This window comes from Aliiglaciecola sp. NS0011-25 (assembly GCF_040370605.1).
In the GTDB taxonomy this organism is placed as follows: Bacteria; Pseudomonadota; Gammaproteobacteria; order Enterobacterales; family Alteromonadaceae; genus Aliiglaciecola; species Aliiglaciecola lipolytica_A.
This window is the reverse complement of record NZ_BAABWR010000021.1, coordinates 1-57,671: the sequence shown is the minus strand read 5'-3', so window position 1 is coordinate 57,671 and position 57,671 is coordinate 1. Positions and strand designations below refer to the sequence as shown.

Here is a 57,671-nt window from a genome sequence, read left to right as displayed (position 1 = left end):
AGTGGAATCGGTTGGTTAAGCGAAGCGCCAGAAGATGATTCATTGCGAGCAATATTGGTCCTTAAGAAGCTTCCTTGAATGATACTAAACGCGGATTTGGCGTTTTCGCAGGTCTACAAACTCGCCTTCTGCTAATCATCATTTTGGGCGCTGTAATTTTTTCGATTACAGCAGGTTTATTTGCTTATCATTTAGGTGAAAAGCGCGGAATTTCGACCAGTCAAGCAACCCTTACGGATCTTGCTCAAGCTGTTGAAAAAACCGTTGCTATTGGCGCGTTTGCATCAGATTCGGTGTTATTGGCTGAAGTGGTTAATGGGTTAGCCCGTAATTCTTTGGTTGCTTTGGTGCAGGTTGAGTCTGCCGATGGCGATATATTGGCGCAAAATCCGCAGGCCGAACCCCGCGCTTTAAATAATCTGGATACCACTCGAAATACCTATGTAAAACAAGTCTTGTACTCTCCTTTTGATGAACAGGAAATCGTTGGATTTTTGCTTATTTACGCCCACCAAGACCAAATCGCTAAGGTTGCGAAACAAGAAGCATTAACCTTGGCTTGGATGATGGTTGGGCAAACAGCATTAGTGGCTATTCTTATCTACGCGGTTGTAGCCGCTTTGGTTTCACGCCCTATTACACGCTTGGCTGAGCAATTACGAATAATGTCGCCTGGCACTAGTGAGCGTTTAGAGACTCCTTCGCTGCATCGTGGAGACGAGATAGGTATATTGATTAATAGTGCTAATGAGTTGCTAGATTCGAATACAATTGCATTGAGTCGGGAGCGGGAATTACGCCACGAAATAGAATTAATGGAATCACAATATCGTCAAATATTCGATTCCAGTAGTGCGGGGATTTTTGTTTTAGACCAAAATGGTTTGTTGATCAATAGCAATCCAACGGTGTCAAAAGTTGTCGGTATGTCATTATCAGGGATGCAGCAGCTCAAACATGATAACTTTATTGAGCGGGTTTTTGGTCAACCAGACAAAGTTCGTGCAATGGTGCAAGAATCTATTCGCACTGGTGAAACGGTGTCAGGCGATCTTGAATTGGTGCAAAAAGGCGATGTGCGCCGTTGGGTACATTGTTTGATATCGGTACATGCTGGTCCTTCGGTAACGGATACCCTAAGGGCAATAACGACCGAAGGTGTTATGTATGATATCACCGAGCGTAAGAGTGTCGAAACCGCGGTGCGTTATCAAGCTGATCATGATGCTCTGACCGGGCTGAATAATCGCGCCTCAAGTCATGCTATTATCGAGCGATTTTTGGAAGAATGCCGGACTAATGCTACCGCTGTGAGTGTTATGTGTATCGACCTTGATGGCTTTAAGCAGATCAATGATCGATACGGTCATGAAGCGGGTGATAAAGTATTAATTGAATGTGCTTTGCGAATGAAAAACGCGGTGCGTCGATCAACTGATTTGGTTGGAAGGCTAGGCGGCGACGAATTTGTTGTTGCCTTGCGTGATATAGGTCCCAGTGATGACGCTTTAACGATAGTGGCAGATGCTATTATGGCTGCCGTATGTGCTCCAATTGTTTTAAAAGATGGCACTAAAGTGCAGGTGGGAGCAAGTATTGGCATCGCTTGTGCTCCAATACATTCACTTGACCGCGTAACGTTGCTCGATATGGCCGACGCTAGTATGTATAAAGTTAAACGCACAGGCAAAAACACTTATGCAATGGCCTACCCAAAAATTCTTTAAAAAGTAATCGCCTTGTTAAGCCGCTATTTCCTTCCAAGCTGATGATTTCCCTTTCAATCTAATCTGTGCTCGCTATTTTTGGATTTTTCCTAATTTGGACTAAGCTTTAAAAATGATCTACGCATATCTGCAGGCGTTACGTGTAAATGCGGAAGTGAACAATGTCAGATGGTCGTAGGGAAAATAATGACAAATTGCGGGAGGGATGTTTATGCTCAGACGAGCAAAATCGATCATGATTCTTACGGTTGCACTTTGGGGGTTTGTTGGGTCTTTTCACAACCTAATAGATTGGGACGGTACATTGGCCGCTGTCGGGGCTGCGACTTCGATGGTAACTGTTACTGGTGGCACTGAAAGCTGGCAAGCCACCTCAAATACCTTGGTTATTTGGATTGGCGCACTGTTAATTTTGGGGGCAAAATTGACTACTGGCGTTATGTGTACGCTGGGTTCAATTCGCATGTGGAGAGCGCATAATGCCAACAGTACGGTGTTCAACGCAGCAAAACAAATTGCGCTCACAGGGTGTGCTGTGGCTATCATTATGTTGTTCGGTGGCTTCATTATTATTGCTGAAAGCTGGTTTGAATTGTGGCGTTCAGAGTCGATGTTGGTGCCGGTATTAGGCTCGGCTTTTCGTTATGCTGGGATGATCTCTTTAATCGCTATTTTTGTCGCTTTAAAGGATTAGCGTTAGCTTCGGCGGAGTATAAAAAAGGCGATATGAGATGTCATATCGCCTTGTTAATGATGCACCTAAATCAGCAGTTGATTTTGGTATCCATGGTGTTTATTAGAAATGCATTAACATGTTCACACCAAAGGTACGCGGAGCGCCCTTTAAGAAGGTATCTGGAGATAATCCTGTGGTCGGAAAGAAGCCAACATTGTAATCTTCATCCGCCAAGTTTCTTACCCATAACGCCACTTCCCAATCTTCTGTTTCCAACGCTATGCGCGCATTTGTTACAGTGTAAGAGTCGACCTGATCATTGTTGTTGATAGTTTGGTAGTGCTCACCAGTATTGCTCGCGTCAATTTGTGTACGCAGAGTAAAGTTATCGTCGATGGCTGTTGCATAAACTACGGCTATATTCCAAGACACATCTGGAGAAAACGGTAAGTCATTGCCTTCAATAGTTGCATCTTCACCTTGGAAGTTATCGATTTCCGATTCAACAAACGCTGCACCTGCACGAATATCTAATCCATCAATTGGCGATAAAGTAAGAGCAAATTCAGCGCCTTTGATTGTGGCATCTGATACATTAGCACGAACATTGGTACTGGCTCCTGCTACGAATAACGTTGCCGTAGACTGGTAATCAGAAAAGTCATAATAGAACAGGTTGGCTTCTGCAGAGAGCAAGCCGTCAGTTGAACGATACTTCGAACCTAGCTCATAGGCAATCAAGGTTTCAGAATCAATCGGCAGAGCTTCTTCGGGTGTCAATATGGTTGAACCGTCAAAGCCACCTGCTTTGTAACCAGTGCTAATTGTTGCATATAGTCGCCATTGCTGTGCCGGCGTAAATATACTGCTAATTTTCCACGTTACTTCACTGTCATCCAAAGATTCATCAAACATCAGTGGAGATAGTGGATCAATTGGCACACCAATATACACGTCACCTGCAGGGAAAAATGTCGGTGCAGTACCGTAAACACCATAAGGGTCTAGGTTTTGAGTCTGTCCTTCGAATGTGACTTCATCTGATGAATAACGAATGCCCGTTTCTAACGTAAACCAATCTACTGGGGTCCAGTCTGATGAGGCAAACAGGCCAAAAGAATCACGTTCTTGAATATAATCTGTTTGCACGTCGGTTTGCCACAATCCAGAGTTTAAGAACAATAAGTTAGTGCCAAAGTCGACTTCATCTTGCAAGGCGAAAGCGCCAAGCAACCAGTTAAGGTTTTCTGAATAGCTCCCAGCTAGTCGAGCTTCAATCGTAAATTGTGAAAATTCATTTCTGAATAAATAATCAGCAACTGCAAATGGTAGGTTGTCAGAGGTTGTGTAATCACGGTCAAGTGACTCATAGCCAATTAAAACAGTTCCCGTCATATCCGTTGAAAACTCGTGTTCAATTTGCAGGTTTGCGCCAAACTGATCTGAATCTAATTTAGGTAGCATGTTGGAATAGACAGTGAAAGGGTCGTTGTCTAAGGCATTGGCAAATTCAATAAGTGCAGGATCTTGTGGGTTTAAAAAGAACGCTGATGTGCTTGCATACTCCGCCCAGTTATCCGCGGTGACATCTGGGATAGCTAATTCAGAGTTATCTTCTCCCATAGTGACTTTAGCTGTCACCAATGTGCTGTCTGAAACCGTCCATTCAGCAGTTACACGAGCTGAAATACGATCGGCCCCGCCCCAGTCGCCTTGAGCCGCTACACTTTCTTGCGGCGCAATTGTTCCATCCGCATAAGTGTATCCAGTTCCTGGGCCCGTACCTAAGTGCTCATAAAAACCATCAGAGGATTCATACATACCTGCAATGCGAACTAAGAAATCCTCAGAAATAGGAATATCTACCGCACCTTCACCGCGAAACAAACCGTAGTTACCAACGTCTAAATCAACATAGCCGCCAAAATCCACATCGGGACGATTGGTCAGAATGTTCACTGCACCAGCGGTCGCGTTACGTCCGTATAGGGTACCCTGTGGGCCTTTTAATACTTCTACTCTGTCAATATCGAAGTACTGACCGTTTAACAAGCCATTGGTACCTTGGTAAACACCATTTACATGAATAGCGGCAGATGATGAGCCGTTTGGATTAAAGTCATCATCACCTACGCCACGTATGGTGATTCTAGGAGATGATGCCCCAGCGTAGGTTTCACTGTATATTAATCCTGGAGTATTTAGGGCTAACGCTTGGGCATCAGCTGTACCATTAGCTCTAAGTTGTTTGCCATCAAGTACATTAACAACCCCTGGGATATCTTGTATTGATTCGACTTTTTTACGAGCCGTGACGGTAATGACTTCCAAAGCATCTGCTTGTGCATTTGTTGTTTGTGCATAGGCATGAGATGAGAGTAGTGCTGATCCTGAAGTGGCAATAAAGGTACTGGCCACTGCTAGGGTAATTGCTTTTTTGCGAAACTGAGTGATTGTTGCTTTGTGCGTTGTCATAAGGTTTCCAAAATTGACGTTTATCTAAGTTTGGCCATCTAATTAGATGACGGCTAATTATATCACTTGCATTAAAAAAGGCTATGGCGGCATGTCTTAAATTGTTGAATTTAATATAAAATTCATAAATTCATCTTGCCGCAGTGGTTGCGGTCAATTCGCGCAAATAAGGTGTGATTTGTTTAGATAAGCGCTGAAATAAGCTGCTTTGTGATACGCTATATTAGCTACTAATCTTGCTGCTTGAATATTGATTTTAAGCCTATGAGTTTTCGAATTATTTCATCATGAAAACTTTAGGGGAGTTAGGAAAAAATACTTATGATCATCGAGAACCTAGCAGTAAAAATGAAAGCGCAATTATCAATAACCCTTGGAGTAGAGAGTGGAAAATTCATTTGAATTTTTAAGCTTAGTTCTTGATACAATCACTGAACATATTGTTGTTATTGATGACGCAGGTGAGATTAAATACGTCAATAAAAGCTGGTCAGCATTTGGTGATAATAATGAATGTTCAATCGGCAATGATTGGAGAGGTGTCAATTATTTAGACGTATGCGATAAAGCTGCGGCCTTTGGCGATGAATTCGGGGCTAACGCTGGAAGGGGGATTCGAAGCGTTATAGAACAACGTTCACCTCTTTTTTATTTAGAATACCCTTGCCATAGTCCTAACGAGCCACGCTGGTTTATGATGCGAGTATCTTCTTTTTTACTGTCAGGAAATCATTACTTCGTTATCTCCCATCAAAATATTACAGAACGAAAGCTAGCAGAGGAAGAGGTTTTAAATCTATCGCGAATTGATGAACTAACTGGTATTGCTAATCGTCGTTATTTTAATGAATTTATAGAAAGTGAGTGGAGGCGATGTCATCGACATGGCATGCCAATTTGTCTTGCGATAATCGATCTAGATTATTTCAAATTATTAAATGATAGCTATGGACATCAAGTTGGAGATAGCTGTTTAAAATCAATTGGTAAGATACTGCAAAAGTTTGCTAAAAGACCAAGCGATATGTGCGCTCGTTATGGCGGAGAAGAGTTTGCACTCGTATATGGAGATACAAATTTGCAGCAAGCTAAGCCATTAGTTAACGAGTTACTGGAGCAAATTCGTTCGCTCAACATAGCTAACGAAAATTCACCTATATGTTCGATGTTAACGGCCAGTATTGGAGTGCACTCAATTTATCCCAAAGATGATAATAATGTGAGCGAGTTTATTCGTCGAACCGATCAATTACTGTATTTGGCCAAAGAGAATGGAAGAAACCAAATTTCTTTTTAACCCCCAGCTTTTCATTATAAGTGTTATAATTCATCGACTTTTTGCCTAATTAGCCTAGCTGGATATAGAGTTTTGCTATTCTGCAAAGTATTACGCTTTAAAATCGAGATATTAAAGCGAATCCTCAATCAACAGCGCTTTTAGGAAATATACATGAAAATATTAGTACGTAATCTAGTCCGTAGTACCTCAGAAAATGAATTAAAAGAATTATTTCAAGAATTTGGAACAGTTGGTTCTTGTACTTTGGTGATCGACAAAGTGAGCGGCGAGTCAAAAGGGTTTGGTTTTGTGGAAATGGCTAACGCTAGAGAGGCTAAGGCTGCGATTCAAAACCTAAATTATAAAAATCTAGGTGGCAATAAAATACGGGTCAAAAAAGCCGAAGATAAAAGCGTTGCCGATCCATCTGAATAAGTAATTTGAGCTGTTATCTAGCTTTCCTCAGCGGTTATTTTTTAAAACAAACTGGATGTAATGAATGAGTCAGTCAGTTAAACAGCATATTAGCAGCGTGGCTTTATTGGTAGATAGTTACGCCAATGCTATTGATTTTTATACTGATAAATTAGAATTTGACGTTATTCAAAATGTCGATGTTGGTGACGGTAAACGATTTGTTCAGATATCGCCAAGAGATTCAACCAGCTCAAGTTTGTTGTTGCTCAAAGCAGAGTCAGAGCAACAGCTTGCTGCTATGGGAAATCAAGCTGGCGACAGCGTTTTTTTGATTATACAAACCAATGATTTTTGGCGAGATTATCAAAAAATGCAATCCAAAGGCGTTGTCTTTGATGAACAGCCGCGCGAAGAACCTTATGGCACTGTTGTGGTGTTTCAAGATTTGTATGGAAATAAATTCGATCTTATTCAGGTTAAAACAGATTGAGATAATCGATGATGTAAAGCCGACAAATGCGGTGATTTGTTTAACTCGATAATGAGCACAGGATGCATTTCATATGTTTTTGATGGTTAAAGTCTTCTTACTGCTTGCTGCGTTATCGTTACATGATGTCGTAGCAAAACCCGTTCCTCCCACTTTATTATTCGTTGTGCCGCTATCTATTATTAGTTTTATTTCCACTGTTGCTATTTGGCATACGCTTTTTTTAAGCCTAATTTTGAGTTTGGCTGCTTTTGTGTATTTCTGGTTATTGTCTTATTTTCCTTCTGGGGGCAAATACTATGCAATTATGTTGCTAGGCGGGATTGGTTTAATGGCGATTTAACTGCTTTACTTAACAGATTATTACTAAATTACATAAAACCATGAAACAGGCTATCAAGGGTTATCATAAAGACGACGAAATGCATTGGGTTGCCGAACTTGATTGTGGTCACAATCAGCACGTCAGACACACCCCGCCTTGGGCCAATAGACCTTGGGTGGAAACGGCGTCTGGAAGGAATGCCAAACTGGGTTTTATGTTGGATTGCAAAAAATGTGATCGAGGTGAACCTAAAGACAACTAAAAAATACTGCTATCATAGTTTCATCTTAGTTGCTGGGTGGGAATTTAATGTCTGAAATACTAACAATCATCTTACTTACCGGTTTATCGGGGAGTTGTATTCTCATCGGTGGAATTTTGGCTAGCTTTGACCATATTCGCCCGCTTTGGATTGAGCGCGAAGTACGCCATGGTGTGATTGCTTTTGGCGGTGGCATTTTACTCGGTGCGGTGTCAGTTGTATTAGTGCCTGAAGGCATTGCCAGTATGGGCCATTCTATGTTCTCTATCCCGATTGTGTTACTCGGCGGAGTGGCTTTTTTTATTGTTGAAAAGCGACTCGGCTTGAAAAAGCATGATTCACCGCAGTTACTGGGAATGATGTTGGATTATATTCCCGAAGCAATTGCACTAGGCGGTTTAGTTGCGCTGGGTTCCCCAGTGGCACCTTTGTTAGCATTGTTCATTGGTTTACAAAATTTGCCTGAAGGTTTTAATAGCTACCGAGAAATTAACCATAACAACGGCAACAAATCTTCTAAAACACTTTTAACCATGAGTGCATTAATTCCATTGGGGCCTATTGCTGGGATTATCGGTTACGTTTTTTTATCAGATTATGAAGCAGTTTTAGGCGCAATTATGTTGTTTGCCTCAGGTGGAATTTTGTATATTATTTTTCAAGATATTGGACCACAATCACGTTTGGCTAAACACTGGGCCCCGCCACTAGGAGCTGTCGTTGGTTTCTGCTTGGCACTTTTTAGTGACATGTTGGTGACTAGTAGCTAATTGTCACTCTGGTATTCTGAGATCATCTAATATTCATTTTAAAAGAAGTCGTGCATGAAAATTAAAAGACTAGCCACATGTGTATTGTTGTTAAGTTTGACAGCTTGTCAGCCAACCTCTCCAATCCAAACCGTGAATTATGAAGCGCAAGGTAATTTGCAATCATCCACTATGCTAGGTTGCGTGGGCATTGATGATGTAAATTCGTCGCACACGCCTGCCGATCTATTTTTAGGTTTAACAGAGTGCATTGAACAGGATGAATTTGATAAGGCCTCAGATCTATATTTAGTGGCTATGAGCTATGGCTATTTTGATACTCGCAGAGTTGCAGATCGTTCTGGCCACCAAGCAATTATGGTATTGAGAATGAATTCCTTTGGCGACCAAGAACAACAAACCTTGAATGAACTATTAACTTACATAAAGCAGAAAACATCGAATAATTCTGCTACCTGTAAAGATCTGAAAAAACTAGGGAAGCCTACCTATATACCCACTTACATGATCCAACATGGCATAGGCTCGTTTACAGAACAAAAACACAGCAATGGTCTTATTGAAGGCTTTGATGCCGACACAGCTTGGCAAGAGGCGCGTTCGGTAGTGGCTAATTGTTCTTAAAACCTACTCTAAACCCTATAAAAAAACGCGCTACTGCTATGTCGTTACAGGCTTATAATTGGTGCGTAAGCGGTAATTACGTTTTAGATAAATAATAAACTTAGTAAAATGTTCAAATGGTCGTATACTCGCCACCCTGGCGAGTATTGCACAGATTTTAAGCGTTAATTGGCGTTTTTTTGCATTTTACATCTCCAGATAATCATCCATTTTCTTTCAATTTAAATTAATTAGGCTTTTGTAAGGTAACAAACGTGAGCGCCATCCAATCTTTGGTTCTGAAAAGTGATAACAGTGGTTTTGACGAAACCTTGTTTGCGGCTATTGCTGATGATTTATATCACCAAGGGTACAGCATTACACCTGTTGCGTTACCAAGTGCGCTTTGCACTTCCATGAGCCAATATCAGCTGAAAATGGACGAGCAACGTTTTAAGGCTGCTGGCATTGGCCGAGGAAATGATTACCTGAAAAATGAATTTGTCAGAACCGACGAAATTTGTTGGATCACCGGAAAATCACCAGAGGAAGTTGAGTGGTTAAATTGGACCGCCCAGCTACAACGCTATTTAAATAGCCGATTGTTTCTTGGTTTGTTTTCGTTTGAAAGTCACTTTGCGCATTATGCCCCCGGAATGTATTACAAACGTCATTATGATGCGTTTAAAGGCGAAGCCCAGCGTGTGTTATCAATAGTGACATACCTTAATTCTGGTTGGGCAATCGATGACGGTGGTGAGTTAGTTCTGTTTACCGACGATAACGACATTGAAGGGATTAAAGTTGTTCCGTTGATGGGAACCATAGTGGTTTTCTTAAGTGAAGATTTTCCCCATGAAGTTTTGCCAGCGCAACGTGATCGCTATTCAATTGCCGGATGGTATCGAGTCAACACTTCTGTTTCTGAGCGAGTGGATCCTCCTTTATAAGTTTTTTGTGCAATCCAGATTTTGCTCTGGCTAGCATCGTCAATCCAATCACAAGAAGGTTAATTTTGAGCTTACAGTAGCGCTGATCAACTGATTCTAAAAAGTTGACGAAAATTAAATTCGTTTCTTTTGATTTCAATCAAGTTATGGGTTTGAAAACGTCCATGTAAGCCTAAATGTATTCCTTATAGCGAGTATAATTTGATAATGCAGTCAGCAATACGAGACTGCATTTGAATCTAATCTGGGCATAAGGAATTAGTATGATGAAAGTTAAAAAACACGGCTTATCTATTGGTATTGAACGAGTAGAACAGAATTTTTTTCTATCCATGCAAATTGTTGGCAAGTTAACTCACGAAGATTATGAAATTATCACACCACTTATCGACTCTGCGCTAACCCAAGTGAAAGATCCGAAAGTTAACGCCTTCATAGATGCAACTGAGCTAGAAGGCTGGGATTTAAGGGCGGCTTGGGATGATTTCAAAATTGGTTTAAAGTACAACAATGAATTCAACAAAATCGCTATTTATGGCAGTAAAAAATGGCAACAGTATGCGGCGAAGATTGGCACTTGGTTTATTTCCGGTGAAGTAAAGTACTTTGACAATCCTGAAGACGCAATGGAATGGTTAAAACCTTAAGTATAGGTGACAAAAACAGTCACCTTTAGTTTTACCATAAGTGGCGAAATTGATTTGCATTTTTGTGGGTAATTAACCTGAGTACAGGAGCAATATGGTCTTTACGCAAGGGCAGTCGGTGCTAAACCGAATCAATAGTTACCCACAAAAACCACGCAACCAGTTGTTATGTTTACGCGACCTAATTTTACGTGTGGCAACTAATACCCCCGAAGTAAAATACCTCGAAGAGACGTTGAAGTGGGGAGAACCGAGCTACCTTAGCAAAACCGGTAGTACCCTAAGAATGGATTGGAAGCCTAAAGATCCAAACAATATCTTCATTTATGTTAACTGCCAAACTAAGTTAATAGAAACCTTTAAAGAACTGTACTGCAGACGCTTGCAGTTTGTTGGCAATCGAGCAATTTTGTTGCCATTGGCTCTCGAATTGCCTGAAACTGAGCTATACCATTGCATAGCACTCACTCTTAAATACCATAAAATTAAACATCTGCCATTGTTAGGGTGTTAAAAACACAGTATTTGCGTGTTAGTATTTTATTCAGATGAAATCGATGAACGAGTCTCAGTCAAGGTGAAAAAAGCCAAGAAAAACCTATTTTTGGTCGAATCTCTTTGTGGTTTTTGCGCGGTTGTTGCGCTATGGATCGCAGTGATAGATTCTGGCTTTATCGTTGGCATGGAAATGATCAGTCGTGGTTTTGAGATTGGTTATTTAATTGTTTTTGGTATTATTTTGAGTTCAGTTGGCATTTGGGGGCTATTCCAATTACTGTTAAAGTTAGTGTTTCCTGATGCCTACGAAGAGAGTATTTCTTTTTATCGTTTTCACCTGATTTGTGGTGGCATTGGCTGCGTGTTGTGTACGTTATTTTTCATCGATTACAATCCTCTTTTCGCCTTCATTTGTCCTTTTCCTTTGCTGGTTTCTAGATACCTTTATCGTAAAAAATTACGCTTTGAACAGTTTGAATGTTGTTAACTGTGTCGGTTGTGCAACTAGCTAGGTTTACCATAGGCTTGGCTTGGATTTATCACGGCTTAGTGCCTAAGCTGTTGCATGTTGCGCCGTTGGAAATGTTGATGACAGCCAGCCTTGGGTTTTCCCCCCAGCAAAGTTTAATAATTACGCGATGTGCCGGTGTGGCTGAGATAATTTTGGGGGTTGCTTTGATTTTGTTTTACAAAAATAGGTTACTCATTTACTTTAGCGCTCTTAATTTGGCAGCTTTGTTGATATTCACGTTAATTTTCATTCCGCAAATTTTAGTGGAAGCATTTAATCCAGTGACAACAAACATTCCACTAATTGTGTTGAGTTTTGTGTTGCTACAACAGACTCCGCGGCAACAGACGAGATTAACCGGAAGTGGAGAATGTAATGTGCACAGAAGTAGTATGGAATAGTAAATGGTAAAACGCATAATGACGTTCTTGGGCTCAATACTGATTTTGCTGGTGGCAATTTATGTTGTACTCCTTATCCTTTTTCAGCAACCCGATAAAACCGTTGCTGAACTTGCGCCTCTATGGGCGCCAGCACCTTCAGAGTTTATTGAGCTAGATGGAATGCAAATTCATCTTCGCGATGAAGGGCCAAAAGATGATCCTCTTCCAATAGTTCTGCTACATGGTACTAGTGCATCATTGCATACTTGGGAGGGGTGGACGCAGGCATTAAAGTCTCAGCGCAGAGTCATACGGTTTGACTTGCCTGGATTTGGTTTAACTGGTCCAAACCCAGAAAATGATTATTCCATTGAGCGTTATAGCAAGACAGTGATTGATGTGATGGATAGCCTTGGGGTTGATCGTTTTGTATTGGCGGGAAATTCCTTAGGTGGTTACATTTCATGGGCAACCGCAGTGTTTTACCCGCAACGTGTTGAAAAGCTTGTTTTAGTCGATGCCAGTGGTTATCCATACCAATCTACGTCGGTACCCTTAGCGTTTACAATAACCCAGCAACCGTTACTTAAATTACTTATAGGCGACATGTTGCCTCGTAGTTTAGTGGTGAAAAGTGTTAAAAACGTTTATGGTGACCCAAGCAAGGTCACACCTGAGTTGGTAGACCGTTATTACCAATTGACCACTCGTACTGGAAATAGGCAAGCGTTAGAAGCGCGCTTTGAGCAAACTCAACCTAGTGAGTTAAGTAAACGAATACCAGAGATTAAGCAGCCTACGCTGATTATGTGGGGGCAAGAAGATCGCCTTATTCCGGTCGAATTAGGAAGACGTTTTCAAGAGGAAATTGAAAACAGTGAGCTGGTTATTTTTGCTACACTTGGACATGTTCCCCACGAAGAAGATCCTGAATCTACAGTCAAAAGTGTGATTGATTTTCTGCAACAGTGAATGATTACAGAAGGTAAAACATGACACAAAATTCGCCATCAGCCAAAGCGTCAACAAGTTCGAATGTGGAAACTCAAAAGGCGGTGAAAATACCGGCGAACGTGCGCGTCATGATCGCTCTTGTGGCCTCACCTACGCTGATGGTTATTGCTTTTTCTGTCTATTCACTTTTTACCGAAAATTGGCGGGAACCCGGTGTCAGTGGGATCATTTTTTCCGCTTTAGGGATATTTGCATACTATGTTGTTATTGTCGGTAGGCTGCCCAACTGGTTTCATTTTAAACGTCAAAAATAAATCCCGATTTCCTTAGCTCTTTGTGATTGTTCAAACCCCTAAATTTGGTATATGCCGTTCTTGTTGCCTTTGCATGGCGTCGAACAAAGTTAACAAAGGTTGAGTATCTGTATCGCACAATATGCTCAACGCTTGGGCCGTGGCTTCTAATGAAGATAAACTATGCTCAAGTGTAGATTTGCGAATACGGTATTGATTGTCAGGTAGGGTATTAAAATGCCAACTTGGCAAAGCATGTAACCAAGGATTCAACTGCCACATCTTAGTCGCTTTACGCCAAGTCGCATCTATCACTATTAACCTATCGGGTAATACGTTCTGAAAGTGTTTTGAGTGCTCTTCCAACGGTTGACTAAAGGCATGGGGATACAACACCCAAGTATTTTGAGAAGCAGCCATGACTTGAGTTTTTACATCAATAAAATCCTGCTGGTTTTCGCCTACGAATATTTCGCTATTTTCAATACACAAGGGAATGAGTCTTGCTGTGTTTTTGCCATGTTTCGATTCTAACGGATGCTGCAATATGGTTAATTGCAGGGGGATTTTTACCTCACTAATAAACGCGCAAATACACACTGTTTGCGGGTACTTACAGCGTCGACAAATGACTCGTTTTTTGATTGCTGGTTTTACGTAAGAGTTTGTCATGAAATATGTTAAGGTTTTTGTATCTCGAAAATGAATCCAAATTTATTATTTTTGGAACTTAATATCAGTCGCAGAGCCTTACTATAGCTGATAATCTATTAGGTATAAAAATCTTCGTGTGTTTGTCTTAATGTCAGACGCTCGTTTAAGGAATATGGATATAAAACATGTCATTTAGCGAAAACGTGGAAGTGATCCCGCCACAATTTGGAACAGACAGCATGGATAGACGCTCTGAGGAAGAAAGTAAAAAGCTTCAGAAGCAAAAGTGGTGGGTATTGAGTATCAGTTTTATGCTGGTATTTGTGGTCGCTATGATTTGGATTTGGACCCGCTCACCAATCTACCAAAGCCAGGCGATAATTCACTTTAGTTATGCTCAGCAGCTGAATAATCAACAAACCGCTGTGCCTGAAGAGCAAATAACCCTCAACAATAAGCGTCTTACCAGCAACCGAATTTTAGATAGTCTAAGCACACAACTGGCTGAGCAGTATTCGTTAAATTTAACCACCGAAGAGCTAGCCAATATGGTGTCTACTGAAGAGCACCTTGATAGCCGGATTATTAATCTATTTACCACTGGCGAAAACAAAAACCATTTACAACCTGTGCTTGAACAATGGTTGGCTTTGTATTTGGCGAGGTTAGAAGAAGAAACTCAGGAAAATACGGTAGAAGATTTATCACTAGGACAAGAAAAGCTCATTGCGCTGGAACAGAAGATTATCGAGCAGCGCGAATTAGTGGAGCAGTATAGTGAAGAAAATAACATTATTTCAATGGAGCGCGATGAAAACCGCGCGTTGTCAAAGATTAAAAGTATGGGGGCCGCGTTAGACACGGCTGAGACCCAGCAAGCAGAAGCTGCGGCAACCTTAGAAAGTGTGAAACAGAGTATCGCCCAAGGAGATTCGGTTATTCACCCTGGCGACAAAAATAGACTGGACGATATTCGCAGTACAATACGAGATACTGAAGCTGAACTATACGAGTTATCGCAGCGATATACCGCTGAATACATGCGCTTAGATCCAAGCATCGTCAACAAAAGACGCAGATTAGAAGAGTTGAAGTCCCGTTATGCTATTGTCGCCGCTGAAAGCCAGCAGAAATTTGTGGAAGATCTACAACGCACAGTGGTGGCCTCTGAACAGAAGCAAAAACAATTAGAAATTCAGCTTGATGAATTGGGTAAAGAGGCGCAGGTATTTAATCAAAAGCTAGAAGAATACGGCCGATTAATGCGTTCACTAAGTCAGTTGCAAGAACAAGCTCAGCAATTGAAGGATCAACTGGTAGAAACTGAAGTACAAAAGCCGTTCCAAGCAAAAATCAACGTATTGGAACAACCCTTTGTTCCAACTTACCCAATATCCCCTAATTATTGGCGAGATTCGGCGATTGCTTTAGCTGCAGCTACGCTGGTGAGTTTGTTTGCGCTGCTGCTATTCAGTTTCATTCATCGCCAAAAAACGCCAGCCCCAACGATGACAAGCTACAATGTTGTTCCTTCTTCTTCAGGGCTGACATTAGAGCAAAAATTGGCGGCACAGCACGCATTAGAGCAACAAAAAAATGCACAATTAGGACATCAACAAACACCCTTACAATTAGCCCAAAACAATGCGCCAAGTGCAGCTCGTTTATTGTCAGAATCTGAATGTGGAAGTTTGTACAAGGTGGCTAATCGTGACGGAAAATTGGCAATTTCATTGATTTTAAATGGTGTCAGTCCTAGCGAATTACTCAATGTGACGATTCAGGATGTTGACCCAGAAACCCAGTCTTTAGAGATCTCTGGAGAGTATGCTCGAAGCGTTCCAATGACCGCCGATTGTATGGAAATTGTTGATAATTTGCGGGCCAATCAAGCTGCCGAAAGTCAATTGTTAGGTGGGCGACACGATGCTCAACAACTCGACCAGATGATGATAAACATCGCCCATGATGCCGGTTTAGCGTTTGCTGAGCAGTTTTCGGTGGCGGCGTTGCGACATACCTATTTGACCTATTTGGTTGTGCAGGGAGCTAGACTTAACGCTCTAGAGCGAGTGGCAGGCTTTGTTAGCCCCACAGATCTGAGTTTGTATCGTCAGGTAAATCGTCGTGGCGAGCCGGTTGATGTTGAGCAACTTAATTTGCAGTTTCCATTAGCATAGTAACGTGAATCAGCAGCACTATGAGCGAATTTGGAATACGGTTTTACAGATTCCAATTGGCAAGGTTGCCAGTTATGGGCAAATCGCTGATTTAGCGGGTTTACCGGGACGGGCTCGCTTAGTTGGTAAAGCGTTAGGTTATGCCCCTGATTCGCTGCAAGTACCTTGGCATCGAGTACTTCGAGCAGACGGTAAAATTGCTTTTCCGGCGCAAAGTGAGCAATCCAATTTGCAAACAGGGTTATTACAACAAGAGAATGTTGCAGTATTTAATAACAGAGTGAAACTGAAGGTATTTCAATGGCAACCTGACTTAGCAGAAATGCTATTTAAATTGAACTACTAAATACTTGATAAATTTAAAGATTATGTAAATGTTCTTGTACCAAACAGCAGTGTGGTTTATGTTTAAGCGTATCTATTTTAAGCAACGAGTTTTCGGCCGGTGTTAAAAGAAATTTCAATTGATGAATTGAAGCCAGGCATGTACGTTCAAGCTATTGTTGAGCAGCGTGGCAATATGAAAATCAAAAGCCAAGGAAAGGTGACTAAACGCGCTATTGTCAGCCAGTTGAAAAAAAAAGGCATCATCCGACTTCTTATTGATCCTAGTAAAGAGTTTACTCCAGAGCCTGAACCAGACGTAGATAATCAACCCTCAGAAGAACAAAAACAGCCCACTAAACGCAGGGGAGATATTACTTTTGACAGTGAAATTGCAGTTGCTAAGCAATTACACGACAAAGGTAAAGTAATTCAAAATAGGATGTTTAAGTTGGTAGCCAAAGGCTTACCAATTGATTTAAAACTGCCTAGAGAATTTACTGAACAACTTGTTGGCTCTATCGATCGTAACCCCAACGCGCTGATGTGTTTAACTAAAATACGTGAAAAAGACAGTTATCTGTTGGAGCATTCCCTTAACGTGGCGATATTGCTTGCGAATTTTGCGCAATTTATTGGCTTACAAGAAATTGAAGTGCAAGAACTCGCGTTAGCCGGCTTTTTACACGATATTGGTAAAATTAAAATACCAGATAGTATTCTGCACAAGCCCGGCCGACTTACCGATCAAGAAATGAATATTATGCGCGATCACGTCTTTCTTGGGATTCAAACCTTAGAAGAAATGGGATTACCTGAACACATTATAAAAATCATGTCAGAGCATCACGAACGTCTGGATGGTTATGGGTATCCAGAAGGTTTACGAGGGGATGAAATTAGCTTATATGGCCGCATGATAGCCATAGTCGACACTTATGATGCGATAACAGCCGATCGCTGTTACAAATCAGGCATGTCTTCTCAAAAAGCCCTCAAAATATTACTGGCTGACTCACCTGTGATGTACGATCAGCCCTTAGTGCAAAAGTTTATTAAATGTGTTGGCGTCTACCCTGTAGGCAGCCTAGTGAAGCTAAACAACGAACAAGTGGGTATGGTGGTCAGTTGCAATGAATTGGCACCATTGAAACCTGTTGTGAAGATCTTTTATTCTGCCCGCACTGGAAATTATTTACCAATCAAAGAGATCGACTTGACCCAAAGCCAAATGAAGGTTGAAAAGGGGGTCAAGCCCAGCCAATTCGACATCGACTTTAATCGTTACTTTGAAGAAAATATAGCCATCTAGCATTTAGTGCAAAATACATATTGTATTAGCACTTAGATGCCTTTTGCGATTGGCTGGCTACTGGCTATTTACCCGACTGATAAGCGCAACGCAATATTTCGCGCATTTGGTCGTCGGTTATGTGTGACGGACACAGGCCCTTATCTACTAACTCTTCTTTTACACATTCCACTGGCTTATCGGCAATGTTAGCGCTGTGCTTTTTGACATAACGTGTTAAATTTTGCTGCAACTTACGAGTTAAACAAGACATACTTCACCTGATACTTCTGGGGTTACCAATCAAAAAAACTGTACTATTCTTATACAGCATAAATCGAACCATGTTTGATATGTTATTTAAAAACAAAAGGTTAAGTGTTTTTGGTGGGGGAGGTGTTTTAGACGCTTGTCAAAAAGTCTGACAGAAAGTGTCAAATATACATCTGATTCAATGAAAGTTATGCACTGAGGTTCGGGTCACTCTGTTAGAGTTACCCACAGAAGAATCAAACAACCTGGCTAACCTCAATGCAGGTTTTTTTAATCATTAATTAAATTATTAGGTTTTAATTTGAAGCCAATTTTAGGCAGACGCAAACATTTAATCTGGACTCCATTACAAATTAAAATATTTGTGCTGGTGGTTAGTTTGTTTAGCATGGTGTTCGCGTTAACTCTGCTGAGTATATACAACGCTGCCTATAATCAGGCTGAACGTCAATTTTTGTCTCGTTTGAACGTGGGCCGCAATGTATTTTTAAACGAGTTGGCGAATGCCAAATCGCAACTTGATCTAAATGTAGAAACGGTTTCCAAAGACTGGGCACTGCGCAGTGCCATTGGACAAGGAGAAGATGAGGAATCTATCCGTACTATTTTATTTAACTTTGGGAGCCGCATAGACGCAGATATTGCCCTAGTGTTAGATAAAAAGTTTAAGCTTATTTCCCAGTATGGTGGGCAGGACAGTCAAGTTGCCCAAGCCTTAGGCCGAGAACTGAGTGACGAACAAAAACACCAAGCTTGGATCACTATGATGGGAGAACAGCCGTTTTTGGTTTCCGCTGAGCCTATTCGTGCTCCCGGCGTGATTGGCTGGTTAATCATGGGTAAAAAGCTCAACTTAAGCCTGTTCGAGCGAATTAAAAGTTTAATTTCTCTTGATATCAACCTTACTGTTGTCAGCGATAATCAAGCACTGCTTCCGCTATCGACTATTGATAACGACGAATTGTTAAATGATGCTATAAGAAACGCCAGTCTAATGTTGCCAGACGAAAACCGCGCTATCGAGTTTCAAACGGTAGACACCCATGACACCGTATTATTGCCATTTGTGCTGTTTGAAGATAATCGCCGACAGTTTGTCGTGGTATTGCAAGACTCCATTCAGACTTGGTTGAATACCTTACGACAATTTATGCTCGAGTTACTGCCATTCTTCGCGGTGGGTTTATTGTTAGCGGTGATTGGTTCCTACTATATTGCGCGCAGTATCACTCGACCCGTAGGTCGACTGCTGGATGCGGCTAAATTGGTCGCCAGCGGCAAATACAGTGATGCAATTCAGGTATCCGAAAAAAGTGAACTTGGCGAATTGGCGCTGGAGTTTGACAACATGCAGCAAGCTGTTATGCAGCGTGAACAAAAGATAAAAGATCAGGCCGAAGAAATCAGGCAAACCAATAAAGCCAAATATCAAATTGAAATTGTGCAAAAAGAGCAGGAGTTGGCGAAGTCTGCCAATGAAGCTAAAAATCGGTTCTTAGCCAATGTCAGCCACGAAATACGCACACCGTTGAACTCCATTATTGGATATACCCAAGTACTAGATGATAGCCAAGCAAGCGTTCAGGAAAAACAGCAAGCAACGCGAGCGATAAACAGTAGCGGCCAATATCTGTTAAATATTATTAATGATGTTTTGGATTTATCTAAGATTGAGGCAGGCAAAATCCACCTGCAAAATATCGATACGTGCACCGTCAGTTTATTAAATGAAGTGCAGTCCTACATGCGCCGTTTTGCTGAAGAAAAAAGCTTACAGTTCAATTTGCAACTGCACTTCCCGTTGCCCCATTATATCAATACAGATCCCACTCGATTGAAGCAAATATTGCTTAATTTGTGCAACAACGCCATTAAATTCACCGACCAAGGCCAGGTGGAGTTGCAGGTTTATTTTGATAGTTATAAACGACGTTTAATTTTTGTCGTGTCTGACAGTGGCGTGGGCATGAGTGAAGAGCAACAGTTGCGCCTGTTTACCGCCTTTTCTCAAGGAAGTTCTGCGATTAATCGTAAATATGGAGGCACAGGACTCGGTTTATATATCAGCAAACAACTGATTGAAATTATGGGGGGGCATATTAAAGTCACCTCTCAAGAGGGCGAAGGTAGCCAGTTCGCTGTTTATTTACCTTGGTCTGAAGCCCGCAATAAGGCAATGCTAACATCCCAAAAAGAAGCCGATGATATTGCCCAGCAGTACCAACACAACGACCTAAAAATACCACGCCTATCGGGACATATTCTGTGTGTGGATGATAACCAAGACAATTTACAGTTAGTCGCCTATTTACTCAGAAAAACCGGTGTGAAAATTAGTTTAGCAAGCCGCGGCATTGAGGCACTAGAGCTTGCGAAACGACATAACTTCGAATTGGTATTAATGGACATGCAAATGCCCGATATGGACGGTTTAGAAACAACTCGCAGATTGTTAAGTTCGGGTATTCAATGTCCTATTTTGATGCTCACCGCCAATGTTGATAGCGAAAGTATTAAACAAGTGATGCAGGCAGGGGCATCAGGGCACTTTGGTAAACCCATTAAGACCGAGGCATTTTACGCTAAATTAAGTGAGTTGATGGATTTGCATACGCATAATCCAATAGAGCACCAAACCTCTCAGCCTAGCAGCGAGTTTGAGCGATTAATTGAAGACTACAAAGCTAGCTTTGGGACCAAAATTAGCGATATCCAAAGCGCTGTTAAACAGCAAAATTGGAATGAAGTGCAGCAACTTATGCATAAATTAAAAGGCTCTGCGGGTAGCTACGGATTCGACCGTATAAGTGAATTAGCGAAACAAGTGGAAGATAATTTAACTCAGCAACAATCTGAAGATGCCACCGCAAGCCTAACGCAATTAATTGAATTGATGAGAGATACACGCGCCGAAAAAAGATAAGGATAGTTTCGCTAATCTTACAGAGTTGACATATTAGTGTTAATCTTTGCGTTTAGATATACTCTAATTCAGTCGCATTTTTAACCAACAAGCGCAAATCTCAAGACAGGGAAGTAACTTGAAAGTACTCGTTTTCTTACTGCTAGCCACTATTCTGCTGACCGCATGCAGCAAACAACTAACCGTTGATACGCTTTATGCAAGTTGTCGAGATAAAACCGAACACTCCATCGTAAACTACATGGCGCAATTTCAGGTACTAAACGATATTAGCGGTGAAGAGCTCATCGGCTTGTTTGATTCAAAAGTGAGTAAAACTGAAAGTGTCGATCTATGCCAATGTTTTGTCAGCAAGTTTAAAAAACAAAGCGTCGAGGTACAAAATAAAACCCTAACGGACATCCAATCGATTAATGAGCAGCTAAAGCCAGAACTAAAACTATTTGCTAAAAAAGGCATACTCGGCAGAATAAGCTATCGAGATGAATATCAAAAAATTGAGAGCTTTATGCCAAAAATAGCCAATGTTAAACGCTTAATTAGGCAGGCAAGCGAGAACAAATACAAGCAGCAAAGGTGTTTGTTGTAATCCATTTTTTTCGCAACTAAACAGATTAATATTTATATAATAAACCCACATAAAACGTACGACCGCTGGTAGTTGAGTTGTACGCTCGATCGGTCGAATCACTGTATTGCTCTTCTCGTTGATTAGTAAGGTTTTGTGCTTCTAAGCTGAATTGCCACTGCTGATTCAACTGCAAGCTAAAACTCGCATCAATATATAAGGTTGAATGAAAACCAGTTTCATCTTCGTCTTGTAAAGTCATTGGATTGACTTGATGGATATAATTGTCTCGATAGGACGCTGAAATCCGCCCACTAAGGGTTTTGTCGTCGTAATATAATGTTACCGCAGCGGTTTTTTTCGATAAATAAGGTAACGCCTTTTGAAACAAAAACTCAGCGTCGTTATTGTAGTAATTCTTCGTTCCATCCGTATAGTTAAAGTGGCCAATTAGGCCGACGTGTTGCCATCTAGATGTTAAATACGACCACTCGAAGCGCAGCATTGTTTCAAAACCCAATAGAGAAACTGACTCAGCATTTTGATTAGTGACCAGAGTAATGACAGAGCTGTCAGATAGATTGTTAGATTGCCATTTGTTTTCTAGTCCCGTTTCAGCGAGTGTTAATGATCTTGCGTGTGGTGCAATAAAATCATCAATCGATTTGTAGAAAGGCGTTACTGAAAATGATACGTGATCTCTTGCTTCCCATTCTAACGAGACGTCAATATTCGTCGAGGCATAGGGTTTCAAGTCTGGATTTGAGGCATACATAACTTGGTCGGTAGGGTCATATTCAGCATAGCCCTTCAAATCGCTAAGTGAAGGACTGGCTAAATTACGAGACAAACTGAATCTAACCGCATAGCTTAACGATGGTCGCCAAACCACATTCACACTGGGCAACCAATTTACATGTTTGTTGCTATGCTCAAGACGGGAAAATTCATTCACAACATCTGTTGTTTCTTGTTGGTAACGACTGCCTGCCACCACTGTAAACTGCTTGTATTGCCACTTTAATGTAAAAAAAGAAGATGATTTTTGTTCTGTTAAGTCGTCATCAAACTGTTCAATCAAAGCAACATTATTCGTTAGTGAATAGGGATCAATTCCAAAGTGCTGAATGGCATCGTGGGTTTGCAAGCCTAACCAACTAACGTTGGGATGAGAATCAACTAGCTGGGTATATTCCATGGGTAAGGATTGTGCTGTTGTTGACCATGCATCTAACAATAAATTAGTTTGATATATAGATAATGTTTGGGTGTCAAAGGTCGTGTGTTCAGCTCCAAATTGCCATAACAGGTTAGGTGTGAATTGATATTTTAAGGCTATTCTGCCGTGTTGGTAGCGGGTCGTCTCAAAATACTCTTCTAGATCAATTTCTCGCATTTCCCAAAGATCTCGCTGAGTTAGATCACTTGCATATTGAATATCCGCAAAAAACCGGTCAGCGCGGTAATCGATACTAATATCTGACATGCCTTGGGTATAAATCTTATTGCTGGTGGGAATTTCAAAGTCAGATTTCTCTAATCCTATCAGTAACGCCAATGACCATTTTTCCGATAGGTTAAATGCGCTGTTAAATACCGCTTGTTTGTAGGTTGTTTTGTTATCTTGGGCTCGGCTTTCCGTGGCTACTCTGGCATTGTTAAAAGCACTGTAGACTAGCTCATTATTGGCGTTCAACTGGGCATCAACGAATTCGGTTATGCCAGGTATTATAGGTGTTGATTGATCGCCTCGTGGATATAGGTGAAACTCATTTCTAGTTGCACCTAACGCTGCGTGTAAAATGTCTAAACGTGCTGAAGACTTCTCACCTTGGTATTCCAAGGCCAAGTTTAGCCCTCGCCGTTGTTGTTCGCTTCGCCATAACGAATAACGATTGCCTCGCGGCATAATAACTTCATTGTTGGCGAAGCTTTGTTGTACCTCGGGAGCTAAGGCGTCTAGTGAAATTCCGGTAGGTGTGATTGCCCGCCATCTAATCGTATTTGCACCGCGTTCCTCTACGAACCTTTTTCCATAAGAGGCGGACAATAATGCCCCCCAATTACCCCATGTATTGGAGATTAAACCTGTTATACGGGGCGCGGTGTTATCTGAATATTCGTTCTTTCCAAGTTGTGGAGCGAGCACAAATTGAAATCCTTTTTGCGCAAATGGACGATTAGTTTGCAGTGCTAACGTACCCGCTAGCCCCCCAGTAATTTGTTCTGCACTATAGGATTTTAGCACTTGCGCTTGACTGAATAGTTCAGATGAAAACACGTTGAAATCTAATGACCGATCATGTTGTTTTTGCACACGACTGTCCATCGGCGAATCGTTGTTTGCCAGCACGGGCATGCCATTTATGGTAACTAAGGTAAAATCAGGAGAAGTTCCTCGAAGCGAGACTTGTCGACCTTCCCCTGCTTCTCTGGTGATCACCACCCCTGGAATTCTTTGCAATGACTCGGCCATATTAATATCGGGATAATTCGCCATATCATCAGATGCTAATGCATCTGATACCGCCACTGTGTGGGTTTTTATCTGTTTCGCTTTATCTAATGAAGCCCGCAGACCCGTTACTATGATTTCATCGATGTTGCTTTTTGCTGTGTTGGGGAGGTTTTTTACGGCTCGGGATAATTCAATGCCATGGGGGGTGATAGCGTACTTCCATGGGCTTTGGCGGGTCATTTTCTCTAGAGCGGCTGAAAGACTATATAAGCCTTCGATATTTACTTTATTTTCGCTGTTATTGCCGACGCCATTGATCACAAATGGGACTTGATAAACTAAGGAGATGCGTTTTATCGCCGCCTCAATCGAGCTGTTTTGGATCTGAATAAATTGTTTTTTTTCAGTGTTTGTCTGCAAATACTGGGTGTTTTTAGCCATGGCCGAGGGCAAACAAAAAAACACACTGAGTATTAACCCGTTTACCGGGGCATAACGGCGGTATTGCCGATTATTGTATCTACTTTTAATGGCGAAACTAAATCCTAGCATTAACAATAAAGCATTTAGAAAACCGAATGCATATTGAATAAAGGTGTTTTTACTAATTGCTAAGCAGGATTTTGTCGGCTTCATAGGTCACAGTGAATTGGTGCGCGCTGGCAATAAGGGCTAACGACTGTTCGGCCTTATCAAGTGGGAAACGTCCACTAATTTTGCGATCAAGCAGTTCTTGAGAAGCAATTTCTACAGGCTGTTCAATGTAACGTTGCATATGCGCTACTACGTCTTGCAGCGGTTGTTGTTCGACTTCCAGCCAACCGCCGCGCCAAGCCGGTAGCATAGGTAGCTGTTTGGATGGCAATCTACTGGCTTGTCCATTTTCGAGCAGAAGTTGTTCGCCTTTGGTTAGAGTGAACACGTCATCTGCGTTTATTTGCACTCGCCCCTCATAAACGGTAACCAAGGTGCGAGCATTGGTATGGTCTACATCAAATGAGGTGCCTAACACACGTATTTGCATGTCCCCCACATCAATGACAAACGGACGATTTTTATCTTTGGCAACATCAAAATATATTTGCCCTTGCTCCATTAGCGCATATCGAGACGTACTGGTTTGCTGCACATTTAGTTGGCTATTCGCATTCAAGTGAACTTGTGTACCATCTTGCAAAACTTGAGAGGAGCGAGCACCTACAGGGGCTTGAATTTGCTGTTGATAAACTGCGTGGGGTGCAGCGACTAATGGCGACGAATCATCGGGCTTATTTTGCAAAAACAATAAAAAAGCGCTAATAAGCGCGATACAGAACAGGCTCGCGGCTATGTTGGTTGGATTGAATTGATAGAAACTAAAAGTATGGGCTTTGTGGTTATTCTGGGACTTATTCCTGACCGCGTTTTTATCATCTGTGCTAGGTTTTTGACTAACATTCATTGCCGCAGTCAGTTCTGCTGATTGCATTAGTTGACTGATTTTGCGGTAAGCCTCTGCATTTTTGGGCGTGGTTAACCAGCGCTCAAATTCTACAGTTTGTTCAGCGTTAAGAGAGTCCTGTTGATCAAACCAATCTGCGGCTTGCTCTATTGTATGTTTATTCATGTACTGTTCTCAATGTACCAGATGATTTTGCATCAATTTCTTTATTAAACGTCTAAACATAAGGAAAGGTGACAATTTTTATGCTCATTTCCAATCATTTTTTTCCGCGCATAAAGCAATATCTACCATGGCACGATTAATGTGTTTTTTTACAGCCTCTAACGACAACCCCAGCTCCGTTGCAATTGCTTCTCTGCTCATCCCCTCTAGGCGGCGCATTCTAAATACTTGTTGTCTTAAGGGCGGCATCTCATCCATTACCTTTGACAGTATTTTTACTTGCTCGAGTTTAATGAAATCATCTTCTAATCGCTGACCTTGTGTATACTCGTCGACCATATCAGATTGGCTTAGATGTTTTTTTTCCGTACGCCAATGATCAAATAAAGCCGATTTAGCAACTGTAATTAAGTAAGCCAGTGGATTATTCAACCTTTGTTCTGAATCTTGTTTTAGGTTATTTCGAATCGTTCGCAACATGGTTTCTTGCAGCACGTCATTGGTCACATCAGCGTTTTGTGTTCGCGCGTGTACAAAGGTTCTGATTTTCGGCATCAGCTTAATGAAAGGATCGTTTTTTTTCATAACAGTATTCGCTCGAACTTATAAAGTCGAAATACGAGGCAATCCTAACCCTATATTTGGTGACACCAATAACACTTTGAAATTTATCTAAAAGTAAGACAAAACTGCTCAGTGAAAATTTGCTAGTCAGGCCAATCAATAGTCAGCATTACAACCACGCGGGAGCGCGATAATACGGTTTTATTGTGACAATTTAGTGACAAATTGGCGTTGAAAAAATATATAAAAAAACCTGTCCCCTTATTAATTTTAGCGCCGTCTTATGCGCAGAGAACCTTGATGGATATCGCCAACTTGAAGCCTGATATTCGCCATGAAAATTACTTTTATTAATGAGGAAACAGCCATGAAATTGAAACATTTCACTCTAACGTTAGCCGCGGTAAGTGTGCTTAGCGCCTGTAACATTGGCGACGACAATGACGCTGAAGTAAGTGCACTGCAAGCGCAAGTCGCACAACTGCAAACCGAACTCAACAACATAGACACAGCGAATGAAGCGGAAGTTGCCACTTTGAACGCGACTGTTGTTGCGATGCAAGCACAGATAGATGCTATGACTGCAGAGTTAGTGACCTTACAAGAAGCATCTAACAGTGCCTCAACAGATGAAGATATTGCTGCTTTGCAGGCTGAAATTGAAGCCCTGCAAACAACGTTAGATGCGTTAACGGCACAAGCCCCGGTATTAGGCAGCAATGCCACAACAGGTGCAAACATCCTACCTGAAGATGCAGATAAGGTTTTACGCTTTGCTATCTTTCCAGATACCCAAGGCCGAGATGATGACAACATGTCTTTGTATGTTGACGTTGATAAAGACGGTAATACCTTGTCGATTAAAGAATACGTTGGTGTCGATTACAATGGTGATGGTTATTATGATGCTGGAACTGAAAGTCAGAATGACGCGGTTAAAGCCAATGATTGGGATGAAGATGGTATTAGCTACTTAGTTAACGTTGAAGACCCTTTTCACCCGTATATCGAAGTAGATAGTGACGGCGAGCCCATAGTTGTTGCACCTGAAGATCGTAAAGATTTTGGTCCTGACTGGAAAGTGCTACCTTTACCTTTAGTAGAAGCGGTTACCGATAAAATGATTGAGCTAAATGTCGATTTGGTTCTAGCCACAGGCGACATTACCGAATACCGTGCTGAATCTGACTATGTGCAGTGGATGGAAAAAGTGGCAGGGCCACTAAGAGAAGCTGGAGTAAGTGTTTTCCCGGCACGTGGAAATCACGAAATCGTAAATGGTAGAAACTGGCCTGCATGGTTTACTAACGAACAAGAGTGGGAACGTCAGTCAGTCAATAATGTTTACAACGATATTAACCCTTATGAAGGTTACGAGCAGGTTGATTTTGACCAAGGTTATAAGCTGTATCAAGCATACACAGGTTCGTTAGTTCGTGAACATTTAGATAACGGTAAAGCAGTAGGTTTTCCTGGTGCAGAAGATTTGGTTTATTATTTTATTGAAGATAAAACCATGTTTATTGCTTTAGATTTCTACTTTGCAGAGCTGTATAGCAGCGCCTACAGAGGTACGTGGACAATTTTAAGAGAATGGTTAAAAGAAGTCATTACGGCCAATGCCGCAGAGGTTGATCATATTGTCGCTTTCGGACATGAACCGTTATCAACTAAAAAACGCCCACAAACTTATCAAGTCGAAATTTACGATGCCTATGTAGCAGATCGAATTGCTTTGCAAGAAGCTAAAGATGCGGCACAAGCAACGTTAGATAATGCCATTGCAAACAATGTGTCTGCTGAAGAAATTGCGGTTTATAGCAATGCTTTAGAAACGGTAACCAGCGCATACGAAGAACTAGAAGAGCCAAGTTTGAATGGTTACGATATAGGTCAATTAGGCTACTTGCAATTGCAGGATGAAGCCGAACCTGGATTGGCTGCGGACATATTAAACTTGTTCAACAATTACCAAGTTACTTATATTGCAGGGCATGATCACCAATATGCTCGTAGTTTAATTCATCCTACATCAGAAGATAAAGATACCGCCAATGGATTCACCCAAATTATTGGTGGTAACGCATCATGGAAGGCCTATGAAGATCTCTATGGTATGCACGATGATCACGAAACAGGCTTATTCATTAATAACTTCTACGACACTATTACAGGTGGGAATTTAACCAACAGTGAAGGTACCAAATACGCAAGTGTCAGTTCTGACCTTGGCAATGGTATTTCATTTGTACTTGTTGAAGTGAATGGCCGTCAAATTACCACTAAGGCCTATTACGCAGACCATAGCTTAACTGAAGTGGATATGAATTTGGGCGCGCATTATGATTACGATAGTAACGCTTGGTGCACCTATTCTGGCGATTACATGGTAGCAGGCGCTAGCACAACACAAACATGTGACCAAGTTGAGTGGCAAGTGTTAGATGAAAATACGCGCACCACAGATGCGACCGTACGAGTTGTAGCACCAGATCAAAACTACTACGCTCACTCTGAAGCGAAAACAGAAGATGGCTATGTTGGTTCTCAAGCAACCATCATTGATGGCTACAACCTTACGTATAACAGCTCATATGCCGCAACTGTTGGTGAAGTTGAGCGTCTTCGTGAATTGTTCTCCATGAGTTGGTTTGTCGATGAAGATGCCACTACTCTATCGGATGTGTTATTCCTAAGCGGAAATCAAACCCAGGAAGGTTCGTACTTTAACCAATATGGTGACCTAGTTACGCCTATCATCGATGTAGACGCAGGTGTTTTAGCGCAAGGTGAGTCTGCGTCGTTAACCTATGTTAACCAAAACGGTGAGCAAGTGAATAATCCAACCCACACAACGCGTGATGGAATATTTGTCAAAGGTACTGATATTGAAGCATCGTTAAATCCATCGCTTGCTAATGGTAACCCGAGTGGTAATGATGCTAATTGGAATGGCCGCTACCTAGCTGATGGTTTAGATTTTGCCGACGCCATGACATTAGTAATGACCGCGCCTGAAGGATATACTTTGACTGATTTAACCATCGGCCGTTTCGATGAAGCAACTCAATCATGGGTACCCGCGTTTAGTGATGAATGTTATATCGAGAGTGGTTATTCTGACCATTACTCTACCTATTACAGAATCACAGACCAACACCCAGAAGGTGGTTTCCAAGTGTCCAATTGCCAACAACGCTACTGGGGCTATGTTAAAGATAGCAACACAATCTGGGGATTTGTGCACACCGACGGTAAATTTGCAGTCATAGAAAAGTAAGATTGAATATAAAATCTATTCACCCAATGAAGGCATAAACAAGCTTACATTGGGTTATTTAAAAAGCCTATCGTGACGATAGGCTTTTTTTGTAGCGCTTATACGGACTTTATAAAATCGATAATATAAATAGCAAAGGTTCAATATCCAGGGTATTTATTCCATATGGCATTATCAAAACTCTGGTTTGACGCATAAGGACCAATGCCCCAAGTTGGAAATTCAAACAAATCTTTGGCTATCTCTGCGATGGTTTCGGATAATTCCAGCTGTTGAACAAGTTGCTGATCAATACTTGTCACGCCATAAAGCGCTCCCCATAAATTGCCAGAGATAGCTCCAGTAGAGTCAGAATCGCCATCATGGCTTACGGATATGCTCATCAGATGATTAAAATCATTGGCGACTATTGCACAATATAATGAAATGGCGAGTGCCTCTTCGGCTATCCATCCTTCACCCATTTGTTGAATCGTTTTTGCATAATCGCTTTGTGTTTTCGATAGACTTAAAGCTTGCTCGATGGCATTAATGGTTTCTTCAGCGCTGCGTTGTTCTTTAAGTATTGGGATAACGGAAAGTGCGGCGTCGACTAAGGTGTAACCGTCTAATATCTGATAAATGATGGCGGAAAATGCCCCCGCGGCCAAATAGCCAGTAGGATGACCATGAGTAAGTTGTGCGGTATTACAGCCAAGCTTAAAACACTCCTCAAGGGTAAAACTGTCTTTTAAGCGCCAGCAAAATAAACCGATAGGCGCAACACGCATCACCCCCCCACAACCTTTACTGTCATTGAATGCTAACTCTTCAAATCCCCCTGCTGTGCTGAGTGCATTTAGGCAAGTGTTACCGGGGGCGCGCTGGTCGTGGAGCTCTCGGTATTGCCAAAGAAATCCGTCATTGCTTATGGTTAAATTACTCGGCGAGGAGTGGGACTGGGTTTGTAACCAGCGCTGATAAGCATGACCAATACAGCCTAACCACGAAGTCGCGCCTTTATGCTTCCCCCGCACATAAGCCCTCAACAAACCTTCTGCGGTAAAAAGCGTCATCTGGGTATCGTCTGTAATCGCCCCAACTTTGCCATAAGCTGGTAACAATGATGTGACGCCTTCTTTGCCATGCAAGGCAAGAATGCGTTCTCGTGATATGAATTCTACAGGCGCGCCAAACGCATCACCTATAGCCCCGCCAAGCATACAGCCAATGAATTTATCATGTATTTCAGAATTGATTGATTCAGACACGGTATTCCCTATTTATTAACCACTGGCAACTCTAAACCTCCCTTGTCGAATTCAAAGCGGTTTGAGAGCCTAAATTTTGTGTTTTAGAAAGTATACTATCTTTCATTTTATCTAAGTATATTAGTCCGTTACATCGAATTCATTTAACTCTATCAAATCTCGCATAAATGATTTATCCGCTAAAGAATTAGAAACAAGGGTTGAAAATTCTTTTGGGGTTAGCTGAATTCCAAAACCTTATAAGACAGAAAATACTGCAGACAGTGTGCAATGGGCATTCGCAATGGTGTCCACGCCTGATAAAGCTGAATATCGAAAGTTAGATCTCGAGATTATAGGCAAAGCGCTTTTACCATCTCTGTGGTAAATACTGGGTGAAATACAAGGGCATCACGATATTGGTTTGTTCTAACGCTGATGAGCCTTGTGTGCCAGTTAACTTAAAGGTTTTACTTGGTGCACATTTTTCAACGTAGGATGCCAGCGATTTTGCTCTTGTACGTTTGCCACTTTTTACTTCTACAGGGATGATATCTCCTTTATCTGTTGCCAAAATAAATTCGATTTCGGCGCGGGCGTCATTCCATGAATAACTTGGTTCAACGCCAATGGCAGTGAGCTCTTGCTGCACAAAGTTTTCTGCCACATATCCCCTGTAATTATAAACAGATAGCTCATAGTTTTGTTGCTTGATCTCTTTATAACTGCTACCCAGCATATGATTGAGCAGGCCCACATCAAACATAAACAGCTTAACCATATTCTCTTTTTTATAGGCCGCAAGAGGTGATTTCGGCAATCCTTCAATAGGATAGTTTGGCAAGGCTAAGCGGCAACTATTAAGCCAATGGATTGCGGTTTCAAAATCGCTATAACGAGATTTACGCTCAAGAACATGTTTAAATTTGAAGCGTTTAACGGACTCATCGCTCACAAGTGATAACTGCGCTGGAATGCTATTAAACACCGATTCAATTATTGTGGCATCGACCTTGCCCGCGTATTTACCAAAATCGCGACGATAACCTTCAACTAAATCGGCATGAATCTTACTGACTCTTTCAACACGCTCTAGAATGCTTGAATCCTTAAACTGATACCAAGCAGAAACTGCTTCCGGCATACCACCCGTAAAAAAGTAGTCCGTCAGTTTATCCATCAATTTAGTGTGCACCGCAGGTGTGCTTGCTTGACTATCAAACGCTTTGATCAGCGCTTGCTCGTTTGATGCATAAATAAATTCTTGGAAGGTCAGTGGTCGTAAATTGTATTGTTCTACCTTGCCAACAGGGAAGGTGTTGAGCAAACCAATATTCGAGCCGCTGGCCGCGACAAAATAGGAAGGTGCTTTTTCAGCAAAAAACTTTAGTGAGGTAACGGCGCGTTCACATTCGCCAATTTCATCTAAGATCAGCAGGTCCGTTTCTGGGTTAAACGCCTGATTGGTCAACAGCTCAATGTTCATTAGTAGCTCGTCAGGTGACAGTGAGCCATCGAACGCTTCTTTGTAGGCAGGATTTTCAAGAAAGTCGATACGAAGGATGTTGGTAAAGGTGTTTCCAAACAACTCCTGCAGCAGATAGGTTTTACCCGTTTGTCTTGCGCCATCGATCAATAATGGCTTGCGCACAGGTTGGTTTTTCCATGCAATTAGGGCGTTGAGTAAGTGACGCTGCATTGTCATTTCCTGCCAATTAAGATTGTTAACAGCCTATACTATAACCTATTTTACATTTTTACGCGCAGAAAAGTGTAGAATTTTACATTTATATGCGCATAAAAGTGTTGTTTAGTTTGTTTAGTTTGTTTAGTTCTTGAACAGGTAGCATTCATAGTGAAACTATATTTTCAATATCATTATAAAAATGAAGTTTTAGTTTCGCTTTTTCTCCGGTTTTAAGCTGTCAACCATCAAATTGCTAAAAATTCGAGGTAGAGCGAGCCTAGATCTGAGCAGTTCATGTCGATCCGATCGACATATCAATTTCATGTGTCGATGCCATCACATATAAAGACTTAATCTCGTTATCCTCTTGAGAGTAGAGAGAAAAAATAAAGCATCGTTTGATTCAATGTAGTTCAAGTAATTAACGATTCTATCCAACGGCCAATTTAGCAGTCTTATTCCACATTGCAACGGTATGATTTAACTAAAGACTTCGTTAGAGGTAAAATTCAATTAACTAACGAAGTCCCACTGCGTCCCCACACCCTATAAGGCTTTGTGGGACTTAGTGATACCTTATGATTTCCTACTCGATATTCTGGATCTGCTTATTGAGTAGCGGGTTAGGCCCTAACAAAATCAATTGTTTATCGAAAAGAAACCGTTCAAAAATGCCTGTTTGCCCACCAAACTGCCCACCACTTGCCTATGGCTTTTACGAAATCTTAGTGGTTAGCAATGGAAAAACAGTGCCGTTTTTATGCTGCTGTTAGAGCTAAAACATAGCAGTTTTGAAGGGCTTTATGGAGTGATTTTTCAACACATCATCCGTTGTCGGATACAATAGTATCCAATTTCTGTTTTATTTTGCTATAATGGACATAACTGTATTCACTTTGTCTTTGCGGATGAATTTTACCTTACTTGATGATACCGATGTAAGCCAAGCTTATGCGACTTATTTACGTGAGTTACGCAAGCAGGCAAAGCTGTCACGAGCGGCGCTTGCTGAGCGAAGCTGTGTACCTGCGGCCACCATTAAGAAATTTGAGCTGACCGGGCAAATTTCATTTCGCCAATTGTTGTTGCTATGGCAGACACTTGATTCGCTAGATAGGCTTTATCAGCTCACGCAACCTAGCAAAGAACGCGCTGCTATACCCACGAGTATTGATGAGGTGCTAAAAGATGAGTTTTAAACCGATTCAGAAGCTTAATGTTACTCGTACGCTAAGCTCAGGTGAGCAGATCTCTGTTGGAGTCTTGGCGCAGAATCGGCAAGGCGCTTTTTTTCAGTATGCAGACAGCTATTTGCAGCAGTTTGGCAACTTATCACCTTTTACCTTGCAGTCGAACGCGCAAGTTCAAGTCGCTCCTAAAGCGCCGCACCAAGGTGTACATGGCGTATTTGGAGATTGTTTACCCGATGGCTGGGGCATGTTGTTACAAGATCGTATTTTCCGGCAAAAGGGCATCCTACCTAATCAATTAACTGCGATGGATAGACTGGCCTTTGTCGGTGATAAAGGCATAGGAGCATTGTCTTTTTCTCCGGTGTCTGAGTTTTCAGCCACCACGCACGCGGATATTGATTTAGCGACGTTAGGCTTAGAAGCACAAATGTTGTTCGATTCTTCGATGTCAGATTATATGGATGATAGTCACGATGAGTTAGATGGGCATACGCAACAGGTGTTGGCCGCATTAGTCGCTGGAGGTAGTTCGGGTGGGGCAAGGCCTAAGGCGCAAATTTATATGCCTGCTGGGGAAACTCAGCATTGTCGAACCTTTGCAAAGCCTAGTGATGAGGCTTGGCTGATTAAGTTTACCTCTAAAAATCTCGCGCTCGGCCATGAAGAAGGTTTGTGTGAGGCGGTTTATTTACAAATGGCAGAAGTTGCTAAGTGTCAACCGCCGCAATGGCAACTCATTGAAGCACCACCTACAAGCGGTGCGGTTGCCTGGTTGGCGCTTAAGCGCTTTGATTATGTCACGGAGCCGACCAATTTAAGCGGCAATCGCAGTTCAGGTCGATTGCATATGCACAGCGCTTGCGGGCTGCTGGATGCAGACTTTCGAACGCCAAGTTTAGATTACATTGATTTAATTAAGGCCAGCCGTCAGTTGTGTAAATCGCCAGCCGCTGGGCAGCTGCAATTTCGCCGTGCCATTTTTAACCTGCTGTCGTCTAATCAAGACGACCACAGTAAAAACTGGGCGTTTTTGCAAGCAGATGACGGTCAATGGGATCCTGCCCCTTTTTACGATGTTACCTACAGCCCACATCCATTCAACGAACACGCCACTGCGTTCGGAGGTTATGGTAAAGCACCACAGCTTAAGGTGATGCAAAAACTTGCTACCAGTGCTGGCTATGGGGGTTGGCATGAGGCAAGGCAAGTCATTGAAGAAGTCGCAGAAGCCATCAGCCAATTTACGTATCTGGCACAGCAGCAAGGGATCAGTAAAACGACAGCATCTGCAATTACTAAAACACTGGAGCAGCGCAAACAGGAAAATGCCGCGCTTTATTATCGCTAAGGCTCATCCTAATGCTCAGGTAAACGGTGTTTGTGGCAGGGGCGTTTTTACGCTCCTGTTTTAAGCTCCTTTGCGCAGCACAAACATGTGGTACCCAAACTCGCCTAGGTAACGTTCATAAATCGCAATTTCTCGCTCGATATCTGCGATGGCGTTTGAATTTGGCATGCTTGCTTTTACTTCTGCCACTCGCGCTTTGAGTGGTTGATAGTAATCGTGCCATGCTTGTTCCCTTAAGGTGAAATGATCAATCACTTCAAAGCCTGCTTGGCGCATTTGGCTTAAGCGTTTTTCGATGGTTTGCATATCTGGGTATTCACCTTCCCAGAATGCAACCGACTCTTGGCTTGGGTTATCGGTTAACCAGATCAAATCACTGGCGACCATATAGCCGCGATTAGTCAGTAGTTTACTCCACTGGGTTAACGCTTGCTCGACACCCATTATGTAAGCCGCTGCTTCAGACCAGATGCAATCAAAGCTTTCAGGTGTAAAAGGCAGATCCGTCATGCTGGCGCAGCTTAGAGTAACGCGGGTATCTAACCCCTGCTCAGTGAGGCGTTCACCAAGTTCATCCAGCGCACTTTGCTCGTTATCCACTGCTACAATCTCGGCTTGGGTGTGCTTTGCCAATAACCGGGTTGAAAAGCCTTTGCCGCAGCCAATATCAATGATCTTGGTAGGTATTATTGGTAGTGTGGACAATGCTTTTAGTGTATCGGCATCAGAACTCGGCCCCCAGCGTTCTAAGCGTTGGAATACCGTCATAAAATCGGCCATGTATTGATCGTGTTCGTTCATATCTTTTGATAACCATTTCAAATGCAGGGCTTGTTGTTCATTAAAGCCTTGCTGCTTTAACCACTCCAGATGGGCATCTGGTGCTAATTTATCGGTCTGTTGGTGCCAAAGACGCAGCGAACCTTCACCAAGCATGGCGGCAAGTAACGCGCGAGCTTGTTGCTTTTTAGCGATGTCTTCGTCCAGCTGCTGCAAGCGCTTTTCAAGTACAGAGCGCTGCACCTTGCTGTCCAAAAAGGATTTACATTCCTTAAGTGTTAAACCGCCCACTTGCAGTTGTTGCAACAAGCGCAACTGCTGAACATCTTTATCTGAATACAGTCGATAGCCGTTGGTTTGGCGAACACCCTGCAACAAACCTAGCTTCTCGTAGTAGAGCAAGGTTGACCGTGACAGCCCGACTTTTTCAGCTAACTCAGAAATGCGATACACAGATAAAACGTCCTTTCCGTTCTTTTTAATAATGGCGCGGCTGGCTCAAACAGACCAGAACACGAATGACGATAAACTATGAAGTTATAGACAGGTCAAATGTTGTTAGCAAAAAATATCGTTCAGTTTTGATTGGTTGAAAGCTTGAATGCCGCTTTCAGGTCTACAAATTGTCACCTATGAAGTCATTTTGTATAGACCTCGAACCGCTGGATTTTCCCGTTTGGTAAAACGCATAGACGAGTACTCAACTTGTATTGCACACTTTTACGCGCATAAAAGTGCGGAATTTTACATTTTTATGCGCATAAAAGTGTAATTTGGTTCTTATTGAGTATAAAACAGCCCTTTAATAGCTATCTTTCTTCTCTGAAGCTGACCTTGCTGGCCAAGTTTTAGTCATGTGGATATGGGCTACTGCTGCACTTATTTTTTATTCAGCAATTGGATGTCTTGCAGCTTTCTTCCCAGCTCGTCATCACGGGCAACCTTGGTTAGGTCGTCTAACAAGCCTAGGACTGCCAAAACCTTAACGTAGTGACCAAGTGAAACGGAAGGATCACCTTTTGATATTTTACGTAGTGTTGGCTTAGAAATCCCTGTCCTACTATGCATCATTTCTTGAGTAATGCCGCGTCTCTTCATCGCCAATGTTAAGTTTTCTCCCAAGATGTTTAACATCTTCCTTTGTCTAGGGAATATGACCGCAGTGCGTTTTGATTTTGGCTCGACAGTATCCATAGTGAAACTATATTTTCTTAAATATTAATTTAGTGAAATTATAGTTTCACTTTTATCTTCAAGTTGTAAAGCAATAAATTGCCAATCTCTCGAAGTAAAGTGAGCCAAGATCTGAGCTGGTCATGTCGATTTTTTACTGTTTTTTCGACATGTCTTTCTTGTGTGTCGATACACTCGACATATAAACACTCCATCCATACGACTCACCAAAACCGAGTTTTGAGTAGGAAACTTCAAAGCAGTACGCCATCCTTTGGGCTTTAGGGGCAGTTTGGGCAACGCCTTAGTTCACGCCACTTAGCCAAACACTAACCCTGCCCACAGAGCATTTATTGTTTTGGGCACTATCTACAAACTGGGGCAAGTAGCTACCTGTACCCTTAGAAAGCTGCACGATCTGGGCATTTATCTACCTACTGCGTCCGATTAGTACTGGCAAACTCCTAACTGAACTTAACAGATCAGTGAGGAAGCAAACGATGAACCCAACTACACAATCATCCACCGCATCAACAAACCCAGCGCGTCAGCAGCGGATTTTGCGCTTGCCCGAGGTAAAGGCCAAAACAGGCTTTGGCCGCAGCACCATTTATGCCCTGATGGCCAATGGTGAATTTCCGCGATCCATCCGGATTGGCGCGCGTGCCGTGGGCTGGTTAGAAAGCGATATCGACCAGTGGATTGAAACCCGCCGTATCGGTGCTGCTTATGGCCGTGGATAAACCATCAGCATCAACCGCTTTACCTGCCAATGAGTTGAATAACAACATGCCAACATTACCGGCTGGTTTTGCCTATAACGCGCAAAACTGGCTGGTGATGCAACCAGCGGGTCAAGATAGCCCAGTCAAAATCTGTTCTTGGCTGCAAGTAGCTGCTCGTACTCGCGATCCGCAAGGGGACAACTACGGCTATTTATTGCACTGGTTAGACGATGACAATCGCCATCGCTATTGGGCCATGCCAGCAGAACTATTGGCCGGAGACGGCAGCGAGTACCGCCGAATCCTACTCAGCCGAGGCATGCGGCTAAGCAACAGTGTCAAAGCGCGGCAGTTGCTCTCCCTGTTTATTCAACAAATGGGCGAACTGGCCACGCAAAAGGCCATCAGCGTGAACTGCATTGGCTGGCATCACCACGCTTATGTGCATCCGCGCCTCACCTTTTACCCAAGCGAACACAGTAACAACCTGCGCATGGTGCTGCAAACCATGCACCCGATAGAAGGCTTTATTCAACAAGGTAGTAGCGATAGTTGGCGGCAGCACGTTGGCCGTTATTGTCTGGATAACCCGCTATTAATTGTTGGTGTTTGTGCTGCTCTGGCTGCGCCTTTGTTGCATTTGTGCGGGGTGGATGGTTTTGGTTTACACCTCTACGGTGCCAGCAGTACTGGTAAAACCGCAGCGCTGTATCCAGCATTATCGGTGTGGGGCGAGCCTAATCAACTGCGCCACAGTTGGCGTGCCACGGCCAACGGTTTAGAAGGCACAGCATTAGCGCATAACGATGCCTTGCTGGCGCTCGATGAAATGGGCGAAGTTGATCCAAAAGAGGCGGGAGATGTCGCTTATATGCTTGCCAATGGCCAAGGTAAAACCCGTGCAGGCAAATACGGTGAAATGCGCTTACCCGCCCGTTGGCGTTTAGTGTTTTTATCTACTGGTGAAGTGACGCTCGAAAGCCATCTTGCCAGTATCGGCAAGCGCGTAAAAGCCGGCCAGCAAGTGCGCGTGATTGATCTCAGTGCCGATGCCGGAGCGCAAATGGGCGTGTTTAACCATAGCCATGACATGAACGCCGCTGATTTAGCCGATCACCTAAAACAGCAAAGTCGCCAACATTACGGCTGCTTGGCTTTGGACTGGTTACGGTATTTAACGCAGCACAGCGCGCAGGTGCGCCCCGTTTTCCAAAATGTACGCCAACGTTTTTTAGCCAGCTTACCACCCGAGGCGGACGGCCAAGTGCGTCGAGTTGCCGAAAAGTTTGCCTTACTGGCCAGCGCTGGGTTGTTAGCCATTCAAGCCAAAGTACTCGATTGGCCAACCCAAAGTGTCGAAGCCGCCTGTTTAAGCCAGCTTAACCAATGGATACTCGCCCGCGGTGGTGTGGCTGCCAATGAAGACCAACAAGCCATTCGCCAGGTGCGCAGCTTTATTGAGCAGCATGGCGAAAGCCGCTTTACGCCCAAACAAACCGGTTACAGCAGCCAAGTACGCCAACGCGCCGGTTGGCTTGACTCTACAGGCCCACAAACCCTCTACTTGTTTTACCCAACCGGCTGGCGTGAAGCCACCGAAGGCCTAAGCCCAGATCGCGCCGCCAAAGCACTGATGGCCGCAGGCTACCTAGTCCCCGATGGTAACCGACCGCAGCGAAAAGTCAGCCTGCCCGACAATACCCGCCCACGCATGTACTGCGTGAAAGGCAGCATCTTGGATGACTAAAAAGGCGATGAATCCTGTGTAGGCTTGTCACCTTTCAGTGAACCGCCAGTCAACCTAAAGGCTTGGCTAGGTTTAAAGGCTAAGGCAGACAATACCGTTAGTGTACTGGTTGTGTACTTGCTGTGATTGGTGATCGCCATTGCACTGAATGATTGAAAATATTCTTGAGATCTAATCAGTAGATGATAAGATATGGTTTATGTATAAATGTACAGTTATGAGGGGCGCATAATGGAAGATCTTAAATTGGGTTTCAATTCTAACGATATACCGACAACGCTGGTTAACAATACATCGCCAAATGATTCTTGCGCATCGTTCTACTTTCGTCAGGATGGTGAGTACTATCTGCTTTGGGTCGAGCACCAAAAAGTTGAGTATCGAGAGAGTGATGACTTACCAAGGTATGCCATAAGCTGCGCCATCAACGAAGGGGATGATGAATATCCCGAAATTTACAGCGACACATCCCAAAACGATATTTTTAGATCCGATGACGTTAAAGACTTGATCGCTTATTTCCATTCTTAGGTTTCATCTTCAATTTTTGTTAGTAGAGAAATATGAAAAACCTCAAACAATCGCGCTGCGTGATTGGCATTAAAGGGCAAATGCCCGACCCCGATTTCCCCGTTGATATCTGGTTCGATTCGCTGAAATCGGTGGCCAATGTGCTGTCGAAAGAAAATCAGCAGTTGTTAAAAGTAATCGTCGAGCAACAGCCGAAATCGGTCACTGAGCTGGCCACGCTGACTGGCCGAGCTGTCAGTAATGTGTCGAGAACACTGAAAACATTGGGCAAGTACAACTTAGTTGAAATGCAAAGTACAAAAAACATGCTTCGCCCTACCGTCACCCATCAAGAATTTTTAGTAGTAGTTAATAATGAACAATAAAACCAACGTCCTTCTACAAGCAGAAGAAATGATTAAGCCCCTAGCACTTGAGCATGTGCCACAAGACAGTGACGTTGAAGCGGTAATTGATCAATGGTTACACGCCATTGCGACCGATAGCCAGTTTTACTGTAATCCAGAAATCAGCAAGCCAGAACAGCTCAAAGAGCGTGTAATCAGCCTGCTACAACAAAATGGTTTATACACAACGCGTAACGCGTTCTTTAATGATGTGTTTGGTGCTTTAAAGCTAAAGCCTGATTTTGACGCTAAGTTTCGTTTTATAGACTTATTTGCAGGGATCGGTGGGGTTCGACTCGGTTTTCAACAAAACGGCGGCGTTTGTGTTTTTTCTTCCGAATACGATAAGGCAGCTCAAAAAACATATAAAGATAATCACGGAGAATTTCCTTTCGGTGATATAACTAAAATACCTGAAAATGAAATACCTGAGCATGATGTATTATTGGCTGGTTTCCCTTGTCAACCATTCTCAAATGCTGGAGTGTCAGCAAGAAATTCGGTCGGTAAGAAGCATGGATTTCTTTGTGAAACTCAAGGCACACTTTTCTTTGATGTAATGCGTATAGTTGACGAGCGAAGGCCTAAAGTTGTTTTTCTTGAAAATGTTAGGAATTTAGAAAGACATGATAAAGGTCGTACTTTTCAGACTATAAAAGATACCATAGGAAAAAGTGGTTATAGTTTTTTTTACAAAGTGATTGATTCTAGCTCAGTAGTTCCTCAGCGAAGAGTTCGTTGTTATATGGTCGCTATTCGATCTGATATACCTAAGGATTTTTGTTTTCCAGAGTTTGGTGGTGATCCAAAACCTCTTAGGTCAATACTTGAAGAATCCGTAGATGAGAAATATACCATTTCAGATAAATTATGGCTTGGCCACATAAATAGAACAAAAAGGAATTTAGAAAGAGGAACTGGTTTTACAGCTCACACAGCAAATTTAGATAAACCCTCAAATACAATTGTTGCTCGTTATGGCAAGGATGGAAAAGAATGCCTCATTCCCCAGGAAGACAAAAATCCTCGGCTTCTTACACCGAAAGAGTGTGCCAGACTGCAAGGATTTCCTGAGGAGTTCATTACTCCCATTGCTCGTACACCGGCTTACAGGCAATTTGGTAATTCAGTCGTTGTTCCAATTATTCAGGAAATAGCAAAAAAAATCAGAAGGGATATCCTATGAGTTTCCAAACATACTGTGACTTGATTCGTGATGATCAGAAAGTAAAAACAGAGAAAACATTATTACTAACATATACAAACTCTAAGGGGGAGGCTTTCAGTATATCGCCTGAGAGTATCAAGCTTTTTCTTTCTTTTTTGCTCGATAATTATGATGTGGTTCATTCTGCATGGGATAAGGTGCCAACTAGAAAAGATTACATTTATCAATATGAAGAGAAATCATATCGAGAAATATATAAAACAGCATCAGATGAAGAGTTGAAAATCATATCTTCCACAGGAAGGAGTCAAACAAAGGCACTAACAAAGCTAATTTCGAAATTGATTGGATTTCTAACTGAATCAACATATGAATCACCGGAAGTAAATACTTTTTTTGAAGAGGATCGCCTACGATTGGCTCTTGAAAAGTGGGGTGATTTTGTAGGAATGAACACATCGAATACAAAAAATCTATCGAAATTTAATATAAAAAATCAGTTCAGATCATGGATGATAAATAAAGGGCTGTCTGAAAGAACTGCATCATCTTATTCTGGGTCAGGTATCAATTATTGTGATAAGTACATAAATAAAATTGGCGTAAATGTAAGCAGTTTTTATCAATTAAAATCTGGACAAGTGTTGGATGCGTTAAGGGAGCTTGAGCAAGTAGCTGAATGGTTGCAAGCCGATAAAAGTGGTAATTCTATGTATAGTGCAGCTTGCAAAAAACTAGCTGAGTTCTTGGCTGAAGAGCATTCTAATTCATATACTAGCTTATCCAAACCATTCCTCCTTCTCGCTGGCATCTCAGGTACAGGTAAAACCCGCTTTGTGCGTGAGCAAGCAAAAACCTCGGGGCAGTTTGCTGAAACTTATTGTTTAACCTCGGTACGCCCTGACTGGCATGAGCCGAGTGATTTACTCGGATATATTTCACGCCTAAATGGCGCTGCGGAATACATCACTACTGATGTATTGCAGTTTATTGCCAAAGCTTGGCGTGCCATTGCTGATAGCGGCTTAACCGTTGCAGTGCAAGAGAGCGAAGACCAAGGGGAGCGCTTAGCCGTAACAGGTGAACGTGATGAGTTAGATAAGATACTGCCTTACTGGCTGTGCTTGGATGAAATGAACCTTGCTCCTGTTGAGCAGTATTTTGCTGACTATTTATCGGTACTTGAAACTCGTGAATGGACTTGGACAGGTGATAGCTTTACCTACAGCTGTGATGCGCTATTAAAACCCGCGACCATTAAAGAAGCTGCGGATAAAGCAAAGCTGCGTGAAGCGCTGGGCTTTGAGGGTTCGCAATACGATGAGCTGTGGGCCGACATTTGCCAATATGGTTTAGGTATTCCGTTTAACCTGCTGGTCGCAGGCACAGTGAATATGGATGAAACCACCCATGGCTTTTCACGCAAAGTGATTGACCGAGCACTGAGCTTTGATTTTGGTGCGTTTTTCCCTAACGATTATAACGACTTTTTCACCCCAACCAGCTGCAATAAACGCCTTAGCTATCCTATTTGGTCAAATGCCAGCAAAGCAGATTTAGCTGATACTTTTGATGTTGATGGTACAAAAACGGTTGCGTTTTTATCGGCCGTTAATGCAGTGCTAAAAAATACACCATTTGAATTGGCGTTCCGTGCGCTCAATGAGCTGCTACTTGCGGTTGCCAGCAGCCAACCACAAGATGACCTGACCTTAAAAGCCGTGTGGGACGACTTTATGATGTGTAAGGTTCTGCCGCGTATCGAAGGCGATACCGACAAACTGACTACATCAAATCGTAAGGATTTGCTGGAAGAGCTTAGCGATGTGCTTTCAGACCAGTTAGCCCCTATTTGGTTAGCGTCTGAAACGGACGAAACCAATCAACGCCCTGACTTGTATCGTGAGAAAATCGTGGCCGACGGTGCTACTGATGAGGAAAAAGTACTTCGTATACCTTGCCGTTCAAAAGCTAAGTTGCAGTGGATGAACGGGCGATTAGCCAGTGCCACCTTCACCAGTTTCTGGCCTTAATGGGTTGTTGTTTGATGCTTTTTGCAATGAATGCAACCCATAGAAAACCGTACAGCGAAGGCGTAAGGAGTGGTAGGGAATGCCAGAGTTAATACGATTACAAACCCCCGACTTTGAGTTTTCAGTCTGGGCGAATGATATTAGCCAGCGGTTGCATGTGTACCAGAATACAGTGGCGCACAGGGCGAGCGCTAATGATGTACAACCTAGCTATGAATTGCGCTTTGCGCCAGCAGCGCAGCTGAGCAATGCTATTGAACCGCAAGGGCTAGTTGCAGATGATCTGGTACAAAGTGGGTTAGATGAAAGTGACTTAGCCGAAAATGATCTTGTTGCCAATGGCTTAGCGAAACACGCTGAGCTTACATTAAATTCCCCGCTGTTTTTTGAGAATACTCAGTACCAGTTTGAGTGGGTCTTTTTTAGTGAAGTAACTCATGCGCGGCTAACTCACCGAAGCCAAAACGTGAATGAGGCATTTCGTTTTGCTCCCGAAGTAAAAACCGCAAGGGGCGTAGTGCCCGCACGTTTAACCGGCACCATTAATACCGGTAATGATGTGGGCTGGTTACGTTTGCCACTTACCTTTGAACACAATGGCAAAACACAGACTCAGCACATAGCCTTTGAAGTGCTACCAACCAAAATGGCACTTCACCAAGACTTGCCCGCCATGTACCAAGCTATAGACAAAGTGTACCCTCTTTGGCGCTTTAGTTTGGTCGAAAAAACCGAGCAAGATGCAGCGACAAGCCAGCATCGTGGGCATTTTCCACTTATGTGGTTAGCTAATTTTGCCGCGTTACGGGCGCGTTTTGAGCAAGGCTTAAAAGTGATTTGTGCCGCACCACATAGCCGTTTGCAACCGACGGTAGCCAATATTAAAGCGGCCAAATTAAAAGGCCGCCTGCCACATAAGTTAGCCGAGAAAGTTAAGCAAGACTTTGCTAATGGCCAGTACGATAAGCGCTATTCGGTCGAAAAAAAGCAACTGAGTGTCGATACCCCAGAAAACCGCTTTATTAAAATGGCGGTGAGTAAAAGCAAGCGGCAATTAGCGGAGTTTGAACAAAAGCTTAGGCAGAGTAACCAAGCACCAGAACGGCAACGGTTGTCAGATTCATTTTTAAATGAGCTGCATAGTTGGCAAAAACCGTTGCAAAAAGTATTAAGTCAAAGTTTTTTAAAAGAGGTTGGCGCATACACAGGGTTAAACCGTGAGTCGTTAGTACTTCAGCAAAAAACCGGTTACAGCGCGGTGTATCGTATTTGGCAGGAGCTGAAATTTTATTTAGATGTGTTTGGTAATCAGTCGAGCATTTCAATGAAATCAGTAGCCGAGATTTACGAAGTGTGGTGTTTTTTGTGTTTGAAACAGATTTTAGAGCAGGATCTCGGCTTCGAATTGGTTGAAAACAGCGCGACTAAGCTCGCCCAAAATGACTTTTTTGAGTACCAACTAAAAGATGGTTTTGCTGGAGCTTTTCGTTTTAAACGCAGCGATGGTGTGACCGCTAGGCTGGCACACGAGCCGAAATTTACCAAAAAGGGGCAATCAATCCGCTCGTACTTGGTTAACCAAGAGCCGGATATAGTGTTGGAAGTGACACTGCCTAAAAGCGCTGATTTAACGAAAGCAGACTCATTAGAAGAAAAGCAGTTTATTTGGCTGTTTGATGCCAAGTACCGTATTAAAACTGAGAAAAACCGCTTTGATGACAGCAATGAAGATATCGAAAGTAAGGATTACGTACCAGACGATGCCATCAACCAAATGCACCGTTATCGGGATGCCTTGATTCGTCTATCAGAGCCCCGTTTTTCAGAGCCGCGCTTGCCTGAGTCACCATCCAGTAAAATCGAAGGACAACCTTCTAAAAAAAGCCGCCCAGTTTTTGGTGCGTTTGCTTTATACCCAGGTTTTTTTGATCCAGCCACAGCACCCAACCCCTACGCAGCCGCGATAGAAGAAGTGGGTATTGGCGCATTTGCCCTCTTACCTAGTCAAAATGGGCCTAGCCAAAACGAACTTAATCAAACTGAATCAACCCAGACTAAGAGTCTTTATTCCGGCCACCAGTGGTTGCTAGAGTTCTTACAAGCGCAAATTGGCACAGCGCCGAATGCACAAACAGAGCAAAACAATGAAGCCATGTATCCTGTGGCTGGCATGGCGGAAAGGCTCTACGTACAAGAAGCCGCACGCATACCGTATTACGGCATGCGCCAAGTACTGTACCCTGATTTGACGATGACAGTGGCATTGGGTGGGCAGCGTGGCCGTGATAATGGCTACTTTGAACAATTTGAGCAAGGCACAGCGCTGTGGTATCACCTGCCGCAAAGCACGTTTTTGCAGAAATTTAAGCAGCATATTGCCGAGGAAATTCGCTATTTAGCGTTGGCGTCTACCTCAGACACTCAAAGTTCATCCAAGCAAATTGACAAACTTTGGCCGGTTAAACGAGTCACAGTGTTACCACGCTACGCCATTACCGAAGAGCAAGCGGGCAAGAAGTCAGGTTCTGCTGATTTGTATTATTTATTTGAGTTAGGCAAACCACTGTCACTGCAAACGCCAGTGACCAACGTGCCACATCGCCCAATTAAAAACTCCATGAAACTCACCACCTTAACTCGCCTAGAGAGCGTCACTAAGTTTACCGAGGTGGAAAAAGTGTACGAAGCGGCAATGGTGTGAGTAAGGGAGTGTTATCAATTATGCAGAAGGTTAAGAGAATGACAGCCAATACCGCTAATGTTCGACTCAGTGATTGGCTTTTCTCAATCGTAGTTAATGAGTAGGTGAGAGTAAAATGATCAATACTGCGTTTAGGGTCTTACTAACCGCCAATGCTACATCACTGCTGGTGATTATCTTTTTGGTTCAAAAAGGTGTCACGCTGGGCCAATTATTCGGTGGAGTAGACTTTTTAGGTTGGACAGCCGCACTTCCGAACGCAGTCTCTTATTTGTTTTACCTAGCAATACCAATGCTATCAACGCGTTTGAGCATTTGGCTAAGTAAATACTTGGGCAAAGACGAATTTAAAGTGGGTGAAGTTACCAGTATTGAACATGCCAACAACAGTTTTTTACCCAGTTATTTGGGTTACTTTTTTGTGGCGTTGAGCATTGGCAACTTGGAAACCCTATGGTTTGTTTATGGGGTTTTGTTTGTGTTTACCTACCTTTCGCAGGCGCTCTACTTCAACCCGCTGTTTTTGTTGTTTGGTTATGAGTTTTACAACATCACCACCAAAAACGGCACTGCAATTTTTCTGATTAGTAAAGAGCGCTATAAAAAGCCTGATGATATTAAAATACCCTTGGCTTACCGCATTAACAATTACACCTTTATCGAGCGAGAATAATGATGGACCATATACTGGCACACATAAAAACAAGAGCAAAAAAACGTATTTTTAAATTGGTTTCGGAGCAATCTCTTTTTGATCCAGTTACCGTCGATTTAACTGCCTGTGTGCCATACAACCCAGACCATAACCTCGATGAAGATTCATGGTTTAAAATTGAAGGCTTTAGCAACCAAGCGTTCTGTATTGAACTTTTGCAGAAGGTATTCGATTCAAAAGACTACGATGACTTAACCAAAGAAAACTTTTCAAAAATTGCCTATTTATTTGCTGTTCAGGGCGATGATTTTTATTTTCAAAAAGTTACCCCTAGCCTGTTTGTTAAGCGAAAAACATTGGTGTTTGGCGAAGCGGCAACCCTTGAACAAAGCCAAACCCGTTTGGTGATAAACGCTTTGCCTGATGCTGTGTATTTTAAAGGCTCAGATACCCTAGTATTTAGAAATCTGGCAACGATATCAAGCATTTTTAAAGGCATTGATGAACTGTACAAAGAAGCGACTAAAGAAGAAGTAGAGCAGTTTCTGGATGAGTCATTCATAGAGCTGAGTAACGACTACGGTGTTGAAAAAGTTTCAACACCCAATAGAAAACGAATTGGTCTTGCTATGAAAACGCTTGAAAGTATGTCTGCCGACGATAAAACCAATATGCTTGAATATATCGATGGATACTGCGAGCAAAAACTTAAATTCGATCAACAGAATCAAAAGTTTGAAATCTCAACGGATGAAGACTTGAAATTATTGGTTTACGGCATAGAACAGCGCTTTTACACCACCCCCTTTGGTAAGGAAAAACGCTGTGCTAATTCTGTCACGACAATGGGTTAAGGAGTATGTAGCATGGCTAAAGACCTAACCGCATCATCACATGACCGTCAAAATATCCTTAACAACCGCTACGCCCTGCAACAAGCCGAGCAGCACTTGGGCTTGGGAGGAGTGATCTTTGAAGGTGAGACCGTATTCACCAAAGCGCAGGTGGTTGCCTTGTATGACGTTACAGACCGTACTATTGAGCGCTACTTATCTAGCCATGCCGATGAGTTAAAAAGCAACGGCTATCAGGTGATAAAAGGTAAAAAACTAAAGGAATTCAAGTGGTTAATAGATGGTACCGACATCAATGACGGTACCAAAACGAGTGTATTAGGTGTATTCAGTTTTCGTGCCGTGCTGAATCTGGGTATGCTGCTTACTGAAAGTGAACCCGCACGCCTTTTGCGTTCACGTCTGCTGGATATTGTCTTGGATGTAATGGCTGAGCGTGTGGGTGGTCATACCAAGTTTATTAATCAGCGTGATGAAAATTATCTTGTCTCTGCTCTGCAAGAAGAAAACTACCGCCGTCAGTTCACTGATGCATTGGATAAGTATGTAGAGGTCAATAAGTGGACTTATGCACGTTTTACAAACTTGATCTATCAAAGCATTTTTCATGAAAACGCGACGGAATATAAAAAGGTTTTAAACCTAGCAACGAAAACCAATATCCGCGAGACCCTATATTCAGAAGTGCTTAATCTGATTGCCAGCTACGAATCAGGCATTGCTCATGAACTAGAGCAAGCCAGCAATAAATTAGGCCGCAAGCTTTCGCAGAAAGAGGCGGAGGGTCTGTTTACGAGTTTTGAAAGTCATCCTCTGTTTAAACCACTGATTTTGGATGCCAGAACTAAAATGGCCAGCCGCGATTTGTGCTTCCGTGATGCCTTGCATGAAAAGCTGGAAGCTTATATTCAATCGGTCCCCGAAGCTGATTTTGATCGCTTCTTGGGTGAGAAGAGCCGTTCTTTGGAAGAGCAATTGAGTGATCCAGAAACATTGGCTGTACTCAAACGCTTGAAAGATCGATAAGCAAAGGAATGTGGCTATGAGCGATTCTACAGACACAAGCTTACGGTTCTTCTATTTCGATGTGACGCACGCGATTAGCGTTCACGATTGGATTATAGAGCATTCTGGCGGGCTAGCAGGCACCAAGGACGTTGGTCAGTTAGCCAGCCCGTTAGAGCACATACAAAATGACTGGTATTATCCAGAAATGGAGGACAAGCTGACTCACTTGGTATTCTCCATTAATAAAAACCATTCTTTTAATGATGGCAATAAACGATCATCGTTGGTGTTAGGCGCTTATTTCCTTGAATTAAACGGTTTTGACTATGTGGTAAAGCGCTTTGCCAAAGAAATGGAAAACATCGTCGTTTGGGTTGCAGATAACGTGATCGACAAGGATCTATTACGTCAGATCATCAGCTCAGTACTTTATGACGACGATTATCCTGAGTCGGTTAAATTGGCTATATTTGAAGCAATTGAAGCAGCAAAAGATTACTAACCATTTCGTGGATCATCACGAGATGGTACGTATAGATGGCCATTTTGCATTGTTAATATTAAAATCGCACTAACAACACTCCTCCCGCTACCTGTTAGATCAGCGCCCTGTGAGGGGTTACTCTTTTTTGGGGTTGGTGATTCAAGGTTGTATTTTGAAAGAGATAAGCCCCAGTCTTAACGGCGACTGAGGCGCAGCCACGAGCCAAAACACTAGGTAAAGGCTCAACCAGCTTCAATGAACTTGCGTGAAATTGTGGTTTTCTTTATAACAAATATCAAGCTATTTAGCCTTGTTGCTGAGTTTCCTTCTCGTTACCAAAGCATTTGTTCGTAATCCACACATCATTCTCAGGACCACAAAGGTGGTGCAGCAGCGCTAGGTTGATCTGGTGGCTGATCACGTTGCCGTTTCGTTTTCTCTTGTCTTTTCTTAAGCCACTCAGTAACAACCCCGTGCATGATTTGCCCACTTGCTCTGGCGAACTTGGCAGGCAAAAGGCGCGGTTTTGCTGCTTGGGATGCAAGGTAGCGCGCTTTCCTGTTTTAGACAAAGGCGTGATGCACCAAAAAATACAGGCGTTGGCCGGTGTGTTTGCTTGTAATGTTCTGGTTTGGCTCGTGTAATCCAAATATACCGGTAACAAATGTGCCGGTAACAAAACCAAGCCGCCTTGCGGGTGGCCATCAACCTCAGGTAAAGGTAGCCAATAGAGGTTTGGCCATTGCTCGGGGCTTTGCCATTTTTCTACGATCACTTGTGCGCCAATGCTATTTAGCCATTGGTGAATCGGGCAGCCTAGGTGCGCTTGTTTAACGCGCGGTAACTGATAGGTCAGCCAGCGGGTTAGGCGTTCGGCTGCATTATCGCACTGGCTTAATGCGGGGTAGAGGGTAAACGCGCCATGCCCAACCAGTAAAGCGACCACCTGCTGTATCCATTCTCTATCCCAATCGTTAGCACTTGCCCATAACACGTCACTTATCACCTTGTTGGTTCGTCATGCCGTCTATTTTCAGTCGTCGGGTGCAGACGCGGTGGTGAATTAGATGAAAGAAATGGCCATCAAACTCACCTGTCAAATCGGTTTTTTATGATGACCTGTGCGCGGCTAACTGATTGAAATATATCGTCCAATGCGGCTCTGTTTGGCGGCATTCAACTAGTGCAAAAAAATCGAGACGCCAAACGATCGTTTGCATTCTGGGTTTAAAAAATCAAACGGTTTGTACTTTGATGCTGAGGTTGGTTTAGGGTACAAAAAGTGCCAAACCTTGCTTTGAGCCAGTACTGGCAAGGCTTAGCAACGTTGGATTTCAATCGAGAAGCCAAACAGAGAATGGGCTAATTTCCCTGTTTGGCGTTTCGATCCAAAAGCCAAACGGATAGTGGTTTTGGCGTAAGGGGGTAAAGGCATGGGGAAGTGTGTGCGCGAACACGCGAATGATTGCTCTGTAAAACCAATCGACAAAAACGCCAACTTGGTTTATATTTTTAAAATAATTTTAGTTTTTATAAACCAGAGGTCTGTATGATTGGAGAGCGCATAAAACGAGCCCGTGCAGCCGCTGGCCTGTCGATGCAGGCCTTGGGTGAGCAAGTTGGTATTAGTGCCAACATGGTTAAGAAATACGAGCACGACCAGAGTATGCCTTCGTCGGGGGTCTTACTTAAATTGGCGACGGCTTTGTCGGTTCGTACTGAATACTTCTTTCGCCCAGCACAGGTGACTTTGGGGGAGGTGGAGTATCGTAAAAAAGCCTCAGCTTCAGCTAAGTTGCTAAAGAAGATTGAGTCTGATGTGGTTGACCAAGCCGAACGCTGGTTATCACTTAAAAATGTATGGCCAAACTTCCCGATAGCGAGTTTTAACTACCAGCCCGACGTTCCTGTTGTAAGCACTTTAGACGCAGTAGAGCAGGTTGCCGCCAAAGTCCGTACTGATTGGCAGTTAGGTATGAATCCATTGCCAGACTTAATCGACTTGCTTGAGTCTAAAGGTATTCTGGTGATTGTCAGTAACGTACCCCAAGCCGATAAATTTGATGGGTTACAAGCCAAAATATCAGGGCAGCCAATTGTTGTTGTGTCTTCTCATTGGCCTGGTTGCCGCCAGCGGTTCACATTGGCGCATGAGCTTGGCCACCTTGTTTTACATGGCTTACTCGATGAATCCCTTGACGAAGAGATGGCCTGCAACCGCTTTGCTTCTGCGTTTTTACTGCCCGAAGTTGGCCTTTTTCAGCATCTAGGAGAGCGACGTTCGAACGTAGACCCCAAAGAGCTATATTTCCTGAAACACGAATATGGCTTAAGCATGGCAGCTTGTTTGTATCGCAGTGCCGACCTTGGTGTGATCACCGAAGAGAAAAAACGCCAAATATTTATACAGTTCTCAAAAAACGGTTGGCGAAAGCAAGAGCCTGGGAACACTTATCCACAAGAACAAACATTATTGTTTGAGCAGTTGGTTTATCGTGCATTGGCAGAGGGAATTGTTAGTGAATCGAAAGCCGCTGAGCTGTTACAGATGTCAGTGATGGCATTGCATAAGCAGCGCCAAATGTTGGCTGAGGCTGTTTAAATGTATTTGTTGATCAGTGATGCCAATATCCTCATTGATCTCGAAGAAGGCCAATTATTAGGCGTCTTTTTCAATTTGCCTTACCAGTTCAAAGTTCCAGATGTGTTATTCCACGAGGAGTTAAGCGATCAACATGGCTATTTACTCGAGTTAGGGTTGTTGTTGGGGGAGTTAAGCCCTGAGTCTATGATGTACTCATTTGAACTGAGGCAAAAGTATGCTGGCCCTAGCATGAACGATTGCTTTGCACTTGCGTTGGCGAAACAAGAACAGTGTCCATTGCTAACTGGGGATATGGCGCTTAGGAAGGCGGCTGAAAAAGAAGCGATATTAGTTCAAGGTACGCTATGGGTTGTTGAGCAGCTCGTCACCCATGGTGTATTGTCAGTTGAAGAAGCTCAAGCTGCCTACGATAAAATGGCAAAAGCTGGTCGTCGCTTACCTTGGGCGCTTGCAAAGCAGCGTTTAACCCAATTATAAACTTTGCATAGCCCCCGATTGCCCCACTCCTTGGGGCAGTTTAATTTCCTCTTATTCACCCTCTAAAGCTCGGCATATCAAGTGTTGCCCCATTGTCCCAACTGCCCACGGTAAGTGCGCAATTGGCTGTCTTGTTAGCTTCGCCTGATGGGCCTTTTCGGCATGCGGCTGCGTTTGCCATCGAAGAAGGCCAATACTCTGAACCAATAGAGTGATTCTTCATACCCCAAGCTGTGCGTTGGACGTGCAGGCGGGATGAGCCCCAGTTTGCGTCCTAGACTGACAATCACGTAGAACGTGAGTTTTAGCGTCAGCCAAGGAGCGAGTACCACGAATACCATCAGGCAATACCGAGTAAATGCGTAGCCTATACCATAAGGCTGTTCGAGTAGGGCAATGCCAATACACCAACCAAGGCCTGCCAGCATGGCGATTGGAAAGGTAATGGGGGCAAGTCGCATCATAAATGGCATGTTAACGCCCTCCTGCGTGCTGTTGCGAATGTGGCTCAAAGTTCACCAGTGGTTCAACCACATCAGCCACGGTTTGATGGGCAATTCGGCGCTCTTCAAAGTAATCGTGGCGGTCGTAGATGCCCTCAACGCCTTTTAGCTTATGGTTAAGACAGCGTTCGGCCACGTTGCCTGCAATGCCTAAACAGGCGGCAAGGCTGCGAAAGGTGCGGCGCAAATCGTGTACGGTGAAGTGTTCAAGTTTGCCCATTTTGTTGGGAGGCTGTTTTTTGCGCCCAGGCTCGCGACCAAAGAGTTTAGAAATGGCCCGGTTTAGCGTATCTGGCCCCATATGTGGACGATGGCTTGCTCGTCTGGCTGGGAAAACATAAGGCGAGCCACAAGCGCGGATTTGCAACTCGTTAAACCAGGCAATAGCTTGGCGTGGTAAGGGAATGCTGATTGGGACGCCAGTTTTACTTCGTTCCTTGGGTAGGTCCCATACGCCCGTGGTTAAATCCATTTCACGCCACATGGCTTCGCACAATTCGCTTTTGCGCACGCCCAACACCAAAAACAGGCAGCAAGCGAGGTAGTTGTCGCGGCCAAAGCTATTGATATGGGTATGAAACACGCTAAAGGCGTAGTGAATTTCCTCTTTGCTAAGCATCCTGTCTTTACTGGACTCCACGCCACCGGCATCGTCCACGGTAAATGCTGCGGCTGGGTTGTTCAGGGTTAAGTCGAGCTTTATCGCATGCCGAAACAGCTGCTTCATGTACATTAAGGTATCGTTGGCGATGGTAGGGCGGTTACTTTCTCGAATGCGCTCTAGCACCTCCCGCACGTCACGTGCGGTCACCTCAGCAATACACTTAATGCCAATGACTGGGCTTATGTCTTTGGTGTAAACCCGATACGGAATCTTGGGATGCTTAAGTCGTCGACTAAGATCGGTTCGATACCAGTCATGGAACAGTTGATCCACGGTTTCAATGTCAGGTAACTCGATTTTCTGTTTTTCTAGAAGAGGATCTATGCCGTCACGTACTTCCTTTCGAAAGTATGCGGCGGCAATTCGAGCGTCTGCCAACGACATTAAAGGAAATTGCCCCAAGGTTGCTTCTCGTCTTCCTTTGGCTGTGGTGTAGCGGATCATCCAGTAAGGCGAGCCTTGTTTGCGGACGCAAAAGTATAGCCCTTCACCATCTGAATATTTTTTGGGGTCGGCTTTGCTGTATGCAATAACCTGTTTTGCTGTGAGTTTTCCCATGTTTACTCCATAGTTGCTGAAATAATGGAGGGGGCAATAATGGCTGCCCACCACCGATTTGCTTATTGAATCAGCAGCTAACCTGTTGTGGTGGCGAGTTAAATGCGAAAATTGGGTAACTTACTGCCCACCAATTTGCTCACCGCAAAATGCTTATTGAGCCAAAATGAGGGGACTGCCCACCATTCTGCCCACCACTAAACAGGCAGTTGGTAACGGACATCTGTAAACCGATTTGGACGGGAAAAATAAAAAAGCCCTGTATTTACAAGCAAATAACAGGGCTTCTAAGACATTCTTGGACGGGTGAAAAAACTATTCGATGTTTTGGATCTGCTCGCGCATTTGCTCAATCAACACTTTCAATTCCACGGCTGATTGGGTGATGTCGGCGTGAATAGATTTTGAGCCTAGGGTGTTTGATTCGCGATTGAATTCTTGCATCATGAAGTCGAGTCTTCGGCCGCATGCGCCGCCTTTATTGAGGATGTTGTGAGTTTCGCCAATATGGGAGTTGAGTCGGTCGAGTTCTTCGGCGACGTCGACCTTTTGTGCAAGCATGATCATCTCTTGTTCTACTCTGCCCGCTTCAAGTTCGATTTTTGCTTCTTCGAAGCGGCTTAATAGTCGCTCTTTTTGCCATGTGATGATTTCTGGCATTCTGGCGCTCACGATTTTGACTTGTTCTTGTATTCCTTCAAGGCGTTGTTCAATCATTTCTTTTAAGTTAACACCTTCTGCCGCGCGAGCTTGGATGAAGTCGTTGAGAGTGTCGTCAAAGCCTTTCATTATGTCGGTTTGAATGCTGTCCATATCGGTTTCCACCGTGGCAATAACGCCAGGCCAGCGCAGGATATCGACGGGGTTTACGCCGCTTGATTGGCCGTGAGATTGTACCCAGTCGGCGGCTTTTAGTAGCTGTTTGGCAAGATCTTCATTAAGACTTAGCTCGCCTGCTGCTGCATCGTTGGGAATATAGCGTAATGCACATTCTACTTTGCCCCGTTGAAGACGTTTTCTAAAACGTTCTCTTAACATTGGTTCGAGTGAGCGAAACTGCTCTGGAAGGCGGAAAAAGGTTTCTAGGTAGCGTTGATTAACCGAGCGAATTTCCCATATTGCGGTGCCCCATTCTGCTTTTATTTCGTTGCGGGCAAATGCTGTCATGCTATATATCATGGGTATTCCTCAATAATTTAAATTTGAATGCTGGCATAGTTTACGCGTTATTAACAAAATTCGCAGTGGTTTTTGTTATTCGCAGCTAAGCCTTTAGGCCACGGGATTTGCGCTGAAATGTTGAGGGGTTAAAGCCGCCTCCTACAGGGAGGGATGGTAAATTTATTTTGTAGCATGGTCTTTAGGCCATGGGATTTGCTGTGGAATATTGAGGGGCTAAAGCAGCCTCCTACAGGGAGGGATGGTAAATTTATTTTGTAGCATGGTCTTTAGGCCATGGGATTTGCTGTGGAATATTGAGGGGCTAAAGCAGCCTCCTACAGGGTAGGATGGTAAATTTATCTTGTAGCATGGTCTTTAGGCCATGGGATTTGCACCGGAATGTTGAGGGGTTAAAGCTGCCTCCTACAGGGTAGGATGGTAAATTTATCTTGTAGCATGGTCTTTAGGCCATGGGATTTGACCTAGAATATCGACGGGTTAAAGCCGCTTTGTACAAGTTTGGGATTTATTTCGTCGCTAACTGCAACATTTGGTTGAGTTACGTTATAATCCTGCGCCATATCAATTAGGAGTTTAAAAATGCGTCCAAGTGGAAGAACTGCCAGTCAAATCCGTCCTATTACTATAACTCGCCAGTTTACCTGTCATGCTGAAGGTTCGGTGTTGGTTGAATTTGGTAATACCAAAGTTATCTGTAACGCTACCGTTGAAGAAGGTGTGCCGCGCTTTATGAAAGGCCAAGGTAAAGGTTGGATAACTGCTGAGTACAGCATGCTTCCACGCTCTACCCATACTCGCTCAGGTCGTGAAGCGGCTCGTGGCAAGCAAGGCGGACGTACTTTAGAGATTCAACGTTTAATTGCTCGCTCTTTACGCGCAGCGGTTGATTTAAAATTATTGGGTGAGAATACGATTACCCTAGATTGCGACGTTATTCAGGCTGATGGTGGCACTCGTACCGCGTCTATTACCGGTGCATGTGTTGCTCTAGTTGATGCTTTAACTTATATGCGCAGCAAAGGTATTTTGAAAGCGAATCCGCTTAAGTTTATGATTGCCGCATTATCAGTGGGTGTTTATAAAGGTAACGCTATCGCTGATTTAGAGTACTTGGAAGACTCTGACGCTGAAACAGACATGAACGTGGTGATGACTGAAACTGGCAAATTAATTGAAGTTCAAGGTACTGCCGAAGGCGAACCGTTTAGCTTTGACGAAATGAGCGAGATGCTTGAATTAGCTAAACATGGTCTGCGTGAGTTGTTCGATGTTCAAAAAAGTTCGTTAAACTAGAACGGGTTTATAAAAAGATATGCAAGATTATCAAAAAGCATTTATTGAATTTGCCTTAGCTCGCAATGTATTGAAATTTGGTGAATTTACATTGAAATCAGGGCGATTGAGCCCTTATTTTTTCAATGCTGGTTTATTCAATACCGGCAATGACTTGGCTAAACTTGGGCAATTTTATGCACAGGCCTTAATTGATTCTGGCATTGAATTCGATGTGTTGTTTGGCCCAGCTTATAAAGGTATTCCTATTGCGACCACTACGGCGGTTGCATTGGCTGACAAACATAACATCGATACACCTTATTGCTTTAATCGCAAAGAAGCTAAAGCTCATGGTGAAGGCGGCACTTTGGTGGGTAGTCCTCTTAACGGCAAAATCATGCTGGTGGATGATGTGATCACCGCAGGTACGGCTATCCGTGAATCAATGCAACTTATTGATGCCCACGGCGCAACGCTTGCTGGTGTGTTAATCGCTTTGGATCGCCAAGAAAAAGGCAAAGGTGAGCTGTCAGCTATTCAAGAAGTCGAGCGTGATTTTGGTACGCAAGTTGTGTCTATTATTAATCTCGGTGATTTAGTTGAGTACTTAAAACTGAAACCTGAAATGGCGGAACATTTGGCTAACATCGAACAATATCGGCAGGACTATGGGATCTGATTTTACGATTCCGGCTGAATTTGCCGCTGATTATCATCTTGATGCGCTGGGGCTTAGATGTCCAGAGCCGGTAATGATGGTTCGTATGAAGGTCCGCAATATGCAAGAAGGTGAGTCATTAAGTGTGATAGCTGATGACCATTCGACAACTCGCGACATGCCGAGTTTTTGTCGATTCATGGGGCATACATTAGTGTGTTCCCATACCGAATCCGCCCCCTATATTTATCTCATCCGTAAAGGCGTGTAACTCCCGTAGCACGGCCTTTAGGCCATGGAATATCGCACAATTGCACGAGGTTAAAACACCCGCCTACAAGAGACATTCCCCTTAGCACGGCCTTTAGGCCATGGAATATCGCACAATTGCACGAGGTTAAAACACCCGCCTACAAGAGACATTCCCCTTAGCACGGCCTTTAGGCCATGGAGTATCGCACAATTGCGCGGGGTTAAAACACCCGCCTACAAGAGACATTCCCCGTAGCACGGCCTTTAGGCCATGGGAGATCGCACAATTGCACGGGGTTAAAACACCCGCCTACAAGAGACATTCCCCGTAGCACGGCCTTTAGGCCATGGAGTATCGCACGATTGCGCGGGGTTAAAACACCTGCCTAAAAGAAACATTCCCGTAGCATGGCC

General features: G+C 43.2%; 55 protein-coding genes (1 of these 55 running past the window's edge). 41 read left to right on the top strand and 14 right to left on the bottom strand.

The features are described 5' to 3' along the window. The 3 genes from ABWV72_RS17090 to ABWV72_RS17080 form a co-directional block, all read left to right on the top strand. A protein-coding gene (locus ABWV72_RS17090) for a hypothetical protein (protein ID WP_353371946.1) crosses the window boundary here: on the top strand, positions 1-78 show its final stretch. The gene continues 219 nt to the left of window position 1, outside the view; only the last 78 of its 297 coding nucleotides appear in the window; its start codon lies beyond the left edge, outside the window; the stop codon is at positions 76-78. Then, the gene (locus tag ABWV72_RS17085; RefSeq protein ID WP_353371944.1) at positions 75-1,727 is read left to right on the top strand and encodes a diguanylate cyclase; all 1,653 of its coding nucleotides are present in this window, start codon (positions 75-77) and stop codon (positions 1,725-1,727) included. Before ABWV72_RS17090 ends, ABWV72_RS17085 begins: the two co-directional genes overlap by 4 nt. 211 nt (positions 1,728-1,938) lie before the next feature. Beyond that, positions 1,939-2,421: a DUF2165 family protein gene (locus tag ABWV72_RS17080; protein ID WP_216047705.1), complete on the top strand. Its 483-nt coding sequence runs from the start codon at positions 1,939-1,941 to the stop codon at positions 2,419-2,421. Between the two features lie 102 nt (positions 2,422-2,523). Here the strand turns inward: ABWV72_RS17080 and ABWV72_RS17075 are convergent, their stop codons facing one another. Beyond that, positions 2,524-4,878: a TonB-dependent receptor gene (locus ABWV72_RS17075; protein ID WP_353371942.1), complete on the bottom strand. Its 2,355-nt coding sequence runs from the start codon at positions 4,876-4,878 to the stop codon at positions 2,524-2,526. Positions 4,879-5,263: 385 nt separating this feature from the next. On the opposite strand from ABWV72_RS17075, the gene ABWV72_RS17070 reads away from it, so the two are divergent. The 14 genes from ABWV72_RS17070 to ABWV72_RS17005 all read left to right on the top strand — a co-directional run bounded on the left by ABWV72_RS17070 (position 5,264) and on the right by ABWV72_RS17005 (position 13,281). Then, positions 5,264-6,175 (top strand): sensor domain-containing diguanylate cyclase, encoded by a 912-nt coding sequence (locus ABWV72_RS17070; RefSeq protein WP_342805946.1) that lies wholly within the window; start codon positions 5,264-5,266, stop codon positions 6,173-6,175. Between the two features lie 153 nt (positions 6,176-6,328). Continuing rightward, positions 6,329-6,592 (top strand): RNA recognition motif domain-containing protein, encoded by a 264-nt coding sequence (locus ABWV72_RS17065; protein ID WP_216047708.1) that lies wholly within the window; start codon positions 6,329-6,331, stop codon positions 6,590-6,592. 64 nt (positions 6,593-6,656) lie between these two features. Further along, positions 6,657-7,064, top strand: coding sequence for a VOC family protein (locus ABWV72_RS17060; RefSeq protein ID WP_353371939.1), 408 nt, complete (start codon positions 6,657-6,659; stop codon positions 7,062-7,064). 73 nt (positions 7,065-7,137) lie between these two features. Further along, a complete protein-coding gene (locus ABWV72_RS17055; RefSeq protein WP_303501689.1) occupies positions 7,138-7,407 on the top strand; it encodes a hypothetical protein in 270 nt (89 codons plus the stop codon). A 40-nt stretch (positions 7,408-7,447) separates the two neighbouring features. Next, the gene (locus ABWV72_RS17050) at positions 7,448-7,651 is read left to right on the top strand and encodes a DUF3565 domain-containing protein (protein ID WP_353371937.1); all 204 of its coding nucleotides are present in this window, start codon (positions 7,448-7,450) and stop codon (positions 7,649-7,651) included. A gap of 47 nt (positions 7,652-7,698) precedes the next feature. Further along, positions 7,699-8,421 carry a ZIP family metal transporter gene (locus ABWV72_RS17045; protein ID WP_353371935.1) on the top strand — a complete coding sequence of 241 codons (723 nt, stop codon included), beginning with the start codon at positions 7,699-7,701 and terminating at the stop codon, positions 8,419-8,421. Between the two features lie 54 nt (positions 8,422-8,475). After that, positions 8,476-9,045 (top strand): hypothetical protein, encoded by a 570-nt coding sequence (locus ABWV72_RS17040; RefSeq protein WP_353371933.1) that lies wholly within the window; start codon positions 8,476-8,478, stop codon positions 9,043-9,045. A gap of 254 nt (positions 9,046-9,299) precedes the next feature. Then, a complete protein-coding gene (locus ABWV72_RS17035) occupies positions 9,300-9,974 on the top strand; it encodes a 2OG-Fe(II) oxygenase (RefSeq protein WP_353371931.1) in 675 nt (224 codons plus the stop codon). A 266-nt stretch (positions 9,975-10,240) separates the two neighbouring features. Further along, on the top strand, positions 10,241-10,621 hold the full coding sequence (locus ABWV72_RS17030) for a SpoIIAA family protein (RefSeq protein ID WP_216047907.1): 381 nt from the start codon (positions 10,241-10,243) through the stop codon (positions 10,619-10,621). A gap of 94 nt (positions 10,622-10,715) precedes the next feature. After that, entirely contained in the window at positions 10,716-11,135 is a 420-nt protein-coding gene (locus ABWV72_RS17025) for a DUF1801 domain-containing protein (RefSeq protein ID WP_252728966.1), read from the top strand. 15 nt (positions 11,136-11,150) lie between these two features. Beyond that, complete coding sequence (locus ABWV72_RS17020) at positions 11,151-11,606, top strand: hypothetical protein (protein WP_353371929.1); 456 nt, start codon at positions 11,151-11,153, stop codon at positions 11,604-11,606. After that, positions 11,597-12,031 carry a DoxX-like family protein gene (locus ABWV72_RS17015; RefSeq protein ID WP_342805936.1) on the top strand — a complete coding sequence of 145 codons (435 nt, stop codon included), beginning with the start codon at positions 11,597-11,599 and terminating at the stop codon, positions 12,029-12,031. The genes ABWV72_RS17020 and ABWV72_RS17015 overlap by 10 nt, the downstream gene beginning before the upstream one ends. A gap of 3 nt (positions 12,032-12,034) precedes the next feature. Continuing rightward, the gene (locus tag ABWV72_RS17010; RefSeq protein WP_252728968.1) at positions 12,035-12,985 is read left to right on the top strand and encodes an alpha/beta fold hydrolase; all 951 of its coding nucleotides are present in this window, start codon (positions 12,035-12,037) and stop codon (positions 12,983-12,985) included. A 20-nt stretch (positions 12,986-13,005) separates the two neighbouring features. Continuing rightward, positions 13,006-13,281 (top strand): hypothetical protein, encoded by a 276-nt coding sequence (locus ABWV72_RS17005; RefSeq protein ID WP_252728970.1) that lies wholly within the window; start codon positions 13,006-13,008, stop codon positions 13,279-13,281. A gap of 30 nt (positions 13,282-13,311) precedes the next feature. On the opposite strand, the gene ABWV72_RS17000 is transcribed toward ABWV72_RS17005, so the two are convergent. Next, on the bottom strand, positions 13,312-13,932 hold the full coding sequence (locus ABWV72_RS17000) for a tRNA-uridine aminocarboxypropyltransferase (RefSeq protein WP_353371926.1): 621 nt from the start codon (positions 13,930-13,932) through the stop codon (positions 13,312-13,314). A gap of 167 nt (positions 13,933-14,099) precedes the next feature. Here ABWV72_RS17000 and ABWV72_RS16995 point away from each other — a divergent pair, with 167 nt between their 5' ends. From ABWV72_RS16995 to ABWV72_RS16985, 3 genes are all read left to right on the top strand, one after another. After that, positions 14,100-16,094, top strand: coding sequence for a tyrosine-type recombinase/integrase (locus ABWV72_RS16995; RefSeq protein ID WP_353371924.1), 1,995 nt, complete (start codon positions 14,100-14,102; stop codon positions 16,092-16,094). A gap of 4 nt (positions 16,095-16,098) precedes the next feature. Beyond that, positions 16,099-16,440, top strand: coding sequence for an MGMT family protein (locus ABWV72_RS16990; RefSeq protein ID WP_216047717.1), 342 nt, complete (start codon positions 16,099-16,101; stop codon positions 16,438-16,440). Positions 16,441-16,539: 99 nt separating this feature from the next. After that, positions 16,540-17,730, top strand: a complete 1,191-nt coding sequence (locus tag ABWV72_RS16985; RefSeq protein ID WP_353371922.1) for an HD-GYP domain-containing protein — start codon at positions 16,540-16,542, stop codon at positions 17,728-17,730. Positions 17,731-17,794: 64 nt separating this feature from the next. Here ABWV72_RS16985 and ABWV72_RS16980 read toward each other — a convergent pair whose 3' ends face one another. Beyond that, positions 17,795-17,983: a hypothetical protein gene (locus ABWV72_RS16980; protein ID WP_216047719.1), complete on the bottom strand. Its 189-nt coding sequence runs from the start codon at positions 17,981-17,983 to the stop codon at positions 17,795-17,797. A 300-nt stretch (positions 17,984-18,283) separates the two neighbouring features. Here ABWV72_RS16980 and ABWV72_RS16975 point away from each other — a divergent pair, with 300 nt between their 5' ends. Continuing rightward, entirely contained in the window at positions 18,284-20,905 is a 2,622-nt protein-coding gene (locus ABWV72_RS16975; protein WP_353371920.1) for an ATP-binding protein, read from the top strand. Positions 20,906-21,023: 118 nt separating this feature from the next. Next, complete coding sequence (locus ABWV72_RS16970; RefSeq protein ID WP_353371918.1) at positions 21,024-21,494, top strand: hypothetical protein; 471 nt, start codon at positions 21,024-21,026, stop codon at positions 21,492-21,494. A gap of 25 nt (positions 21,495-21,519) precedes the next feature. Here ABWV72_RS16970 and ABWV72_RS16965 read toward each other — a convergent pair whose 3' ends face one another. The 3 genes from ABWV72_RS16965 to ABWV72_RS16955 form a co-directional block, all read right to left on the bottom strand. Beyond that, complete coding sequence (locus ABWV72_RS16965; RefSeq protein WP_353371916.1) at positions 21,520-24,567, bottom strand: TonB-dependent receptor; 3,048 nt, start codon at positions 24,565-24,567, stop codon at positions 21,520-21,522. Then, the gene (locus tag ABWV72_RS16960; protein ID WP_303501710.1) at positions 24,536-25,537 is read right to left on the bottom strand and encodes a FecR family protein; all 1,002 of its coding nucleotides are present in this window, start codon (positions 25,535-25,537) and stop codon (positions 24,536-24,538) included. Before ABWV72_RS16960 ends, ABWV72_RS16965 begins: the two co-directional genes overlap by 32 nt. A gap of 84 nt (positions 25,538-25,621) precedes the next feature. After that, positions 25,622-26,122 carry an RNA polymerase sigma factor gene (locus ABWV72_RS16955; protein WP_216047723.1) on the bottom strand — a complete coding sequence of 167 codons (501 nt, stop codon included), beginning with the start codon at positions 26,120-26,122 and terminating at the stop codon, positions 25,622-25,624. A gap of 346 nt (positions 26,123-26,468) precedes the next feature. Here ABWV72_RS16955 and ABWV72_RS16950 point away from each other — a divergent pair, with 346 nt between their 5' ends. Beyond that, positions 26,469-29,381 (top strand): metallophosphoesterase family protein, encoded by a 2,913-nt coding sequence (locus tag ABWV72_RS16950; protein ID WP_216047724.1) that lies wholly within the window; start codon positions 26,469-26,471, stop codon positions 29,379-29,381. A 140-nt stretch (positions 29,382-29,521) separates the two neighbouring features. Here ABWV72_RS16950 and ABWV72_RS16945 read toward each other — a convergent pair whose 3' ends face one another. Beyond that, positions 29,522-30,631, bottom strand: a complete 1,110-nt coding sequence (locus ABWV72_RS16945; RefSeq protein ID WP_353371913.1) for an ADP-ribosylglycohydrolase family protein — start codon at positions 30,629-30,631, stop codon at positions 29,522-29,524. Between the two features lie 349 nt (positions 30,632-30,980). Continuing rightward, the gene (locus tag ABWV72_RS16940; RefSeq protein ID WP_353371911.1) at positions 30,981-32,309 is read right to left on the bottom strand and encodes an ATP-binding protein; all 1,329 of its coding nucleotides are present in this window, start codon (positions 32,307-32,309) and stop codon (positions 30,981-30,983) included. Positions 32,310-33,205: 896 nt separating this feature from the next. On the opposite strand from ABWV72_RS16940, the gene ABWV72_RS16935 reads away from it, so the two are divergent. Further along, positions 33,206-33,496: a helix-turn-helix domain-containing protein gene (locus ABWV72_RS16935; protein WP_077578207.1), complete on the top strand. Its 291-nt coding sequence runs from the start codon at positions 33,206-33,208 to the stop codon at positions 33,494-33,496. Next, entirely contained in the window at positions 33,486-34,838 is a 1,353-nt protein-coding gene (locus ABWV72_RS16930; RefSeq protein WP_353371909.1) for a type II toxin-antitoxin system HipA family toxin, read from the top strand. Before ABWV72_RS16935 ends, ABWV72_RS16930 begins: the two co-directional genes overlap by 11 nt. A 60-nt stretch (positions 34,839-34,898) precedes the next feature. Here ABWV72_RS16930 and ABWV72_RS16925 read toward each other — a convergent pair whose 3' ends face one another. Then, a complete protein-coding gene (locus ABWV72_RS16925; RefSeq protein WP_353371907.1) occupies positions 34,899-36,071 on the bottom strand; it encodes a MerR family transcriptional regulator in 1,173 nt (390 codons plus the stop codon). 426 nt (positions 36,072-36,497) lie between these two features. Further along, positions 36,498-36,812, bottom strand: coding sequence for a helix-turn-helix domain-containing protein (locus ABWV72_RS16920; RefSeq protein ID WP_012518681.1), 315 nt, complete (start codon positions 36,810-36,812; stop codon positions 36,498-36,500). A 479-nt stretch (positions 36,813-37,291) separates the two neighbouring features. On the opposite strand from ABWV72_RS16920, the gene ABWV72_RS16915 reads away from it, so the two are divergent. From ABWV72_RS16915 to ABWV72_RS16865, 11 genes are all read left to right on the top strand, one after another. Further along, positions 37,292-37,534 (top strand): helix-turn-helix transcriptional regulator, encoded by a 243-nt coding sequence (locus ABWV72_RS16915; protein WP_267701340.1) that lies wholly within the window; start codon positions 37,292-37,294, stop codon positions 37,532-37,534. Continuing rightward, positions 37,521-39,263, top strand: a complete 1,743-nt coding sequence (locus ABWV72_RS16910) for a DUF927 domain-containing protein (protein ID WP_318146079.1) — start codon at positions 37,521-37,523, stop codon at positions 39,261-39,263. Before ABWV72_RS16915 ends, ABWV72_RS16910 begins: the two co-directional genes overlap by 14 nt. Before the next feature lie 231 nt (positions 39,264-39,494). Further along, on the top strand, positions 39,495-39,794 hold the full coding sequence (locus ABWV72_RS16905) for a hypothetical protein (protein ID WP_353371904.1): 300 nt from the start codon (positions 39,495-39,497) through the stop codon (positions 39,792-39,794). A gap of 32 nt (positions 39,795-39,826) precedes the next feature. Beyond that, complete coding sequence (locus ABWV72_RS16900; protein ID WP_353371902.1) at positions 39,827-40,159, top strand: HVO_A0114 family putative DNA-binding protein; 333 nt, start codon at positions 39,827-39,829, stop codon at positions 40,157-40,159. Beyond that, positions 40,149-41,366 carry a DNA (cytosine-5-)-methyltransferase gene (dcm, locus tag ABWV72_RS16895; RefSeq protein ID WP_353371900.1) on the top strand — a complete coding sequence of 406 codons (1,218 nt, stop codon included), beginning with the start codon at positions 40,149-40,151 and terminating at the stop codon, positions 41,364-41,366. Before ABWV72_RS16900 ends, dcm begins: the two co-directional genes overlap by 11 nt. Next, on the top strand, positions 41,363-43,381 hold the full coding sequence (locus tag ABWV72_RS16890) for an McrB family protein (RefSeq protein ID WP_353371898.1): 2,019 nt from the start codon (positions 41,363-41,365) through the stop codon (positions 43,379-43,381). Before dcm ends, ABWV72_RS16890 begins: the two co-directional genes overlap by 4 nt. Positions 43,382-43,460: 79 nt before the next feature. Beyond that, positions 43,461-46,082, top strand: a complete 2,622-nt coding sequence (locus ABWV72_RS16885; RefSeq protein ID WP_353371896.1) for a DUF2357 domain-containing protein — start codon at positions 43,461-43,463, stop codon at positions 46,080-46,082. Positions 46,083-46,197: 115 nt separating this feature from the next. Continuing rightward, positions 46,198-46,755, top strand: a complete 558-nt coding sequence (locus ABWV72_RS16880; RefSeq protein ID WP_353371894.1) for a KwaA family protein — start codon at positions 46,198-46,200, stop codon at positions 46,753-46,755. Continuing rightward, the gene (locus ABWV72_RS16875) at positions 46,755-47,591 is read left to right on the top strand and encodes an ATP F0F1 synthase synthase (RefSeq protein WP_353371892.1); all 837 of its coding nucleotides are present in this window, start codon (positions 46,755-46,757) and stop codon (positions 47,589-47,591) included. Before ABWV72_RS16880 ends, ABWV72_RS16875 begins: the two co-directional genes overlap by 1 nt. 12 nt (positions 47,592-47,603) lie before the next feature. Beyond that, entirely contained in the window at positions 47,604-48,617 is a 1,014-nt protein-coding gene (locus ABWV72_RS16870; RefSeq protein WP_353371890.1) for a DNA-binding protein, read from the top strand. A 16-nt stretch (positions 48,618-48,633) separates the two neighbouring features. Continuing rightward, on the top strand, positions 48,634-49,101 hold the full coding sequence (locus ABWV72_RS16865) for a type II toxin-antitoxin system death-on-curing family toxin (RefSeq protein WP_353371888.1): 468 nt from the start codon (positions 48,634-48,636) through the stop codon (positions 49,099-49,101). Between the two features lie 286 nt (positions 49,102-49,387). Here ABWV72_RS16865 and ABWV72_RS16860 read toward each other — a convergent pair whose 3' ends face one another. Beyond that, positions 49,388-50,089 carry a hypothetical protein gene (locus tag ABWV72_RS16860; protein ID WP_502902150.1) on the bottom strand — a complete coding sequence of 234 codons (702 nt, stop codon included), beginning with the start codon at positions 50,087-50,089 and terminating at the stop codon, positions 49,388-49,390. Positions 50,090-50,632: 543 nt separating this feature from the next. On the opposite strand from ABWV72_RS16860, the gene ABWV72_RS16855 reads away from it, so the two are divergent. Both ABWV72_RS16855 and ABWV72_RS16850 read left to right on the top strand, forming a co-directional pair. Beyond that, the gene (locus ABWV72_RS16855; RefSeq protein ID WP_353371886.1) at positions 50,633-51,685 is read left to right on the top strand and encodes a helix-turn-helix domain-containing protein; all 1,053 of its coding nucleotides are present in this window, start codon (positions 50,633-50,635) and stop codon (positions 51,683-51,685) included. Then, complete coding sequence (locus ABWV72_RS16850) at positions 51,686-52,165, top strand: PIN domain-containing protein (protein WP_095500538.1); 480 nt, start codon at positions 51,686-51,688, stop codon at positions 52,163-52,165. A gap of 55 nt (positions 52,166-52,220) precedes the next feature. On the opposite strand, the gene ABWV72_RS16845 is transcribed toward ABWV72_RS16850, so the two are convergent. The 3 genes from ABWV72_RS16845 to ABWV72_RS16835 form a co-directional block, all read right to left on the bottom strand. Further along, complete coding sequence (locus ABWV72_RS16845) at positions 52,221-52,388, bottom strand: hypothetical protein (RefSeq protein WP_353371883.1); 168 nt, start codon at positions 52,386-52,388, stop codon at positions 52,221-52,223. Positions 52,389-52,639: 251 nt separating this feature from the next. Continuing rightward, positions 52,640-53,890: a tyrosine-type recombinase/integrase gene (locus tag ABWV72_RS16840; protein WP_353371881.1), complete on the bottom strand. Its 1,251-nt coding sequence runs from the start codon at positions 53,888-53,890 to the stop codon at positions 52,640-52,642. 315 nt (positions 53,891-54,205) lie between these two features. Next, positions 54,206-55,069 (bottom strand): YicC/YloC family endoribonuclease, encoded by an 864-nt coding sequence (locus ABWV72_RS16835; RefSeq protein WP_216047740.1) that lies wholly within the window; start codon positions 55,067-55,069, stop codon positions 54,206-54,208. Between the two features lie 582 nt (positions 55,070-55,651). Here ABWV72_RS16835 and rph point away from each other — a divergent pair. Genes rph through tusA form a run of 3 tightly spaced genes read left to right on the top strand, consistent with a single transcriptional unit; the run spans position 55,652 to position 57,276 of the window. Further along, entirely contained in the window at positions 55,652-56,365 is a 714-nt protein-coding gene (gene rph / locus ABWV72_RS16830) for a ribonuclease PH (RefSeq protein WP_353371879.1), read from the top strand. 19 nt (positions 56,366-56,384) lie between these two features. Beyond that, the gene (gene pyrE / locus ABWV72_RS16825; protein WP_342805896.1) at positions 56,385-57,026 is read left to right on the top strand and encodes an orotate phosphoribosyltransferase; all 642 of its coding nucleotides are present in this window, start codon (positions 56,385-56,387) and stop codon (positions 57,024-57,026) included. After that, positions 57,016-57,276 (top strand): sulfurtransferase TusA, encoded by a 261-nt coding sequence (tusA, locus tag ABWV72_RS16820; RefSeq protein WP_353371877.1) that lies wholly within the window; start codon positions 57,016-57,018, stop codon positions 57,274-57,276. Before pyrE ends, tusA begins: the two co-directional genes overlap by 11 nt. Positions 57,277-57,671 lie beyond the last annotated feature (395 nt).

Excerpts from the sequence above, each read along its gene's own strand:
- ABWV72_RS17080 (WP_216047705.1), top strand. The coding sequence starts at position 1,939 with ATGCTCAGACGAGCAAAATCGATCATGATTCTTACGGTTGCACTTTGG.
- ABWV72_RS17075 (WP_353371942.1), bottom strand. The coding sequence starts at position 4,878 with ATGACAACGCACAAAGCAACAATCACTCAGTTTCGCAAAAAAGCAATT.
- ABWV72_RS17065 (WP_216047708.1), top strand. The coding sequence starts at position 6,329 with ATGAAAATATTAGTACGTAATCTAGTCCGTAGTACCTCAGAAAATGAA.
- ABWV72_RS17060 (WP_353371939.1), top strand. The coding sequence starts at position 6,657 with ATGAGTCAGTCAGTTAAACAGCATATTAGCAGCGTGGCTTTATTGGTA.
- ABWV72_RS17055 (WP_303501689.1), top strand. The coding sequence starts at position 7,138 with ATGTTTTTGATGGTTAAAGTCTTCTTACTGCTTGCTGCGTTATCGTTA.
- ABWV72_RS17050 (WP_353371937.1), top strand. The coding sequence starts at position 7,448 with ATGAAACAGGCTATCAAGGGTTATCATAAAGACGACGAAATGCATTGG.
- ABWV72_RS17045 (WP_353371935.1), top strand. The coding sequence starts at position 7,699 with ATGTCTGAAATACTAACAATCATCTTACTTACCGGTTTATCGGGGAGT.
- ABWV72_RS17040 (WP_353371933.1), top strand. The coding sequence starts at position 8,476 with ATGAAAATTAAAAGACTAGCCACATGTGTATTGTTGTTAAGTTTGACA.
- ABWV72_RS17030 (WP_216047907.1), top strand. The coding sequence starts at position 10,241 with ATGAAAGTTAAAAAACACGGCTTATCTATTGGTATTGAACGAGTAGAA.
- ABWV72_RS17025 (WP_252728966.1), top strand. The coding sequence starts at position 10,716 with ATGGTCTTTACGCAAGGGCAGTCGGTGCTAAACCGAATCAATAGTTAC.
- ABWV72_RS17015 (WP_342805936.1), top strand. The coding sequence starts at position 11,597 with ATGTTGTTAACTGTGTCGGTTGTGCAACTAGCTAGGTTTACCATAGGC.
- ABWV72_RS17010 (WP_252728968.1), top strand. The coding sequence starts at position 12,035 with ATGGTAAAACGCATAATGACGTTCTTGGGCTCAATACTGATTTTGCTG.
- ABWV72_RS17005 (WP_252728970.1), top strand. The coding sequence starts at position 13,006 with ATGACACAAAATTCGCCATCAGCCAAAGCGTCAACAAGTTCGAATGTG.
- ABWV72_RS17000 (WP_353371926.1), bottom strand. The coding sequence starts at position 13,932 with ATGACAAACTCTTACGTAAAACCAGCAATCAAAAAACGAGTCATTTGT.
- ABWV72_RS16995 (WP_353371924.1), top strand. The coding sequence starts at position 14,100 with ATGTCATTTAGCGAAAACGTGGAAGTGATCCCGCCACAATTTGGAACA.
- ABWV72_RS16980 (WP_216047719.1), bottom strand. The coding sequence starts at position 17,983 with ATGTCTTGTTTAACTCGTAAGTTGCAGCAAAATTTAACACGTTATGTC.
- ABWV72_RS16965 (WP_353371916.1), bottom strand. The coding sequence starts at position 24,567 with ATGAAGCCGACAAAATCCTGCTTAGCAATTAGTAAAAACACCTTTATT.
- ABWV72_RS16960 (WP_303501710.1), bottom strand. The coding sequence starts at position 25,537 with ATGAATAAACATACAATAGAGCAAGCCGCAGATTGGTTTGATCAACAG.
- ABWV72_RS16955 (WP_216047723.1), bottom strand. The coding sequence starts at position 26,122 with ATGAAAAAAAACGATCCTTTCATTAAGCTGATGCCGAAAATCAGAACC.
- ABWV72_RS16950 (WP_216047724.1), top strand. The coding sequence starts at position 26,469 with ATGAAATTGAAACATTTCACTCTAACGTTAGCCGCGGTAAGTGTGCTT.
- ABWV72_RS16940 (WP_353371911.1), bottom strand. The coding sequence starts at position 32,309 with ATGCAGCGTCACTTACTCAACGCCCTAATTGCATGGAAAAACCAACCT.
- ABWV72_RS16935 (WP_077578207.1), top strand. The coding sequence starts at position 33,206 with ATGAATTTTACCTTACTTGATGATACCGATGTAAGCCAAGCTTATGCG.
- ABWV72_RS16930 (WP_353371909.1), top strand. The coding sequence starts at position 33,486 with ATGAGTTTTAAACCGATTCAGAAGCTTAATGTTACTCGTACGCTAAGC.
- ABWV72_RS16920 (WP_012518681.1), bottom strand. The coding sequence starts at position 36,812 with ATGGATACTGTCGAGCCAAAATCAAAACGCACTGCGGTCATATTCCCT.
- ABWV72_RS16915 (WP_267701340.1), top strand. The coding sequence starts at position 37,292 with ATGAACCCAACTACACAATCATCCACCGCATCAACAAACCCAGCGCGT.
- ABWV72_RS16910 (WP_318146079.1), top strand. The coding sequence starts at position 37,521 with ATGGCCGTGGATAAACCATCAGCATCAACCGCTTTACCTGCCAATGAG.
- ABWV72_RS16905 (WP_353371904.1), top strand. The coding sequence starts at position 39,495 with ATGGAAGATCTTAAATTGGGTTTCAATTCTAACGATATACCGACAACG.
- ABWV72_RS16900 (WP_353371902.1), top strand. The coding sequence starts at position 39,827 with ATGAAAAACCTCAAACAATCGCGCTGCGTGATTGGCATTAAAGGGCAA.
- dcm (WP_353371900.1), top strand. The coding sequence starts at position 40,149 with ATGAACAATAAAACCAACGTCCTTCTACAAGCAGAAGAAATGATTAAG.
- ABWV72_RS16890 (WP_353371898.1), top strand. The coding sequence starts at position 41,363 with ATGAGTTTCCAAACATACTGTGACTTGATTCGTGATGATCAGAAAGTA.
- ABWV72_RS16885 (WP_353371896.1), top strand. The coding sequence starts at position 43,461 with ATGCCAGAGTTAATACGATTACAAACCCCCGACTTTGAGTTTTCAGTC.
- ABWV72_RS16880 (WP_353371894.1), top strand. The coding sequence starts at position 46,198 with ATGATCAATACTGCGTTTAGGGTCTTACTAACCGCCAATGCTACATCA.
- ABWV72_RS16875 (WP_353371892.1), top strand. The coding sequence starts at position 46,755 with ATGATGGACCATATACTGGCACACATAAAAACAAGAGCAAAAAAACGT.
- ABWV72_RS16870 (WP_353371890.1), top strand. The coding sequence starts at position 47,604 with ATGGCTAAAGACCTAACCGCATCATCACATGACCGTCAAAATATCCTT.
- ABWV72_RS16865 (WP_353371888.1), top strand. The coding sequence starts at position 48,634 with ATGAGCGATTCTACAGACACAAGCTTACGGTTCTTCTATTTCGATGTG.
- ABWV72_RS16855 (WP_353371886.1), top strand. The coding sequence starts at position 50,633 with ATGATTGGAGAGCGCATAAAACGAGCCCGTGCAGCCGCTGGCCTGTCG.
- ABWV72_RS16850 (WP_095500538.1), top strand. The coding sequence starts at position 51,686 with ATGTATTTGTTGATCAGTGATGCCAATATCCTCATTGATCTCGAAGAA.
- ABWV72_RS16845 (WP_353371883.1), bottom strand. The coding sequence starts at position 52,388 with ATGAAGAATCACTCTATTGGTTCAGAGTATTGGCCTTCTTCGATGGCA.
- ABWV72_RS16840 (WP_353371881.1), bottom strand. The coding sequence starts at position 53,890 with ATGGGAAAACTCACAGCAAAACAGGTTATTGCATACAGCAAAGCCGAC.
- ABWV72_RS16835 (WP_216047740.1), bottom strand. The coding sequence starts at position 55,069 with ATGATATATAGCATGACAGCATTTGCCCGCAACGAAATAAAAGCAGAA.
- rph (WP_353371879.1), top strand. The coding sequence starts at position 55,652 with ATGCGTCCAAGTGGAAGAACTGCCAGTCAAATCCGTCCTATTACTATA.
- pyrE (WP_342805896.1), top strand. The coding sequence starts at position 56,385 with ATGCAAGATTATCAAAAAGCATTTATTGAATTTGCCTTAGCTCGCAAT.
- tusA (WP_353371877.1), top strand. The coding sequence starts at position 57,016 with ATGGGATCTGATTTTACGATTCCGGCTGAATTTGCCGCTGATTATCAT.